Genomic DNA, 54,715 nt, shown 5'->3' with positions numbered 1-54,715 from the left:
GCGGGCGAACAGCTCGGACGGCTGTACGCCGACTTCCCGGAGGAGGCGCGCGACGCGCTCGTCGAGCACCACCTCTCCTCCTGGCGCACCGGCGTCCAGGAGACCGCCAACTTCGAGACCGAGATCTACGACGAGCTGCGCGGCGGGGGAGCGCTGCCCGACGTTCCGCTGGTCGTGCTGACGGCGGACGGCGTCAACCCCTACTGGGCCCAGATCCTGTCCGAGGACCTCCTGCGCGGGGCGCACGAGGGGCTCCGCGCCCTCCACGCGGCGATGGCGGCGGCCGTGCCGCGCGGAGAGCAGCGGATCATGGCGGGCGCCTCCCACCAGTACGCGCACATCGAGTGCCCCGAGGCGGTGGTCGACGCCGTGCGGGACGTGATCGCGGCGCGGGACGCGGTCAGACGCGGCTGACCTCGCGGGCGGCGGCGATGGCGGCCAGGGCCCCCAGCATCAGCGCGAGGCTGACCCCGACCGGGGAGCGGAAGCCCCAGCCCGCGTCGATCGTCAGGCCGCCCAGCCACGGGCCCAGGGTGTTGCCCACGTTGAACGCCGCCGTCACGAACCCGCCGGCCAGCGTGGGGGCCCCGGCGGCCAGGGCGAACGTGCGGGAGGTCAGCGCGGGCGCCAGGCCGAACGCCAGCATCCCCTGGACGAAGACCAGCGCGACCAGGGCGACCGGGTTCCCGGCGGTCAGCGCCAGCAGCGCCCAGCCGGCGGTCAGCGCCACCGCCCCGCAGACCAGCACGGTCCGGGGACGGGCGTCGGTGACGCGCCCGCCGATCGTGATCCCCAGGGTCGCGCCGCCGCCGAACAGCACCAGCAGCACCGGCACCCAGCCCTCGGCCAGCCCGGCGGTCTCGGTGACCAGCGGCGCCAGGTAGGTGAAGGTGCAGAACGTCGCGCCCTGCACCAGCGCGTTCACCGTGTAGGACAGCAGCAGCGGCGGGCGCGTCAGGTCCCGCAGCTCGGCGCGCAGGCCCGCGTCGGCGGGCGCGGCGTCGCGGGCGGGCAGCAGCGCCGCGATCGCCGCGACCGACAGCAGGGTCAGGGCCGCGACCGCCCAGAACGCGGCCCGCCAGCCCCACAGCTGGCCGAGGACCGCCCCGGCGGGCACCCCGGCGACGCAGGCCAGGCTGGTGCCGCCGACCAGCACGGCCATCACGCGGGCGCGGGCGCCGGGGGCGACCATCGCGACCGCCGTCCCGGACGCCACCGCCCAGAAGCCCGCCATGGCCAGCGCGCTCACCACGCGGGTGGCCAGCAGGACGGTGAAGTCGCCGGTCAGCGCCCCGACGACATGGCAGAGGGCGAAGACCACCAGGAACCACAGCAGGGCGCTGCGGCGCGGCAGCCGGCGGGTCGCGGCCGCCAGCACGGGCGCGCCGACGACCATGCCGACGGCGAACGACGAGGTCAGCAGCCCCGCGTGCGGGATGGACACGTGGAGGTCGGCGGCGATGGCCGGGAGCAGACCCGACAGCATGAACTCGGAGGTGCCCAGGGCGAACACCGCCAGCCCCAGGACATGGATGACGAACGGCATGACGAACACTCCCGTCGAGGGATGCCGGAAAAAGGGCAGGGGAGGGCGCGGCGGCGCGTCAGGGCTGAAGGGGCGCGGTCAACGACCGCTGACGGGAATCGTCCGGAACGCCTTCAGGAGAGGGGGCACGGCCGCGCGGAGAGCGGCCGGCGGGCACGGCGGAGGGACCGCCGGCGGGCCGGCGGTCAGGCTCTGGACGCCTCGGGACCGGACATGATCGGTCACGGTAGCAGGAACGCGGCGGACGGGTGAAACCACGGTGACCGGGTTGGTGATGGGCGGAGCGGCCCATAGGCTGCACGGGTGACCGAGAAGCTGTGGGAGATCGAACCGTCCGGCCCGCTGCGTGGCGACGTGACCGTGCGGGGGGCCAAGAACGCGGTCAGCAAGCACATGGTGGCCGCCATGCTCGGCGACGCGCCGAGCACCATCCGCAACGCGCCCGACGTCGGCGAGGTCGGCATCACCGCCGCCATGATCGAACATGTCGGGATGACGGTGGAACGCTCCGGCGGGGAGATCACGATCGTGCCGGGGCCGGTCACCGACCCCAGCGTCGACAAGGCGTTCACCGGCCTGAACCGCATCCCGATCCTGATGCTGGGCCCGCTGCTGCACCGGGCGGGCGAGGCGTTCGTGCCGCTGGTCGGCGGCGACCCGATCGGGCGGCGGCCGGTGGACTTCCACGTGGAGGCGCTGCGCAGCTTCGGCGCCGAGGTGATCATCGCCGAGGACGGCATCCACGCCCGCGCCGAACGCCTGGTCGGCACCCGTATCGAGCTGCCCTACCCGAGCGTCGGGGCGACCGAGACGGTGCTGCTGGCGGCGGTGCTGGCGCAGGGCAAGACCGTGATCCGCAACGCCGCCACCGAGCCGGAGATCATCGAGCTGGCGCTGTTCCTGCAGCGGATGGGCGCGCGGATCTCCTTCAGCCCCGACCGCCGCATCGTGGTGGAGGGCGTGGAACGGCTCGGCGGCGCCCCGACCCGTCTCGGCGGCGACCGCATCGAGGCGTTCTCCTACCTGGTCGCGGGCCTGGTCACCGGCGGTGAGGTCCGGGTGCACGGCTGCCCGCAGGACCGCCTGGTCACCCCGATCACCACGCTGGCGCGGATGGGCGCCCGGTTCGAGATCACCGACGACTGGATCATGGCGTCGGCGCCGCACGGGCTGCGCCCGGCGGCGGTGCAGACCGACACCCACCCCGGGTTCGCCACCGACTGGCAGACCCCGCTGATGGTGCTGTTCACGCAGGCCGACGGCATGTCGGTGCTGCACGAGACGGTGTACGAGAACCGGCTGGCCTACGTTCCGGCGCTGAAGGGCATGGGCGCCGAGATCGAGGTGTACGACACCTGCCTGGGCGGCCCGGCCTGCCGCTACCACGACACCGGCGCGCGGCACTCGGCGGTCGTGCGGGGCGTGACCAAGCTGCGCGGCGGCGACGTGACCATGCCCGACATCCGCGCCGGGTTCTCGGCGGTGCTGGCGGCGGCCGTCGCCGAGGGCCCGTCCACGCTGCGCGGCGTCCACCACATCGAACGCGGCTACCACCGCCCCGTCGAGCAGTTCCGGGCCCTGGGCCTGAACCTGCGCAGCGTCGAGCTCTGACGGCGGGTTCCGCGAGAAATCTCCCGGCCGGGGTGAAACCGGCGTCGTCGCCGACACCTAACAGGTGAACGGTGCCGCTGTGCTGACGGGAGACAGCGCTTGAACGACGACGACGGTTTCACCCGGATGTTCCGGGACCACTACGAGGCGGTGCTGCGGTACGCGTGGCGGCGGGTCGGACCCGCCGACGCCGCGGACGTGGCGGCCGAGACGTTCCGGATCGCCTGGGAACGCCGGGACCGCCTGCCCGACGACGACCCGCGGCCGTGGCTGTACGCCACGGCCCGCAACGTCGCGCTGAACCTGGTCCGCAAGGACCGGCGGCGCGACGGCCTGCTGGACGCCCTGGCCGACGACCTGGGGCGGCGCGACGGCGAGGGCGACCACGCCGCCGCCGTCGCCGCCCGGCAGACGGCGCTGGCGGCCCTGGCCGGGCTCGGCGAACGCGAACGCGAGCTGGTGATGCTCGTGTGCTGGGAGGGCCTGGACCTGAGGAGCGCCGCCGAGGCGGCCGGATGTTCCCGGACCGCGGCGGCGATGCGGCTGCACCGGGCGCGCAAACGCCTGCGACACCTGCTCGGCGACACGCCGCCCGGCACCGTCACGCCCGCCCCCGCGTCCCCTCAGGAGAGCCTCGCATGAGCAACGACATCGAGCAGTTGCGCGACACCCTGGCCGTCCACGACCCGGCCCGCGACGTGCGCGTGACCGACGCGCAGGTGGAACAGGCCCTGCACTCCCTGGCCACCGGGTCCGCCCCGGCCCGGCCCGCCGCCCGGCCCGGGTGGCGGCGCCGGACGCTGGTCGCGATCCCCGTCACGGTCGCGGTGACGGCCGCGGCCGTCGTGGGGGTGCAGGCCGTGCGGACCGACGACTCCGGAACCCCCCGGGTGGGCACCGCGCGGGCCCTCGCCTTCGCCCAGCGCGGCGAGTTCCTGGAGGTCCGGATCGTGGATCCCAACGCCGACCCGGAGATGTACCGCAAGCAGTTCGCCACGCACGGGCTGAACGTCGACCTGCGGGTCCTGCCGGTGTCGCCCAGCCTGGTCGGCAGGATGCTCTCCTACGACGAGCAGACGAAGACCAGGCCGCGCGTCACGCCGCTGGACGGCGAGGGCGGCTGCGGCGACCTCTGGTGCCAGCCGGGCGTCCGCGTACCCACCGGCCTGCGCGAGCGGGTGACGCTGACGTTCGGGCGCGCCGCCCGGCCGGGGGAGCGGTACCAGGTCAGCGGGGACGCGGCGGCGCGCGGCGAGCCCCTCAGCGGGGTGCGGGTGAAGGGGATGGAGGTCGGCGAGCTGCGCCGGGTGGCGAAGGAACGCGGCGTCCGGATCGTCGGGTACGCCGAGATGTCCCCGCGGCCCGAGCAGTCGGCCGACTGGGACTTCGGCGAGCACGTCCTCAAGGAGGACCAGGTGCCCGACTCCTGGTACGTGCACGAGACGGTCAGCGGAAAGGAGCCCAGGAGCGTGACGCTGCACGTGGCGTCCCGGCGCTGACCGGGAGCTCCGGCGGCCGGTAGTCGTAGAGCCAGGCGGTGCCCCTCTCGTAGAAGAGCCGGAGCGCCATCGGCATGACGGCGTCCCGGATCCGGCGCGCGACCGGGCCCGCGGTCTTGGCGTCCCGGTTGGCGGCCGCCATCTTCACCAGCCTGGCCGTCCGTTCCCGCCGGTCCGCCTCGTAGGAGGCCAGACCGGCGGGAACGGACGCCGCCGCGGCCAGGGCGTGCGCCAGGACCGTCGCGTCCTCGACCGCCATCGACGCGCCCTGACCGGCCCCGACGGGGTGGGAGGCGTCGCCGACCAGCACGATCCGGTCGTTCCGCCAGACCTCCACCGGCGGCATCGTGTGGTGGAGGGTCGGCCGGTGCGTCTCCGTCGCGGCGCGCAGCACCGCCGAGGGCATCGGCTCGTCCCGGTACAGGCCCGCCAGCAGGTCCGGGCCGACCGCGTCGAGGTCGGGGGCCCGGGCGGCGGCGGGCTGGGCGCCCCACCACACCGACCCGTCCGGGACGCCGATCGCGAGGAACGCCCCCGCCCGCCCGAACACCATGTGGAACGTCCCCGGCTCCACTCCCGCGACGCCCCGGGCGACCCCCGAGGCGGTGTAGAGCCCGGCGTAGGCCGGGTCGGGAGCGGCCGGGTCCAGGATCCGCCGGGTCGCCGACCAGATGCCGTCCGCGCCGACCAGCAGGTCCGCCTCGGCGGTGCGCCCGCCGTCGAGCACCGCGCGCACCCCCGTCCCCGTGGTGACCGCGTCCACCAGGCGTTCCCCGGTGACGATCCGCGCCCCGGCCCGCTCGGCGGCGGCACGCAGCGTCTCCACCAGGCGGCCCCGCATCAGCGTGACGCTGTGCAGCGGGTCGTCCGGCCGTCGCCCGCGCGGCAGGTCGCCCAGCAGCCGCCCCGACCCCGACCACATGAGCTGGCGCGGCACCGCGAACCCCGCCGCCCGCACCTCCTCCAGCACGCCGAGGGCCGCCAGCCCGCGCAGCCCGTTGGACGCCAGGCTCACGAACGCCCCCACCTGCCCGGCCGGGTCGGCGTACGCCTCGTACACCGTCACCTCCGCGCCGATCCGCCGCAACGCGACCGCGCTCGCCGCCCCGGCGACCCCGCCGCCCACCACGATGACCCGCATGAAAGCCTCCTGAATCCTAATTCACTGAATCTATATTCGGCGAACTGGGCTTCAGTATGATGACGTCCGCACGCGACGGTCAAGGGGGACGGATGGCGGGAGTACGCAAGGCCCGGGCGGCCGAGACGCAGGCGGCGCTGAAGGACGCGGCGCGCCGGCTGTTCCTGGAACGCGGCTACCTCAACACGAAGATCACCGACATCACGGCCGCCGCCGGGCGCGCGACCGGCTCGTTCTACGACCATTTCGCCGGCAAGGAGGAGCTCCTCCAGGCGCTGATGGCCGACATGGAGCGGCAGGCCGACGACGAGATCCGCGCGCACGAGCACCCCCGCGACCACGACCTGTCGGACCGCGCCCAGCTGCGCGACCACCTCGCCGTCGCCTGGAGCGTCTTCCGCGACCACCTGCCGGTCGTGGTGGCGCGGACGCAGGCGATGATGGCCGACGACCCGCGCTCGGGGAACCTGTGGCGCGGCCTGGTCGCCGAGACCGACGTCCTCCGCGACCACCTGGAGTGGCTGCGCGAGCGCGGCCACCGGCTGCCCGGCGACCCCGCGCTGCTGGCCCCGGCGGTCGGCGCGCTGCTGTCGATGTTCGGCTACGCGGTCCTCACCGCCGGGGACGACGGCCCCGGCGCCACCGACGACGAGATCGTGGACACCCTGACCGACCTGCTGCTGCACGGCCTGGCCGGAGGAGCCGCCGGAGAACCGGGAGTCGCGGACGGGAACTGACCTACACCGCCTCTAGCGTCGGGGGAGTCGGCAACGAGGAGGCGTCATGAAGGTTCTGGTCACCGGTGCGACGGGGTTCGTCGGCCGCAACGTGGTGGCACGGCTCCGGCGGGCGGGAGTGGAGGTCAGGGCGCTGACCCGCGACCCCGCCCGGGCCCGGTTCCCGCGGGACGTGGAGGTCGTGCGCGGTGACCTCGCCGACCCGGCCGGTCTGGGCGCGGCGTTCGAGGGCGTCGAGCGGATGTACCTGTTCCCGGTCGAGGAGACCGCCCGCGAGGTCGTGGCCATGGCGCGGAACGCCGGGGTGCGGCGGATCGTGGACCTGTCGGCGGCCTCGGTCACCGCCGGGCTGCACGCCAACCCGGTCGAGGAGGTCGTGGCGGCGTCCGGCCTGGAGTGGACCCATGTGCGGCCCGGCGGGTTCATGACCAACATGCTCCAGATCTGGGCCCCGGCCATCCGCGCCGAACGCGTGGTCCGCCACCCGTTCGGAGACGAGCCCATGATGCTCGTCCACGAGGACGACATCGCCGCCGTCGCCGTCGCGGCCCTGCTGGAGGACGGCCACCACGGGCAGGCGTACACGCTCACCGGGCCCGCGCCGGTCACCGTCCGCGAGCAGGTCGCGGCCATCGCCGACGCGCTGGGGGAGGAGGTCCGCTACGAGGAGGTCGACCGGGAGCGCGCCCGCGAGCTGATGCGGGCGCAGGGCGGGTTCGCCGCCGAGTCGGCCGACCTGATGCTCGGATTCGTCGAGTACGGCGGGGAATCGCCCGACACCGGCAGCGGCTACGCCGAGCAGGACTGGTCGGCGCTGGAGAAGCCGTGGCCCGACGTGGAGCGCGTCACCGGGCGCCCGCCCCGCGCGTTCGCCGAATGGGCGCGCGACCACGTCGACGACTTCCGCTGACGGCGCGGCGGCGACCCCCCGTGTCATGCTGACCGGGACGCAGGTGACACGGCACGGGAGGTCCCGTCATGCTCAGCCCGCTCAGCCCGCTGGCGTTCCTGAAACGGTCGGCCGAGGTCTTCCCGGGCAAACCGGCCGTCGTCCACGGGGACCGGCGCTGGACCTACGCCGACCTCGCCGAGCGGGTCACCCGCCTGGCGGGCGCCCTGCGCGCCTCCGGCGTCGGGCCCGGCGACCGCGTCGCCTACCTCGCCCCCAACATCCCCGAACTGCTGGTCGCCCACTTCGCCGTGCCGCTGGCGGGCGCGGTGCTGGTGGCGATCAACACGCGGCTCTCGCCCGAGGAGGTCCGCCACATCTGCGACCACTCGCGGGCGAGGCTGCTGGTCGTGGACGCCGGGCTGCACGCGACGGTCGCGCCGCTGGCGGGCCGCCTGGCCACCGTCACCGAGATCGTGACCGTCGCCGCCCCGGACGCCGCCCCCGGCCCGGACGTCGGCGGCACCGACTACGAGACGTTCGCCGCGCGCGGCGGCGACACCGCGTTCCCCTGGGAGCCCGCCGACGAGAACGCCCCCATCTCCGTCAACTACACCTCCGGCACCACCGGCCGCCCCAAGGGCGTGGTCTACACGCACCGGGGCGCCTACCTCAACGCGCTCGGCGAGATCGTCCACTCGCGGCACACCCCCGACAGCGTGTACCTGTGGACGCTGCCGATGTTCCACTGCAACGGCTGGTGCACGCCCTGGGCGCTGGTCGCGGCCGGCGGCACCCAGGTGTGCCTGCGCGCGGTGGACGGCGAGCGGATCTGGGAGCTCGTCGACTCCGAGGGCGTCACCCACCTCAACGGCGCGCCCCCCGTGCTGCGCGCCATCGCCGACGCGTCGCGGGCCCACCGCCTGGACCGGCCCCTGGTCATCACCACCGCCGCCGCGCCGCCGAGCCCCACCACGATGGCGCGGCTGGAGGAGCTGGGCGCGCGGATCGTGCACGTCTACGGGCTGACCGAGACCTACGGCCCCTACGCGGTGTGCGAGCCGCAGCCCGGCTGGGAGGGCCTGCCGGCCGCCGACCGGGCGCGGATGCTGGCGCGGCAGGGCGTCGGGATGCTCCAGACCGACGGGCTGCGCGTGGTGGACGAGGAGATGAACGACGTGCCCGCCGACGGCGCGACCCTCGGCGAGATCGTCATGCGCGGCAACAACGTCATGGCCGGCTACCTCGACGACGAGGCCGCGACCGCGCACGCGTTCCGGGGCGGCTGGTTCCACTCCGGCGACCTCGGCGTCCGGCACCCCGACGGGTACGTGGAGCTGCGCGACCGCGCCAAGGACATCATCATCTCCGGCGGCGAGAACATCTCGACCGTGGAGGTGGAGAGCGCGATCGACGCCCACCCGGCGGTCCGGGAGGTCGCGGTCGTCGCCGTCCCCGACGACCGGTGGGGGGAACGGCCCAAGGCGTTCGTGGTGCCGCGCGACGGGCACGCCCCCACCGAGGCCGAGATCATCGCGCACGTCCGGGACCGGCTGGCGCACTTCAAGGCCCCCGACCGCGTGGAGTTCGTGCCGGAGCTGCCCCGCACCTCCACCGGGAAGATCCAGAAGTTCCAGCTGCGCGAGAAGGAGTGGGCGGGCCGCGAGCGCCGGATCCAGGGCTAGGCCGTGTTTCAAAGCCCTGGCCCACGGCGCTCGCCTGGCGGCTCGCACCTCACCAGGGCTTGGCGAGCGCGACATCGCTTCGCGATCTGACCCGCGGGCCCTCGCCTCCGGCGTCGGGCCCGCAGGTCAGGTAACGCGCTCGCGTGCGCGGCTGAGGCCCACTTTGAAACAGGCCCTAGCCGTGCCGCGCCCGGCCAGGTTCGGCCGGGGGGTTCGGGGAACGCGGGATCGGGCAGGGGAGGCACGAGGGAAGGGAGCGGGCATGACGGCACCCGGGAACGTCGTGATCGTCGGCGCGGGGCCGGCCGGGCTGCTGCTGGCCGGGGACCTGGCCGCCGCCGGCGTGCCGGTCACGGTCCTGGAGCGGCGCGCGACCGGTTCCAGCCTGACGCGGGCGTTCGCCGTGCACGCCCGCACCCTGGAGATCCTGGACGCCCGCGAGATGGCCGGGGAACTGCTGGCCACCGGGCAGAAGGTGCGGCGGGTCCGGCTGTTCGGCGCCGCCCGGGTGGACCTGTCGCGGCTGCCGGGACGCTTCCCCTACCTGCTGGTGACCCCGCAGTACGAGACCGAACGGGTGCTGGAGGGCCGCGCGCTGGCGGCCGGGGCCGAGATCGTCCGGGGCGCCGAGGTGGTGGGACTGCGGCAGGACGAGACCGGCGTCGAGGTCGAGATCCGCCTCGCCGACGGCACCGCCGACCACCGCCGCGCCGACTACCTGGTCGGATGCGACGGGGTGCGCAGCAGGATCCGGGAGGCGCTGGGACTGCCGTTCCCGGGCCGGTCGGCGATCCGCTCGGTGATGCTGGCCGACGTCCGCCTGGACGACGAGCCCCGCGAGGTCCTCACGGTGGGGTCGTCGGGGGACGCCTTCGCGTTCCTGGCGCCGTTCGGCGACGGCTGGTACCGGGCGATCGCCTGGAACCGCGACCACCAGGTCCCCGACACCGAACCGGTCGACCTCGCCGAGCTCCGCGCCACCGTCCGCCGCGCCCTGGGCACCGACCACGGCATGCGCGACCCGCGCTGGACCTCCCGCTTCCACAGCGACGAACGCCAGGTCCCGCGCTACAGCGCGGGCCGGGTGTTCCTGGCCGGGGACGCCGCCCACGTGCACTCGCCCGCCGGGGGCATGGGCATGAACACCGGGCTCCAGGACGCCGCCAACCTCGGCTGGAAGCTGGCCGCGGTCCTGCACGGCCACACCGGGCCCGGCCTGCTGGACACCTACCACGCCGAACGCCACCCGGTCGGCCGGGCCGTCCTGCGCACCAGCGGCGGCCTGGTCAGGGCGGCGACGCTGGGCCCGCGTCCGCTCCGCGCCGCCCGTACGGCCGCGGCGGCCCTGGCGACGCGCGTCCCGCCCGTCGCGCGCCGCGCGGCCGAGACGGTCTCCGGCATCGGCGTCGCCTACCCGCCCCCGCGCGGCGCGCACCCCCTCACGGGCCGCCGGGCCCCCGACATCCCCCTCATGGGCGAGCCGTCCCGCCTGCACGAGGCCCTGCGCGGCGGCCGGTTCGTGCTGGTCGTGGCGGCGAACGACCCGGCGGTGACCTACCTGGCCACCAAGCGCTGGGCCGACCGGGTCCACTGCGCGTCGGCGGACGGCGCGACGCGGACCTCGGCGCTGGTCCGCCCCGACGGCCACATCGCCTGGGCCACCGACGAGACGGCCCCCGACCGCCGCGCCACCCAGATCAGGGACGCCCTGACGATGTGGTGCGGCCCCCCGGCCGCCCACGTCCACCACTGAGTTCATCCGGGCACACGGGACGGCGCGGTCCGGGACGCGCCGCCCATGAGGCGCCGCGTCCCGGACCGCGCCGCGAAGCGTCGGGCAGGGGCGCCGGATTCCCGCCGGTCAGAAGCGGCGGGACTCCCGGCCGTACCCCAGTTCCTCGGCCACGTCGGCGAGGTTCTCGTACTCGCGGTCGGGCAGGTTCTCCAGCGCCGCCACCGCCCCGTCCGGAGCGCCCGGACGGTCCAGGTGGGCCACCAGGTCCTTCGGGGTCGCGGGCCAGCGGACCCCCGTCAGCAGCCGGGCCAGGGCGCTGCGCTCCTCCACGTCCTCGGCGTTCATCCCGGGCGGCGCGCCCTCCTGCCGGGAGGTCGTCAGGGTCGTGGGGTCCTCGGGGGCCGTCGGGTCCCAGGAGGTGTCGGTGGAGACCGGTTCGGTCTCCCTCCACTCCTCGGCGTGGGTGGAGTGGCCGCCGCGGACCATGCCCTGGGTCTCATGCTCCATCTGCTCGTCCACGCGCGGGCTGTGCTTGTTGTTCTTGTCGGTCATGTCTTTCCCTCCCTGTGGAGGGAAGTCGTTCCCATGCGGCACGCGCTAAACGGGGTGGCCGGACTTTACGATCACTTGTGACGACGAGGACGGGAGGCGGTATGGCGGGGCACATGACACCGGAGGAGTTCCGCCGGTACGGCAGGCAGGTCGTCGACTGGATCGCCGACTACCACGAGCGGATCGCGTCGATGCCGGTGTTGTCGCAGGTCAAGCCGGGTGATGTGCAGGACGCGCTGCCCGCTCGCCCGCCGGAGGAGGGGGAGGGGTTCGAGGGCGTGCTGGCCGATCTGGAGCGGATCGTCCTGCCGGGCGTCACGCACTGGCAGCACCCCTCGTTCTTCGCCTACTTCCCCTCCAACACCAGCGGCCCCGCGATCCTCGGCGACCTGCTGTCGTCCGGGCTCGGCGTGCAGGGGATGCTGTGGGCCACCAGTCCCGCGTGCACCGAGATGGAGACGCGCGTGGCCGACTGGATGGTGGACCTGCTGGGGCTTCCCGCCGCGTTCCGGGGCAACGGCGTCATCCAGGACTCGGCGTCCAGCGCGTGCCTGGTGGCGCTGCTGGCGGCGGTGCAGCGGACCGGCGGATCGGCGGCGCGCGACGGGATCGACCGGCGCCACACCCTCTACGTCAGCTCGCAGACGCACTCGTCGCTGGAGAAGGCCGCCCGGATCACCGGCATCGGCTCGGCCAACGTCCGGGTCGTGGACGTCGACCCCGGCACCCTGGCGATGGACCCCGCGCACCTGGACGCGCTGCTGACCGAGGACGCCGCGGCCGGGGCCGTGCCCGTCATGGTCTGCGCCACCGTGGGGACCACCTCCACCACCGCCGTCGACCCGGTCCCCGCGATCGGCGAGGTGTGCCGCGGGCACGGGGTGTGGCTGCACGTGGACGCCGCCTACGCGGGCGTCGCGGCCGTGTGCCCGGAGTTCCGGTGGGTCAACGACGGGCTCGCCGAGCACGCCGACTCCTACTCCACCAACCCGCACAAGTGGCTGCTCACCAACTTCGACTGCACCCTGCTGTGGCTCGCCGACCGCGCGCCGATGATCGAGGCGCTGTCGATCCTGCCCGAGTACCTGCGCAACCAGGCCACCACCTCCGGCGACGTCATCGACTACCGCGACTGGCAGATCCCGCTGGGACGCCGGTTCCGCGCGCTGAAGCTGTGGTCGGTGATCCGCTGGTACGGGGCCGAGGGGCTGCGCGCCCACATCCGCGCCGGGGCGCGGCTCGCCGACGCGCTGGCCTCCTGGATCGCCGCCGACCCCGCGTTCGAGGTCCGCGACCACCACCCGTTCGGCCTGGTGTGCTTCCGGCCCCGCTGGGCCGGCCTCGCCCCCGACGAGGCCGACGCCGCCACGCTCGCCCTGATGGAACGCCTCAACGCCTCCGGCGACCTCTACCTCACCCACACCAGGGTCGGCGGCCGGGTCCTGCTGCGCCTGGCCGTCGGCGGGCCCGCCACCGAGGAACGGCACGTCCGCGCCGCCTGGGACCGCATCCGCGAGGAGGCCGCGCGCCCCACCGCCTGAGGCGCCGCCTAGCGCACCAGCCGCAGCGCGCGCAGCACCCGGCGGGCCAGGGACGCCTCCTGCGCCGCGGTCTCCGGCGAGACCGCCGCGGCCGCGGCCGGTCCGGGGCGCACCGGCGCCGCCGAAAGCTCGTAGTGCACCGGCAGCGCCCGCAGCCCCCGCATCAGGGGAGAGGTCCGCCACGGCAGGTGTTCCGGCGGCACGGCCAGCCGCAGCGCGGCGAACCGCTCGAACAGCCGCTCCACCGCGATCACCGTGATCGTGGTGGCCAGGTCGCGGCCCATGCAGCCGTGCGGCCCGGCGCTCCACGCCAGGTGGGCGCGCGACGACCGGACCGCGTCCGAGGAGTGGCCCGCGGTGAACACCGGGTCGGTGTGCGCGCCCGCGATCGACAGGATCACCGGGTCCCCGGCCGCGACCAGGTAGCGGCCGAGCCGCACGTCCGCCCGGGCCCAGCGCAGCGTCGTGTTCGACATCGGCGGGGAGGAGATCGCCGCCCGGTTGACCGCCTCCTGGATCATGCCGCCCGCCAGCCCGGCGCGGGCGCCGGTGTCGCCCTTCAGCACCTCGGCGACGGTGTTGGCGATGAGCGTGGCGGTGTGGTCGCCGACCAGCGCGACCAGCAGCATCATCTGGCGGGCCATCTCCTCCACCGTCATGTCCGGCTGGGCGGCCAGCATGTAGGAGGGCAGGTCCTCGCCGGGCGTGGCCCGCTTGGCGGCGGAGCTCTCGGTGAGCGCGGCGACCAGCCGCGCGAGCGCCGCGGGGGCCTCCGGCCCGGCGTCCAGCATCCGCCACATGTCGAGCACCAGCTCCTCGCCGTGGTCGGAGCCGAACCCGAACAGCCGGTTGAGCGCCATCAGCGGCAGCGGACGGCTGTACCGCGCGACCAGGTCGGTCTGCCCGGCCGCCGGGCCGCCCTCGGTCATCGCGGTGATCAGGTCGTCGGCGTAGCGGTGCACGGCCGCCTCCAGGGCGCGGGCCTGCGGCCGGGTGCGGTCCTGGAACGGTTGCAGCGCCGCGCTCCAGGCGCCGCGCAGGCGCGTCAGGTCGGCGCCGTCGCGGTACACCACGCTCCCACCCCGGGAGACGCTCATCAGCGGCCACTCCTCGGGCACCCGGCCCTCGGCGTAGGCCCGCCAGGACTCGATCCGCTTGCTCCAGATCCCGCGCTGGTCCCGCATCACCTCCAGGACCTGCGGATAGCCGATGACCAGCCAGGCCGGGACGCCGAGCGCGTCCACCGGGACGACCGGGCCGTACCGCGACCGCAGCCGTTCGTAGGTCTGCGCCGGATCGGCGGACTCGTCGATCAGCAGCGGTTCGAGGGCGAGCTGCTCCAGCGGGGGGTGGTGCGGCGACTGGTCGGCCGACATGGGCTGCGCGTCCATGATCGATGACTTTAGGGGATACGATGCGTTACTGTCCGGTTTCATCGCCGTTTCCGTCGCGGTGATCTCGGGCGCCCCGGATCGTGCCGCGCGGTCGGACGTGCGAGGCTGGGGACAGCACCACCGAGAGCTGGAGGACCGCATGGCCGACTCGCCAGAAGCACACGAGGGCTCCGAGGACGACGTGAAGCGCAAGTTCCGGGAGGCGTTGGAGCGCAAGCGCGACGCCACCTCGGAGAAGCACGGCGAGGGAGCGGGCCGGAACGGCTCGAAGGTGCGCGGAGCGCACTCCCGCGCCGACCACCAGCGCCAGTTCCGCCGCAAGAGCGGCTGACCGTCGGGGAACGACGCGGGCGTCGCCGGAACGTTCCGGCGACGCCCGCGTCGCGTCCGGCCCCCGGTCAGCCCTTGTAGAGCTTCTCGGCGTAGGTGGCCCCGTAGTAGCGCTCCAGCTCCTCCACGCTCATGGGGTCCTGCTGGATCTCCTTGACGAGGCGGGCGTGCGAGGGCAGGGTGTCGCCGGTCCAGGACTCCGGCTTCCACAGCCCCGACCGGAGGAACGCCTTGCCGCAGTGGAAGAAGATCTCGTCGATCTCCACCACCATCGCCATCAGCGGCCGGTGCCCCTTGACGACCATCTGTTCGAAGAACGGGGCCTCGCGCACCAGCCGGGCGCGGCCGTTGATGCGCAGCGTCTCGTTGCGGCCCGGGATCAGGTAGACCAGCCCGACGTGCGGGTTGGCGAGGATGTTGTGGAACCCGTCGGCCCGCCGGTTGCCGGGCCGTTCGGGGATCGCGATCGTGGTGTCGTCCAGCACCAGCGTGAACCCGGCCGGGTCGCCCTTGGGGGACACGTCGCAGTCGCCGGCGGCGTCGCTGGTGGCCACCAGGCAGAACGGGGAGGCGGCGAGCCACTCGCGGTCCCGCGCGTGCAGCCGGGGGCGCTCCTTCTGTGCCGCTCTCGGCGTCACCTCGCCCAGCAGCTCCCGTAGCTCCTCCGCGTCCTTGATCTCCACGAACTCCGCGGCTCGCGCCATCACGTTCCTTCCGCCTGGGGGTGGGGGCCTTCACCCTACGGCGCGGCTTTCCGGGCGTTCCGCCCGGCCTGGCCGGATGTCGATCATGCAGTACGTCGAGGTGCCCGACGGGGAGGGGCTGATCGCGGTCGTCGGCCGGACCGACGCGAGCGTGCCGCTGCTGGCCGGGGACCCCGCCGCCGTGGCGGGCGGAGTCGGCGGCAGCACCGAGAGGGTCGCGGCCCGCGCCCGCGACCCGCGCACGGCGGTCGCGGAGGTCAAGGCGCTCGGGGAGTGGCCGGCGGCCCCTCCTGCGGCTGCTGCGGCCCGGCCGGTACGCGCTGGAGAGCGCCGGTACGCCTTCCACTGGGAGGCATGAGGCCCCGGACCCGGGCTTACAGGGGCCGGCGGCCGGGTCAGAAGTGGGTGCCGCCGTCGATGCGGATCTCGGTGCCGGTGACGAACGCGCCGTCGTCGGAGGCCAGCGCCGCGACCACGCCCGCGACCGTCTCCGGCGGGGCGAAACCGCCCTGGTTGAGCGCCGGGACCAGCTTGGCGAACAGGCTCATGTCGGCGTCCCCGGGCAGGCCCGGACCGCGGCCGTCGGTCATGTCGCTGCTGATCGAGCCGGGCGCGACCGCCACCGCGCGCAGGCCCCGCCCCGCGTACTCGGCGGCCAGCACGTGCGTGAACGACTGGATGCCGCCCTTGGACGCGGCGTAGGCGGCCATGTAGGGGTGGGCGAACGAGGCCGAGGTGGAGCTGAAGTTCACCACCACGCCGCGGCCGGACTCCAGCAGGGCGGGCAGCGCCTCGCGGGTCATCAGGAAGGTGCCGGTCAGGTTGACCGCCAGGACCCGGTTCCAGAACTCCAGGGTGGTCTGGTGGGTGTGCGCCGAGCGCAGGATGCCCGCCGCGTTCACCAGCACGTCCAGGCCGCCGAGCGTCTCCACCGCCGCCGCGGCCCCGGCGCGCACGGCCGTCTCGTCGGAGATGTCCACCACCGAGGTGGTGAGCCGGTCGGCACGCGTCCCGGCCCGTTCGGCGGTGGCCGCCAGGCCCTCGGCGTTGACGTCGAACGCGACGACACGGCCGCCCTCCTCCAGGACGCGCAGCGCGGTGGCGCGGCCGATGCCCGACCCGCCGCCGGTGACCAGGACGCGACGTCCCTCGAAACGGTTCATGGTGGTTCCTCCGATCGCTGTTGCGTCAGGTTATGCCTACTTGGCACAACGTGCCACCTCGGCCTCTCACGCCTAGAATCGTGGGGTGACCGAGGAGCCCCGCAGCACGCTCACCGAACGCCGCAAGGCCGCCACCCAGACGGAGATCGCCCGCGCGGCGGCCGAGCTGTTCACCGAGCACGGGGCCGACGGCGTCACCGCCGAGCAGATCGCCCGACGGGCCGGGGTCGCGCCGCGGACCTTCTACCGGTACTTCCCGACCAAGGAGGAGGCGGTCGCGCCGCTGCTGTCGGTGGGCGCGCTGCGCTGGCGGGACCTGCTGGCAGGCTCCCCGCCGGGGATGCCGCCGCGCGAGGCGCTGGAGCGGGCCGCCGGGCTGGTGCTGGCCGAACCCGACCTGGCGACCCGGGAGCGCTACCGGTGGATGCGCGGCCTGCTGCGGGCCGCCGGGCGCGACCCGGCGCTGCGCGCGGTGTGGCTGAAGATCAACCAGGACTCCGAGGAACGCCTGGTCCCCGTGCTGGCCGGGCTGATGGACCGGGACCCGGGCTCGCTGGAGGTGCGGCTGGCGGCCGCCGCCGCGACCGCCGCGATCCGCGTCGCCCTGGAGGCGTGGGCGGCCGGCGACACCCCCTCGGAAGGCCCCGGATCCCCCGCCGACCTGGGCATCCGCGCCCTGCGAGCCCTCACCGCCGGCCTGTGAGCCCCACCGTCCGGTGATCGAGGGCGTCCCACCGGCCAGTACCGGAGGAGGCCTCCGGCGGATCTACGGGACCGGGCCGCTGGAACACAGGGCGCATCGCGCGCCGACCCGGCCGACGCCTGCGAGGGGCCTCGGACGCGCCGCTCGGCGATCTGAAGGACTCCCTGACCGCGTCCCGCGAGGCGGCCGGCGCAGCAGGGTGGCCTGGTCGGCGCGCCGTCGCGCCGCGTCGGTCTGACTGATGCTCTGCGGGAGTCGGGGGCCCAGGCGTGCTGGTCGGCCGTCTGGGGGATTCTTTGGCCGCGTCCCGTGCGGTGGCCAGCGCGGCGGGGCCGGCCCGGTCAGCGTGCCGTCGCGCCGCGTCGATCCGACCGGTGCTCTGCGGGAGTCGGCGCGGCAGGGGCGGTCTGGATGGCGGCGGGCCGCCGTCCGTGGCTCGGGCGTCGTGCGGGCCGGGTGGCGGCCTCTCCGGTCAGGGCCTGGGGGCGTAGCGGCGAACGCCGTCGTCCTCGTGCGCGTCCAGCACGCCCTGGTCGGCCAGCACGTCCAGGTGCGCCTCGATCTCCAGGACGGCCAGCATCTGGCTGAAGTCGTCCAGGTCCTCCAGGCTGCGGCGGCGGCGCGTCCACGGCATCGCCCGCGCCACCTCGTGGGCGGTGGCGTGGCCGGCGCGGACCTGCGCGGCGGCCGCGGCGAGGCGTTCCTCGTGGTGGCGCAGCAGCTCGTCGACGCGGGTGTGGGTGCTGGGGGCGACCGGGCCGTGCGCGGGCAGCAGCAGCGTGTCGGGCATGCCGCGGACCAGCCGCAGCGACTCCAGGTAGCTGCGCAGCGGCTTGGGCTCCGGCTCGGTCTCCAGCCCGATCGACGGCGTGATGTGCGGCAGGATGTGGTCGCCCGCGAACAGCAGCCCGGCGGCGGCGTCGCGCAGCACGATGTGGCCGCGCGTGTGGCCGGGCGTGGCGAACACGTCCAGGCCGCGCCGGGTCAGCGCGATCCGCTCCCCGTCGTCCAGCCAGCCGTCGGGGGCGGTGTGCGGCATCCGCCGGTCCTCGGCGCCCACGCCCGCGTTCGCGATCCGGCCGGCCAGCTCCGGGGCGCCGCAGCGGCGCAGCAGCTCGGCCTGGCGCGGGTGCAGCCCCCGGGCCACGTCGAACGCCTCGATCGACGCCCGCTCGCCGCGCCCGATCCGCACCCGCGTGCCGAACGCGTCGCGCAGCGCGAGCGCCTGCGAGTAGTGGTCCCAGTGCGCGTGCGTGACCAGGAACTGCGCCACGTCGTCGAGCCGGTGGCCCAGCGTGCGCAGCGCGTCCGACAGCGCCCTGTGGCTGTCGGGCATCGCCCACCCCGAGTCCACCACGACCAGGCCGTCCGGGTCCTCGATGACGTAGACGTTGACGGCGTGCAGCGACGGGATCGGCAGTGCCAGGGGGACGCGGTGGACGCCGGGGGCGACCGGGTGCGCCCCCGGCTCGGTCCAGTCCGCGGGCTGCTCCATGATCGGTACCGCCACCGTACGCCCCCTTCGTGCCGCGAGAGATCCGGCCAGAACCTACTTCATCGGGAGATTCCGCCGCGGAGCGGGTGCCCCTTTGCTTAGCCCGCCTAGCTAACCGTGCGGGCGCGCACCGCGTCCAGCGTGAGCGCCAGCAGCCGTTCGGCCTGGTCGGGGTCGTCGTCCCCGACGGGCGGCGACAGCGCGATCCCGGCGACGATCCGCAGCAGGTCGCCGGGGCGGGCGTCGGGCCGCGCGGCCCCGGCCCGCCGGGCGCGGTCCAGCACTCCGGCGGCGGTGTCGACGATCACCTGGTGGCAGTCGAAGTCCAGGTCGGACGGCTCGTGGCGCAGCGCCTCGCCGCCCAGCCCGTGATCGGTGCGGGCGTGCGCCAGGAAGGCGCGCAGCCACGCCTCCAGCGCCTCGGCCGGCGGGGCGGCCCGCAGCTCGCCGGCGAGCGAGGCCAGCCGCTCGACGCGGTCGCGCAGCACCGCGGCCTGGAGCGCCCGCCGGTTCGGGAAGTGCCGGTAGAGCGTGCCGGGGCCGACCCCGGCGCGGCGGGCGATCTCGTTCAGGGAGGCGTCGGGGCCCTGCTCGGCGAACGTCTCGCGGGCGGCGGCCAGGACGCGTTCGGCGTTGCGGCGCGCGTCGGCCCGCAGGGGTCTGTCGGTCGTCATCGCCCATCCCGGCTAGCCAAACGGAGAAGTTCTCCGTATCGTACCGGAACGGAAACGGAGAGCCTCTCCGTTTAAGGGAGTGGATGATGGACGACGCGCGGCACGGCCTCGGCCGGCTGGGGATCTGGACGTTCGCGTTCGACGGGGCCCCGGCCGGCGAGGTCCGGGAGGCGGCGGCGGAGATCGAGGAGCTGGGCTACGGGGCCCTGTGGTTCGGCGAGGCGCTGGGGCGCGACACCTTCGGGCAGGCGTGGCTGCTGCTGGCGGCGACGCGGCGCCTCACCGTCGCCTCCGGGATCGCCAACATCGCCTTCCGCGACCCGATCGCCACCGCCACCGCCGAGCGCACCCTCGGCGAGGCGTTCCCCGGGCGCTACCTGCTGGGGCTCGGCGGGCACCGGGTGTCCGACGAGGTGATGGAACTGGACGGGTACCCGATGCCCGCGCGGGGCAGGGCGGTGACGACGATGCGGGGCTACCTGGACGCGATGGACGCGGTCCCGCGGCACGGCCCGGTGCCCGACCCGGCGCCCCGCCGCGTGCTGGCCGCCCTCGGCCCGAGGATGCTGGAGCTGGCGGCCGAGCGCACCTGGGGCGCGCACCCCTACTTCGTCTCCGTCGAGCACACCGCCTCGGCCCGCCGGGCCATGGGGCCGGACGCCTTCCTGGGGGTGGAGCAGGCCGTCGTCCTCGACCCCGACCTCGGCCGCGCCCGCGAGGTGGCCCGCGCGCACGTCGGGTTCTACGCCGAGGCCGCCCCGCACCAGCGGCGCAGCCTCCAGCGGCTCGGCTTCGGGGAGGAGGACATGGCCGGCGGGCCGAGCGACCGCCTGGTGGACGCGATCGTGGCCTACGGCGACCTCGACCGCATCGCCGCGCGCGTCCGCGAGCACCTGGACGCCGGGGCCGACCACGTCTGCCTCCAGGTGCTCACCGACGGCCCCGGCCTGCCGCGCCGCCAGTGGCGGGAACTGGCCGCGCTGCCGCGCTGAGCGACCTGTCCCCGCGGTGCGTCCGATGCCACCGCGGGGACATAGGCGTGCCGCCTCGGGGCGTGTGACGATCCCCCCATGGACACCACCTTGAAGGCGTTCCTGGAAGGCGGGCCGGAGGGGCTGCCGCGGCGGATCGTGCGGATCACCCCGCCCGGCGCCGAGGTGAAACTGCCGTTCCGGGGTGGCTACGAGCACTTCCGGGCGACCTCCCGGCACCGCGACACCCCCGAGGGGAGGCTCCCGGTCTTCGTGTGGGACCGCCGGACCAGGGTCGCCGAGTGACCGCCCGGTGACCGCCGGGAACGGGCGTCAGCGGGTGTCGAGGAAGCGGTCCAGCACCCGCGTGCCGAACCGCAGCCCCTCGACCGGCACCCGCTCGTCCACGCCGTGGAACATCGCCTGGTAGTCCAGCTCCGGGCCGAGCAGCAGCGGCGCGAACCCGAAGCTGCGGATGCCGAGGCGGGCGAACGCCTTGGCGTCGGTGCCGCCCGACATCACGTACGGCACCGGCCGGGCGCCGGGGTCCTCGGCGCGCAGCGCGTCGGCCAGGGCGTGGAAGGTCGGCCCGTCCGGGTCGGCGGTGATGGCCTCCTCGTGGCTGATGAACTCGCGGGTGATCCTCGGGCCGAGCAGCCGGTCCAGCGTGGCGAAGAACTCCTCGCCGAGGCCCGGCAGGGTCCGGCCGTCCACCTGCGCCTGCGCGGAGCCGGGCACGACGTTGACCTTGTACCCGGCGTCCAGCCGGGTGGGGTTGGCGGAGTTGCGGATGGTGCCCGCGAACAGCTTGCCGACCTGGCCGAGCCGCTGGGCCTCGGCGTCCAGCCGGTCGTGGTCCAGGGGCTCGCCGAGCGCGTCGGCGATGCCGTCCAGCAGCGCCCGCACGCCCGGCGTCAGCCGGACCGGCCACCGGTGGGAGGCCAGCCGCGAGATCGCGTGGCACAGCTCGGCGACGGCGTTGTCGGGGGCGGGCTTGGAGCCGTGCCCGGCGGTGCCGCGCGCGGTCAGCCGCATCCACGCCGACCCGCGCTCGCCGGTCGCGATCGGGTAGATCCGGGTGCCGGGCGCGGCGGTGACGCTGAACCCGCCGGACTCGCTGATCGCCTCGGTGACGCCGGTGAACCAGTCCCGGCACTCGTCCACGACGTACTTGGAGCCGTAGGCGGCGGTGCACTCCTCGTCGGCCAGGAACGCCAGCACCAGGTCCCCGCGCGTGCGGCGGCCCTCGCGCAGCCGCTGCCGGACCGTCGCCAGCGTCATCGCGAGGGTGCCCTTCATGTCCACCGCCCCGCGCCCCCACAGGTAGCCGTCGCGCTCCTCCCCGGAGAACGGGTGCACGCTCCACTCGCCGGGGTCGGCGGGCACCACGTCCAGGTGCCCGTGGACGAGGAACGCGGGCGCGTCCGGGTCGGTGCCGGGGATCCGGACCAGGGTGCTGGCCCGGCCGGGGGCCGACTCGACGACGATGGGCTCGACCCCCGCGTCGTCCAGCAGCGTCGCGACGTACTCGGCGGCGGGGCGCTCGGGCCGGCCCCGGCCCTCGCCCTCGTTGGTGGTGTCGAAGCGGAGCAGGTCGGAGCAGATGCCCGCCACCTCGTCCGCCGCCGTGACATCCTGTGCCGCCGTGACGCTCCGTGCCGCCGGCGGGGGGTCGGTCGCCTGGGTGCCGGTCGCCTGGGGCAGTGTCATGAAGTCGCCTTCCGCAGATCGTGTCGGGCCCTCCATACGGCCGGTGGGGAGCGTCCCGCGCGAACGCGACACGCGGACCGTATGGAAGATCTTTTGCGGTGACGGCTAGCGCAGGCGCTTGATCTCGCCGTAGGCGCGGTAGAAACCGCCGCGCCCCGACGGGCGGACCTCCTCGACGAGGTAACGCGCGCCCGCTTCGCGGATGCCCTTGGGGAACTGGAGGTTCCAACCGGAGTCGTAACCCTCGTCCACCACGCGCACCCGAAGCCGCGGACCGTCCTGGTAGCACTCGACGACCACGCCGCGGTCGCCCGGCCCCGCGGTCTCCAGCGTCGTCGCCGGTCGGACCGCGGCCAGCCCTGCCTCGATCTTGACGTCCCGCGCCCGCGGGACGGTCCCCTGCTCGGCGGCCCGGATGGCGTCCTCGCTGACGTCCATACAGGCCAGGGAGCCGTCGGTGGTGACCAGGTACAGTCGATCGTCAATGTACTGCATCGAGAACGCCGATCCGCAACCGGTCGCCAGCTTCCACAGCCGTTTGCCGCCTCGGTCGAAACAGTACACGGAGGAATGGTTGTCCCCGGCGAAGACGTACCGGCCGTCGGGCGCGACCGCGCAGGAGAACACCGCGTCGTCGCACTGGTACACCGACTCGATCCGGCCGTCCTCCTTGGCCAGCCGGTAGACCTTGTGGTGCGCGGTGCCCGCGTAGACCGCGTCGTGCTCCTGCCAGCCGAACAGCACGTTGCCCTCCACCGGCGTGTGCCAGACCAGCCGCCCGTCCAGGTCCCGGTAGCGCGCCACGCCCTTGGTGTGCCCGTGGTAGACCGCCTCGCCGTCGCAGCGCACCATCCACCCGGCGCGGCCGTCGGTGTCGTGCTTCCACTGGAACTCGTCCTCGTGGTCGATCGCGGTGACCCGGCCGCCCGCGTCCGACACGCCCAGCATGCCGTCGTGGATGTCCAGCCAGTAGATGTCCACGTCGGGGGAGATCTCGTAGGCCGCGTACGGGGCCTTGCCGCTCAGGTCGTAGACCCGGCCGTCGTCGCACCCGGCGTAGATCCAGAAGTCGTCGGCGACGATGCACTTGACGCCCTCGGGCAGCTTGAAGTGCCCGGTCACCGCGCCCTCGTGGGTGACGGTGTAGACGTCGCCCCGCTGGTTGCCGACCCAGGCCCGCTGCTTGTCCACGAAGATCCCGAACGCGGCGGCGCCGCTGGCGAACCGCCACAGCACCGGGGCCTGCCGCGCCGTGGACCGCCCGCTGGTCACCGGCCGCCGGGTGATCGGCCGGGCCTGCCGGGCCCCGCGCACCGCCGGGGCGTACCCCTTGCGCAGCTTCTCGTCGATCTTCTTCCGGGCGGCGGCGCGGGCCTTGTCGGCGGTCGGGTACGAGGAGGTCTTGGCCGTCCCGGCCGCGCCGATCCGCCCGTAGGTGATCGTCACTTCGGTGTCGGAGACCACGACCTCGTAGAACTTGTGGGCGCCCCCGTCGTCCTCGGAAAGCTCCAGGTAGGTGGTCTCCCGCGCCATGATCTCCTCCTTGTGGACGTTCGCTCCGTCTGGCACGGGAGCCTACGGAGGCGCACCGACAGAACGGCGGGCGGGCGCGACCGGCCGGGGAGGCGGCCGGCCGACCGTAAGGTGAGGGAATGGCACGGAGAGGGACACGGCGCGGCGCGGAGCCCCGCGCCGACCGGTACGAGATCGCCGGCGGCGAGGCCGAGCTGCTGCGCGACGCCGACCGGGACGGCGGCTGGGTGCTGTGCGTGGGCGGCGTCCCGCAGTCGTACGTGGACCTGTCCGACCCCACCTACCTGGACTTCGAGTACATGCGGCTGATGGGCGACGTCGTCGACAGCCTCGGGCTGGAGGGGGAGCCGTTCGACGCCGTCCACATCGGCGGCGCGGCCTGCACGCTGCCCCGGTACGTCGCCGCGACCCGGCCCGGCTCCCGGCAGGTGGTGCTGGAGCCGGACGGCCGCCTGGTGCAGCTGGTCCGCGAGCAGCTGCCGGTGAAGGGCGTCGCCGGGCTGAAGATCCGCGTCACCGACGGCCGGACCGGGCTGGCCGGGGTGCCCGACGAGGCCGACGACCTGGTGGTGCTGGACGCGTTCGCCGAGGCCGCCGTGCCGGTGGAGCTGGTGACCGAGGAGTTCACCCGCGACGTCGCGCGGGTGCTGCGGCCCGGCGGGGTCTACCTGATGAACGTCGCCGACGGGTTCCGGCTGCCGTTCGCGCGGCGGGTGGTGACGACGGTGCGCTCGGTGTTCCGGCACGTGCTGCTGCTCGGCGACCCCGGCGTGCTGCGCGGCCGCCGCTTCGGGAACCTGATCGTCGTGGCCTCGCGGCGGCCGCTGCCGGTGGAGGCGCTGACCCGGCGGGCGGCGGGCGGCGCCGCCCGGGCCCGGCTGGTGGAGGGGGAGGACCTGGCGGCGTTCGCCGCCGGGGCCGCGCCGATCCGCGAGGGCGACGGCACCACCGCGCCGGTTCCCCCGCCGCAGGTTTTCGGGAAGTCCTAAAAAGGGGAAGCCGCCGAATTATCCGGGAACGCCTCGGCAGTTGTTGCCAGGCCGAAACAACGGCGACGCGATCTCGGTGCACGCCCTTCCCGGAACGGCCCTCGTGAGGGGCGTCCCGTGTCCCATAATCGAGCGATGGAGTCGTCCACCCGAATTCTCATTCTCGGCACGGATTCGTCGGGGAGGGTGCTCCAGTTCGACCGCAGCGCGGCGGCGGCGCTCGGCGTGGACGCCGACGACCTCCCGGGGGCGCGGCTGGACGACCTGATCGGCGGCGCCCGCGAACCGCTGCTGGAGGCCCTCCGGCACGGCCGCGAGCGCACCGCGATGCTGACCATGGAGACCCCGGCCGGGGGCCGCCACGACGCCGTCGTCACCGTGCACCCGATGCGCGGCGGCGACCTGGCCGCGCTGGCGGTGGTCCGCGTCCCGGTCCCGCTGGCCGACCGCTTCCTGGACCCCGCGGTGATCCGCCGCGCGCTGATGGAGGACTCGCTGCCGCGCATCGGCGCGACCCTCGACCTGGAGCTGCTGGCCCGCGAGCTGATGAACGTCCTGGTCCCCACCTTCTGCAACACCGGCGGGCTGCTGCTGCGGGAGAACATGATCGACGCCGACGCGGACGGCGCCGGCGACGCGGTCATGCTGCGGCGGATGGCGACCGCGTTCGACGACGGCGATCCGGCGTGGGACGCCACGTTCCCGGTGGGGGAGACCCTGGCGTTCCCCGAACCGGCCCCCCACACGCGCGCCCTGCGCACCGGCGAGCCGGTGCTGCTGTCGCTGGACGGCGAGACCGCCGCGCGCATCGCCGAGGCGTGGCGGCGGACCCCGGTCGCCGAGCTGCTCAAGGGCGCGTCGATGCTGGTGCTGCCGGTCCGCGACGCCGACGGCGCGACGCTGGGGCTGTTCGTGTGCACCCGCACGTCCGGGCACCGGCCGTTCGACGCCTACGACGTCGAGATCGGCACCGAGTTCGCCAACCGCGCCGGGCTGTTCGTGGAGAGCGCCCGCCGCTACGGCCGGGAACGCGCCACCGCCCTCACCCTGCAGCGCAGCCTGCTGCCGACCGGCCTGTCGGCGCCGTCGTCGGTGTCGGTCCACCACCGCTACCTGCCCGGCAGCCGCCTGATCGAGGTCGGCGGCGACTGGTACGAGTCGATCGCGCTGCCCGGCGCGCGCGTCGCGCTGGTCGTGGGCGACGTCGCCGGGCACGGGGTGCGCGCCGCCGTGACCATGGGACGCCTGCGCACCGCCATCCACACCCTGGCCGGGCTGGACCTGCCGCCCGCCGAGGCCCTGGAGCGCCTGGACTCGCTGATGCGCACCCTCGGCGAGCGCGAGCCGCACTTCGCCACCTGTGCCTACGCCGTCTACGACGCGGTCAGCGGCCGGTGCGAGATCGCCAGCGCCGGGCACCTGCCGCCGCTGCTGGCCCCGCCGGGCGGCCCCGCCGAGTTCCTGGACGTGCCGCCCGCGCCGCCGCTCGGCATCGGCGACGGCCGCCCGGTCGTCAGCCGCGCGTTCACCGTCGAGGACGGCACGCTGCTGTTCCTGTACACCGACGGCCTGGTGGAGAACCGCGCCCGCGACATCGACGACGGCCTGGCCCGGCTGCGGGAGACCTTCGACAAGGGGGCCGACACCCTGGACGGCCTGTGCCAGGCGACCCTGGACGGCGTGTTCGACGACCAGCACCGCGACGACATCGCGGTGCTGCTGGCCCGCCTGCACCGCATCCCCGGCGACGCGCACGTGTCCTGGGACCTGCCCGCCGACCCGGCCGCCGTGCGCCGCGCCCGCGGCCTGATCCGCACCACGCTCGCCGGATGGGGCCTCGGCGAGCTGGCCGACTCGACCGTGCTGATGGCCTCCGAGCTGGTCACCAACGCGATCCGCCACGCGGGCGGGCGCGTCACCCTGCGGCTGGTCCGCGAGGACGGACTGGTCTGCGAGGTGTTCGACGGCTCCGACGGCCGCCCCCGCATCCGCGCCGCCGGCGAGGGGGAGGCCGTCGCCGAGTCGGGCCGCGGCCTGCACGTGGTGAGCCGCCTGGCCCGCCGCTGGGGCGTGCGCCGCACGGCGGGCGGCAAGGCCGTCTGGTGTGAGCAGGCTCTCTGACTCCCCGTACTGCTTCGAAAGTACGTCAGGCAGTCGGAACACGCACGTAGGAACCCGTCTGGTGGGCCACAGCGCCGGGTGATCTTCCGAGAATCTACCTACCATCCGTCATTGATTCACTCCTCTGGGTTATGGGGCGGTGCGGACAGACGCACGAGAGGAGAAGATCATGAAGACGCTGCTCCGCCCGGTGGCGGTGACCCTGACGGGTCTGGCCGCTGGGGCCGCGCTGGCGATGTCGGCTCCAGCCGCCTCCGCCACGACCGCCGATCCTGAACCCAACTACGGATGCCATGACGGCATGTGCCCCGTGACCGATCACCAGGGAGTGGACTGGAGACAGGCCGACCCGGGACCCATCAAGCACGACGGATGCCATGACGGCATATGTGACGTGACCAGTGAGATACCGGATTGGGAGCACTATCGCAGAGGCCATGTCGCCCCGTGATCACAGGAACCCCCTCGGACTCCGCGCAAGTCCGAGGGGGTTCGCTGTGGGGGCGCGACCCGCCTCTAGTGCGACGTAGAGAACGCGCCGGCCACGCCCGTCTGACGGGACATCTCCCCTGCCCTCCCCTCCGCGTCCGGCGGGGAAGACGTCCCGGTCTGGTGGAGGCGCGACGAGGTCAACGTGACCGGGTACGGACCATGCCGTGCCCCCGGCTCATGTGGGCTGGGGCGCTGCCAGCATCTCCACCAACAGTTGCGCGGCCTCGCCCACGTCCGTCGCGGGCACCAAACCCAGCGAGCACGCGAACCAATCGCCGAACACGCACACCGTCGCGAACGCGTCAGGGTCAGCCTCCGCCAGCCGTTCCAGCAGACCCCCGGCGGTCGACGCGCGGTCGAAGACCGGGCGCGGCTTCCCCCCTGCTGGCGGAGGTGTCGTTCTCGACGTAGTGGGTGGGAGCGCCCCACCCGAGCCGGTCGGCCAGCGATTCGAGATCCTCGCGCTGGCGGTTGACGCCCAGTTCCAGACCGCGCGGGTCCTGGGAGATCCGTTCGTAGGCTCCCGGTCGCTGTGGCTTGCGTCGTGCTGGCATGATCGCGTCCCTCGTCTCGACGTTCCCGCTGGTCAGCGGGTTATTCGAGTACGGGGAATCTTCTTGCCATTTGGTGCGAGCAGCGCCTCCCTTGACGCCGCCCCCGGGGCCCCGCCCGGAGCCGTCCCGCTAGCGCTGCACCGAGATGTGGATGTGGTCGTAGTGGTTCTGGGTGATGCTGCCCCGGTCGCCCATGGGCCGCCAGCCGGGCCGCTCGATGTTCCAGATGTGCTGCTTCCAGATCACGTAGTGGATGCGGAGGCGGCGCGCGTTGCTGATGGCGAACTGGGCGACCTGGTCGCCGTGGCGCCGGGCCGCCTCCGACGGCATGCGGCCCGTCGTGGTCTCCATGAAGTCGCAGGCGCGGCCCTCGCCGTGGTCCTGGGGGGCGCCGGTGGACCGGAAGCAGCCGATGACCGGGAACGGCCCGAACATCGAGTCGATCTCCATGACGACGGTGCGCATGGTCGGGGTGACGGTGTTGCCGGTGATGAGCGACCGCAGGCCGCGCAGGCCGTCGGGACGGGTGGTGACCTGCGGCTGGTCGCGGGGGGCCTGCCGGGCGGGCGCGTCCTCGCCGGTCAGCACCGCGATCCTGGTGTCCTTGGGAAGGACCTTCTTCAGCTGCTGGGAGAGCTTGCGGGGGCTGGTCCTGCGGGCGCTGACGACCAGGCCGTTCCCGGCGGGCATGCCGAGGGCGCGGGCCTGGTCGCGGGAGACCACCGCGTCGATGTCGGCGATGCCCATCGAGGCGTAGGCGCCGACGCGGACCTGGCCGGGGTTGCTGGTGCGGCCCGCCTGCACGATGCCGCCCAGGGGCAGCGACCCGTCCCGGCTCAGCTCGAACGACACCGCCAGCCCGCCGGTCGCGACCGTCTGCCACAGCTGGTCGGACTCGGCGGTCTGCCGGGGCGCGAACGCCCGGAACGACGAGGGGTCCACCCCCAGCAGCCCGACGCGGCGCCCGGCGACCTGCGCCTGGGCGGCGTCCACGACCGACAGCCCGGCCACGCCCTTGACCTTGCGGGCGCGCTCGACCGCCGCGGGCGGGAGCGACTGCGGCCCGGCGATCAGCAGGTGCGGGGTGAGCCGCCTGCCGAGCGGCCGGACCACGGAGCCGGGCGGCGGGCCGTCCTGCGACACCGACACCAGATGGCCGGGATCGGCCTTGGCGGGGCCGCGTTCGCCGTCGGCGCCCCACGTCGTCAGGACGGCGACGTTCCCGGCGAGGGTGAGCACGGCGGCCCCGGCGATGGCCGCCGGAACCGTCCGGCCATTGCGCAGGACACCCCCGCCCTGGTCCCCGGACACCTCCGGAATGGCACCCGCTGCGGCACCCCCGCGCCTGCGCACCCGACCCCCTCCGTCTCGGCCCTGGCCGATCATCGCTTCGGAAACCCGAATCCTAGACAGCCCGGAGCGTGCTGGCCAGAGCCGAACAGAGCGCGACCGAACGCCCGTTGATCTCGCCGGATCCGGGCGCCGCGTTCCGGGAGGCCGGTCCGGGGCCCGGTTTCGCGCCGGAGGGGGGAACGGGAATTCCGGGAACCTGAATCGCGGACCGGAAATTGTCAACGAGTGATGATTCCGCGGAATTCAGGGCGCGGGGTCGGTCCGGGGAACGAGCGCGCCGCCCAGATGGTCGGCGGCCACGTGCGCGTGCAGGCGGACGCCGGTGACCAGGGCCGCGTCGTCGGCGTAGAAGGCGGGATCGTGGTTGACCACCAGGCCGCGCCCGCCCTCCACCGGCCGGGGAACGCCGTCGACCATCTCGGTGTCCTGGACGCCGAGCATCACGTACAGGCCGCCGTACCGGTTGACGAACACCGAGACGTCGTCGTAGCCGAGGGTCGGCTGGGACCGCACCGTCCGGTCCTCCCCGGCGACCCGCCGCAGCGTGGGCAGGGCCGCCTCCACCCAGGCGGGCGCGTTGCGGACGGGCGGGACCGGCTGGAGGAACTCGACCCGCGCGGCGCACCCGTAGGCGCGGGCGATGTGGTCGGCGGTACGGGTGAGGAGCCGCTGGACCGCCGCCATGCCGGACTCGTCCGCGCAGCGGGCGGTGCCCCACAGGGTGACCCGCTCGCCGATGATGTTGAAGCGGCCCACGTCCTCGACGTGCCCGATGGACACGGTGACCGCGTGGTGGGCGTCGACCTGCCGGTAGAGCTGGCCCGTCGCCGCGATGATGTCGGCGGCGGGCGGCAGCGGGTCCCGGCCCTCCCACGGGGTGGAGCCGTGGACCTGGTGCCCGGTCACCACGACCTTGATCATGCAGGAGGCGGCGTACTGGGGGCCCTCCCGGTAGCCGACCCAGCCCGCCGGCAGCGGGACGACGTGGTGGCCGTACACCATCGTGGGCCGGGGGTCGGCCAGGGCGTCCTCGGCCTCCATCCGCGCGGCCCCGCCCGGCTCGTCCGCCGGCGGGCCCTCCTCGGCGGGCTGGAAGACGAACAGCACGGTGCCCGGCAGCCGCCCGCGCGCCCCGGCCAGCACCGTGGCGGCCCCCATCAGCATCGCGGTGTGGCAGTCGTGCCCGCAGGCGTGCGCGACGGGGAACGGCCCGCCGGGATAGTCGTCGTCGACGACGGTGGAGGCGAAGTCCACCCCGGAGGTCTCCCGGACCGGGAGGGCGTCCATGTCGGCCCGCAGCGCGATCACCCGTTCGCCCGGCAGGCCGCCCCGGAGCACCCCCACCACGCCGTACCCGGCGACGCCGGTGCGGACCTCGTCCAGGCCCAGGGACTCCAGATGGTCGATGACGAGCTGCGCGGTGTGCTTCTCCCGGTTGGGCAGCTCCGGGTACCGGTGCAGGTGGTGCCGCCAGCCGACGACCCGCCGCTCGACCTCCCCGGCCCGCCGGTCCAGCTCCGCGTGCAGGTCGCCGGCCTTCCCGGCCGGTGCGTCCGCCATGGTCCCCCCTGCCGATCACCCCTGATATCACCCACGGTAATCAATCGGGTGCGAACGGCGGCGGCCGGGGTGGTGGATCGCCCGGGTCAGAGGGCGGGGAGCGCGTCGTACCCGTGGGCGACGATCCGCGCGGCGGCCTGCTCGTACATGGCCGGATCCTCCGGGGTGAGCGTGGCCAGGCCGTCGACGTAGCGGTTGTACATGCAGAACGCGGCGGCGATCAGGACGGTGTCGTGGATCTCGGTGTCGGTCGCCCCCGCCGCGCGGGCCGCCGCGACATGGTCGGGGGTGACCGCCCGGCCGCCGTCCCGCACGGCCGCCGCGACGGCGAGCAGCGCCCTCAGCCGGTCCGGCACGGGCGCCGACGCCGGATCGGCGCGGACCCGTTCCACCACGGCGGCGCCGCCGTCCAGCTGGGCCGCCGCGCACGCGCCGTGCGCCCCGGCGCAGAACGCGCAGTCGTTGAGATGCGAGACGTAGGCGGCGATCAGCTCGCGTTCGCCGCGTTCCAGCGGGCCGGGACCGCGCAGCAGCACCTCGGCGAGCCGGCTGAGCGGCCCGGCGGTCTCGGGGCGGTAGGCCAGCAGCGAGAGCAGGCCGGGCAGGCCCTCGGGCAGGTCGATGTGGGGCATGGGGCCTCCGTGCTCGGGGATGCCGGAAGTGTTCCACGCCCGGGGCGCTCGCGGAACGCGAAGATCCCCGCGCGCCGTGCGGCGCGCGGGGATCGGCGGCCGGGGGTCAGCTGTAGAAGTAGAAGGAGCCGCGGTTCACCCAGGTGCCCCGCTCGGCCCAGTAGGTCCGGACGTCGGCGCGGTAGCGGGTGTCCTCGTAGGCGGTGGCCAGGCTCCGGCACGTGGCGCCCGGGTGGCCGTAGGAGTTGTTCTTGTCCTGCCAGGTGGGGCTCGGGCCGGACTGGCTGACCGGGACCAGCTTGACCTCCACGATGCGCTGGCCCTCGGTGTTGTAGGCCTGGGCGCAGAACGAGTCGGCGGAGTCGTCGTACTTGATGGTGCCGTCGCCGACGTTCACCGAGAGGTCGGCGGCCAGCGCGGGGGAGGCGAGACCGAAGGTCGCGGCCGCGATGCCGGCGCCGACCAGGCCGGTCCTGATCATGATCCGGAAGATCGTTCCGGTGGAAGGCCCGGCGCGCACTGTTCGCCGGGCCGTCATGCCGGCGTCATCGCCGTTCCGGTCCCGGCCATGTCGGGACGAAGGTCCCTGGCGCGGCGGCGCGCGCCGCGGAACCCTGGACGCCCGGACCGCGGCCGAGGGCGGGGGAGCGCATGAGGATCCTGATGACCGAGGAGAAGGAGGGGGACGCCTACACCGTGGGCGCCCTCCTCGCGGTCGAGGGCCACGCGGTGGCGTTCTGCCATCCGCACGGCGGCGCGCACCACCCCTGCGTGGGCCTGTCGGCGGTGGGCCGCTGCCCCCTGCTGACGGAGCCGGTCGACGTCGTGGTCGACGTGCGGATCGACGGCGGCCCGCCGACCGCGCGCGAGATGGGGGCGACGTGCGCGCTCCGGCACACCACCCCGCTGCTGATCGCCGGTTCGGCGCCGGACGCGTCCACGCTGGCCGAGGGGGCGCTGTTCGCCTGCCCGCCCGACGCCGTCACCGCCGCCTGCGCGGGCCTGGACGACGGCCGCCGGGCCTGAGCCGGGACGGGGCGCGCGCCGGGGCCGCGTGCTCGACGGCGACCGCGCCGCCGGGGCCCTGGCGACGTGCCAGTTCGGCGAGGAGGCGGTCGGGGTCGAAGGCGGTCTCGGGCGGGTGGACCCCGGGTCCGGCGGCGGTCCCGTCGAGGACCTGGGCCAGCCCCAGCGCCAGGGGGACGCCGGTCGCCTCGGCCATGTCCCCCGGGAACGCCGCGTCGGCCAGGTCCGCGAAACGGGCCAGGACGGTGCGCGGCCGGCCGTCGCGGATCCCCGTGGCGACCGCGAAGAACGGCGGCAGCGTCCCGGGGCCCCGGAGCGCGGCCGAGCGCGGCCAGGAGCGGAGGGCGCGGGCCGCGGAGGGGCGGGCGAGGTCGGCGGCGGCGGTGTGGCCGGTCAGCCGTCCGGCGTCGATGTCGCGGCGCAGCACGTCCAGGTAGGCGAGGGTGCCGGGGGTGACGACCATCAGGCAGGCGGCGTCGCCGGTGGGCCGGAGGGCGCGGTGCAGGGTGACCGGCTCGGGGTGGCCCACGGTGTAGGCGGTGCCCGACCGGCCGCCGGGCAGGGCGAGGGTGACCGGCCGCAGCGGGGGCCGCCGCGCCGGGGAGCCGTCCTCGATCACCGCGACCGTGCCGCTGATCTGCTCCATCCAGTGCACGGCGGCGGCGCCGGGGCGGCCGTCGGGGGTCAGCAGCAGGGCCTCGTCCTCGGTTCCGGCGTGCGGGACGTCGACGGGCCAGGCGGTGTACAGGTCGTGGACGGCGTCCAGGTCGCGGGCGGCGCGGGCGGCCAGCAGGTTGCTGACGCCGGGGCTGGCGCCCATGCCGACCACGGCGCGCACCCCGGCCGCGCGGGCGGCGCCGTCGGCCTCCAGCATCCGCAGGGTCGGTTCCCAGTCGTCGCAGACGTCCAGGTAGTGGGTGCCGGTCTCGATCGCCGCCGTCAGCACCCGCGCGCCGAACCGGTAGTAGGGCCCGACGGTGTTGAGCACCACGTCGGCGTCGGCCAGCGCCGCGCGCAGGGCGTCCGCGTCGGTCACGTCCACCCGCAGCGGCCGCAGCGGCACGCGGCCTCCGGCCCACCGGCGCGCCACCGCCTCGGCGGCGGCCGGATCGCGGTCGGCGACCACGACGCGCGAGACCCGCGGCAGCCGGACCGCCTCGCGCACCGCGACCGCGCCCATCGCGCCCGCTCCGCCCAACGCCAGCACCCGCATCCGCTACCTCCAACGAACAGGTCCTGCCCACGTGAAATGCGATCGGATCCGGTCACGACCGCCCGGCGCCGCACCGGCGCCGTCAGCGGATCGCGCCCAGGTAGCGGCGCTGGTCGTCCAGGTAGCCCCGGGCCATCAGGGACCGTGGCGCGGCGACGGCGACGACGGTCAGCTTGAACCCCGACTCCTCCAGGTCCTCGCGCACCATGCTGTGGGCGGCCTCGGGATAGCGGCGGACCTGGAGCTGGCCGGGTGCGCGCAGCGCCCTGCGGTATCCGGTCTCGGTGTCGGCGACGTCGACGTTGCGGTCGTGCCCTCCCAGCAGGAGCAGCACCGGGGCGCGCATGGCGGCCAGGTCCCGTGAGGCGTCGGCGGTGTGGTTCTTGGTGACGAACCGCCACCGGTCGGCGGTCATGCCGCCGGAGCCGCCGACGGCGGCCCGGTACTCCTGGTGGGAGGCTCCCGAGCGCAGCAGCCGCAGGGTGGTGTCGCTGCGTTCGATCTCGGCGCGGACCCTGGCGGGCGGGGCCCCGGCGTCCCTCAGCTCGGCCAGCAGGTGGTAGCGGCCCTGGCGCAGCCAGTTGATCGCGGGGGAGACGGCGATGACGAACCGCAGCTCCGGCAGGCGCACCGCCACCTTGGGCATGACCCAGCCCGCCTGGCTGGCGCCCCACAGCCCGATCCGGCGCGGATCGACCTCCGGACGCCGCCCGGCCCACCGGATCGCCGCGACGGTCTCGGCGGCGCGGTCGTCCATGCTCTGGTCCAGCCAGTCGCCGGGGGCGCCGCCCACGCCGGGTTTGTTCCACGACAGCGAGGCGTACCCGGCCCGGGCGAACGCCTCCCACGTCGGCCGGTAGAACGTCTCGTGCGTGGCGTCGACGGGCCCGTCCCCGTGCACGAACACCACCAGCCCGAAGGGGCCCCCGCCCCGCTCGGGCAGGGCCAGCACGCCCTTGAGCGGCTGGGCGCCGCCGGTGATGGTCACGCGCTCCTCGCGCAGCTCGTAGGTGTTCTGGTGGACCACCCATCCCGTCGCCGCCACGACCGTCACCACCGCCGCCGCCAGGACGCTCACCGTCCAGCGGACCCGGCGCCGCCGCGACCACCGCCGGCGCGCGCGGCGCGCGTCGTGCTCGGGCCCGGCGGATGTGATGGGGGTGCCAGTACGCATCCCGACTCCGTTTCGTTCATTGCTCATACGATCGTTCTGAATTTGACCGTACTACACTCGTACGCATGAACGCGAAGGGGACGCCGCGGGGGCCGGCCGAGGGCGTGGAGATCTCCACGCGCGTGCTGGTGGAGAGCCTGGTCCGCGAGGACGGGACCGTGGACGCCGGTGAGCTGTACACCGTCGCCGGGATGCTGGGCATGAGCGACCAGCAGGTGCGGCTGTGCGTGCGGCGGCTGGTCGCCGACGGCCGGTTCGTCCAGCAGGGGCGGGGGCGGCGGGCGGTGCTGCGCGCCACCGGCGACACCCGCCACGCGCTGGAGCCCGAGGCGGACTTCCTGCGGCTGATGTACGCCCAGGACCGGGGCGAGGCCCCCTGGGACGGGGTCTGGCACCTGGTCGCGTTCGCCGTTCCCGAGACCGAGCGCGCCGCCCGCGACGCCCTGCGCGAGACGATCGTCCACCTCGGCGGCGCGCCGCTGCAGGGCGGCCTGTACGTGGCGGCCAACGCGTGGGAGGACCTGGTCGGCGCCGCGGCCGGCCGGCTCGGCGTGGGCGCGCACGTCACCTACCTGACCAGCACCGATCTGCGCGTCGGCGGCGTCGCCGACCCGGTGGGGCTGGCGGCCCGGCTGTGGCCGCTGGACGACCTGGCCGAGGGCCACCGGCGGCTGGCCGCGACCGCCCGGACCCACCTGGAGCGGCTGCGCGGGGACGCCTCCCCGTCCGAGCCGGAGACGGTGGCCATCGCCCTGGAGCTGGCCGCCGCGTTCACGGCCGCCACCGAACCCGACCCGCTGCTGCCCCCGGAGCTGCTGCCGTCCCCCTGGCCGGGCGCGCGGGCCCGCGAGCTGGTCGCCCGGTGCTGGGCCGAGCTGCTGCGCCGCCCGCCGCGCGCCCCGGCGCCCCGCCTGTTCCGGTGGTACGCCGACGTCGTCGAGGAGATCACCGGTGGCGTGCCGGCCGGCCCGCGGCCGGGCCGCTGACCCCGCGCCCACCGCCCGCGCCGGCCGTGGCGGGCGCGTACTGTACGGCTATGCCTTCGCTGGACCGCATCCCCAACATCACCCCCGAACGCCTGGTCACCGGCTGGGCCGCCGCCCACGGAAGCCGCGTCCGGGGCATGGCCGAGGGGGAGGGCGAGCAGGTCCGCGGGCTCTGGGAACCGCTCGGGCTCGACCCCGGGGCGCTCGCCGCGCTCGACGACCCCGACACGGGGCGGCTCCTGCCGGTCGGGCTGCGCCACGGGCAGGAGGCGCTGCTCGCCGAGCTCGGTGCGCGCGCCGCCGACGGGGACACCCTGCGCACCCTGGCCGGGCTGTCGGCGGTGCTCGTCGCGCAGGACCGGACCGGCCGGATCGTCGGCGCCCTCCAGGCCGTCCCGCCCGGCGGCCTGCTGGCCCGGGCCGTCGACCGGGGGGTCCCGCCCGCGCAGGCGCTCACCGCCGTGCTGGCCGTCGTGCGGATCCGCGCGGTGGCCGTCGCCGAGCACGCCCGCGGCCAGGGCATCGGCGCGGCCCTGCTGCACCGATGCCTCCAGCTCTACTTCCGTCTCGGCTACCACCTGGCCTACGGGGGCTTCCCCGAGGGCTCGGGCCTGGAGCGGTACTACGCCCGGCTCGGCTTCGAGGTCGCCGCGCCGGGCGAGGGCATCCCCCTGAGCCTGCCGTTCGGCATCTCCCCCGAGCCCGGCGAGCGCCTGTTCCACCGCTGGCGCTGAGCCCGGGGGCCGGTCAGGCGGAGGGCCGCCCCTGGCCCGCCTCCGCGCGCCGCCCGTAGCGCGAGCGCGCGAGCCGGTAGGCCGTCCGCAGCAGCTCGCGGACCGTCTCCTCGGTGCGCGGGCCCGGGTTCACCACCGCCAGCCAGCCCAGGCCGCCGTAGACGGGGTGGGCGATCACGGTGTCGGCGGCGCCGGGGTCGGCCGCGGCGGCGGCCGGGTCGCGCGGCTCGTGCCCGGTCCACCGGACGAACTCCTCCCTCCCGGCGGCGATGTTCACGCGGAAGGTGTCCGGCCGGTCCAGGCGGGACGCCGTGTCGTCGGGGTAGTCCTTGGTCACGATCGTCGCGAAGGGCTGGGTCGTCGTCGGGACGACGCCGTCCGGCGAGTAGTAGAAGAACGCGTCGCCCCAGGCGAGCTCCGGCGAGCCGTCGCCGGGGCCCGGCCGCAGGGTGAGGACGCCGTCGAGGTCCGCCACGAAGCCAATGATCTCGTCCATGGTCATGTGTTCCAGCGTCACATTAAAGTGGTCGTGGAGGGTTGGGCGCGGGAACTGAGGGGCTTCGGGGTGGCAGGTCTCAACTCGCGGGGGATGCGCACCGTCGATGTCGCGCGGCGTTCCGGGTACTCCGTCCAGCAGGTGCGCAACCTCGAACGCGACGGCGTGCTGCCGCCGGCGGCGCGCACGGCCTCGGGCTACCGGGTCTACGGGGAGGCCCACGTGCGGTCCGCGCTGGCCTACCGGGCCCTCGCGGCGGGCGTGGGACCGGTCGGGGCCAAGGAGATCGTCCGGATCGCCCACCGGGGCCCCGCCGCCCGGGTGCTCGTCCTGCTCGACGCGGCGCACGCCCGGCTCCACACCGAACGCGCCGAGCTGGCGCGGGCCCGGGAGGCCGTGCGGGCGATCTCCGGCGAGCCGATCGGGGACGTGCGCGCCTCGGACGCGATGAGCGTCTCCCAGCTCGCCGCCGCCCTCGGCGTGCGCCCCTCGACGCTGCGGCACTGGGACGCGGAGGGCCTCGTCGTCCCCGACCGCGACCCCGTCCGGGGGACCCGGCGGTACACGCCGGTCCAGGTGCGGGACGCGCGGATCGTCCACCAGCTGCGCAGGGCCGGTTACCGCATCGCCCCGCTCCAGGCCCTCATGCCGGAGCTGCGGCGCGCCCGGCGGCTGGAGGACGTCGCCTCCGCGCTGGACGCCAGGGACGCGAGCATCACGGCCCGGTCCCGGGCCCTGCTCGACGGCGCCGCCGCGCTCAGCGCCCTGCTCGCCCCGGCGGTCCCCTGAGGGGTGGGGACAACCCGAAGATCGATCCGGTGGCTGGCCTCGCTGTGCCGGAGGGCCCGGCCCGGTGGGATGGCGGTATGACGTTTCCGAGTGTCCGGACGGGCGCGCCCCCCGCCGTCGCGCCGCCCGCCGTCGAGTTGCAGTCCGTCGCGAAGCGGTACGGGTCGGGCGAGACGGCCGTGCGGGCGCTGGACGGGGTGAGCATCGCGTTCCCGCCCGGCACCTGGACCGCCGTGATGGGGCCGTCGGGGTCGGGCAAGTCCACGCTGCTGCACTGCGCCGCCGGGCTCGACCGCGTCACCGAGGGGCGCGTCGTGCTGGCGGGCCGGGACATCACGCACGCGTCCGAGCGGGTGCTGACCGACCTGCGCCGCCGCGCGCTCGGATTCGTGTTCCAGAACTTCAACCTGGTCGGCGCGCTGACCGCCGAGCAGAACGTCGCGCTGCCGCCGCGCCTGGCCGGGGTGAGGGTGGGCAGGCAGCAGGTCAGGGCGGCGCTCGAGGACGTCGGGCTCGGCGACCGGGGGCGGCACCGGCCCCGCGAGCTGTCGGGCGGGCAGCAGCAGCGGGTCGCGATCGCGCGCGCCATGGTCACCCGCCCGGCGGTGCTGTTCGCGGACGAGCCGACCGGCGCGCTCGACTCCCGCTCGGCCCGCACGGTGCTCGGCCTGATGCGCCGCATGGTGGACGGCGCGGGCCAGTGCGTCGTCATGGTCACCCACGACCCCGTCGCCGCCGCGGCCGCCGACGCCGTGGTGTTCCTGCGCGACGGGCGCCTGGTGGACCGGCTCGCCGGCGCGTCGGCCCGCGAGGTCGCCGACCGTCTCGCGACCCTGGAGGGCTGAGCGGTGTGGCGGATGTCGTGGAGCACCTTCCGCGAGCGCTGGACGCTGTTCGCCGGGGCGCTGCTGACCGTCGCGTTCGGGGTCGCGCTCGTCCAGGCGTCGGTGATGGTCACGCTCGGCACCGGCCGGCCGCGGATCCCCGCCGGGACGCCGGCCGCCGAGGCCGCCCGGATCCGCGACGCCTACGAGGGCGTGGCCTCGCTGCTGGGCATGACGGTCATGCTGTCGTGCTTCCTGGCGGTGTTCATCGTGGGCTCGACGTTCGCGTTCACCGTCGCGCAGCGCCGCGCCGACCTGGCGCTGCTGCGCACGCTCGGCGGCAGCCGCCGCCAGGTGATGACGCTGCTGCTCGCCGAGGCGGTGATCCTCGGGCTGCTGGGCTCGCTGGGCGGGATCGCGCTCGGCGTCCCGTTCATGTGGATCCAGATCTGGCTGCTCACCGGGACGGGGTTCGTGCCCGACGCGTTCGCGCCGGTCTGGGACAACCGGGTCCTGATCGCCTCGGTGAGCGTCGGGATCGGGATGGCGCTGTTCGGCTCGCTGGCGGCGGCGCTGCGGGCCGCGCGGGTCCGCCCGCTGGAGGCGCTGCGCGACATCGGCGGGGCCGCGCGGGTCATGACGTTCGGGCGCTGGCTGTGGGGCGGCACGATGCTCCTCGCCACCGGCGCGATGGTCTCGGCGCAGGGCTCGGTGGACTTCCTCGGCGCGCTGATGATCGCGCTGGGCGTGTCCCTGTGCGGCTCGATCGGGCTGAGCGCGCTCAGCCCGCTGGTCGTCCCGCTCGCCGGGCACCTGTTGCGGCCGCTGGCCCGGTTCGGCCCGCTGGCCGAGCTGGCGCAGGCCAACCTGCGCGACGGCAGGCGCCGCGCCGCCGCGACCGCCGCGCCGATGATCGCGCTGGTCGCGCTGCTGGTCGGGCTGACCGCGATGCTCGGCACCCAGGCGAACGCGGCGGGCGCCGACGTCCGGCGCGACATCCTCGGGCAGCTCGTCGTGACGTCCACCGGCGCGGACGCCGAGCGGATCGCGTCGGTGCCGGGCGTGGAGGCGGCGTCCACCGCCGTCACCGCCGACATCGCGCTGACGGTCACCCACCAGGAGGCGCCCGACGAGCGCTACCGCATGACCTACCACTCCGGCATCGTCGCGATCGACCCCGACGCCTACCAGCGCACGCACCGGCGGCGGCCGGCCTCCGGGTCGCTGGACGCGCTGCGCGGACGCGCGGTCGTGGCGGGGCCGGGCGTGGCCGGGACGGGCGTCCGGCGCGGCGGCACCGCCGTCGCCCGCATCGGGGACCGGTCGGTGACGCTCAAGGTCGTCGCGCGGATGCCCGCCACGATGGAGAACAACTCCGACTCCTTCCTCGTCCCGCGCGACCTGCTGCCCCCCGCGGCGGTGGCGTCCGCGCGGGCCGAGACGGTCGTGAAGGTCGCCCCGGGCACGCCGGTGGCGGCGGTCGCCGACCGGCTGCGGGCGGCGCGCGTCGGGAAGGTCGAGACGGTCGACCGGTGGGTGGCCGCGCGGGTCGCCGAGCAGCAGGAGCAGAACGACGGCGTGATGATCGTCCTGATGGGGCTGGCGGCGGTCTACGCCGTGGTCGCCGTGATCAACGCCATGGTCATCGCGGGCACCGAACGCCGCCGCGAGTTCGCCGTCGCGCGGCTGACCGGGCTGTCGCGCCGCCAGGTCGTCCGGTCGGCGCTGCTGGAGTCGTGCGGCGTCACGCTGATCGGGATCTCGCTCGGGCTGCTGGTCGCGACGGCCGCGCTCGGCGGGTTCCTGTTCGGGCCGTCCGGGGCCGAGATCCTCGCCGTCCCATGGCGGCTGATCGCCGTGCTGGTGGCCGGGGCGTTCGCGATCTCCGCGCTGACCAGCGTGCTCACCACCCGGGCGGCGACGCGCGTCCCGCCGGTCGCGCTGGCCGCCGCCCGCGAGTAGGCGGGCCCCGAGGTCGGGCCGGCCCGAGCACCTCCAGGGTGCGGGCGGTCTCGGCGAAGTACCGTCCGGACGCCTGCCCGGACAGGCCGAGGCCGGCCGGGAGCGCCCGGAGCGCGGCGGCCAGCCGCCGGGCCTGCCGGGGCGTCACCGCGGCCCGAGGCGCGGGCGGCCGGCGAACAGCGAGGCCGGGCGCTGCTCGTGCGCCCGGACGGACGCGGCGGTCCGGGCCCGCAGGTCGGGGTCGCGCAGGGCCATGTCTGGGGGCCGACCTCCAGCGACAGGCGCCGCAGCGCCTCGGGGGCGTCGCAGACGCGCCGGTAGCGGCGGGCGAAGGCGTCGACGGCCGCCGGGACCTGACGGCGGGCCCTTCCAGGCCGGGGGTACGGGAGGCGCCCCCCGGCGCGCACGTGGACGCCTCGGTCGTCGTCGGCCTTCCTCGGGGCTCCGGGAGCGAGGATCAGCCGGGCGGGGTCCGGCGGGTCGTCGCCTTCTCGTTCGGCGCGTGGTGGCGGAAGCGCTGCCGGTACGTGGAGGCGGGCAGCCCGTAGTGGGCCTTGAACCGGCGGGCGAAGTGGTTCTGGTCCGCCCAGCCGACCGACCGGCCGATCTGCGTGATCGACCGGTCGGTGTGCAGCAGCAGCGCCGCCGCCCTCTCCACCCGGTGCTGGGCCAGGTAGGCCATCGGGGGCAGCCCGGTCGCCGACTTGAACAGCCGCACCAGGTAGCGGGGCGCCAGGTGGAGCCGGTCGGCCAGCTCGGTGAGGGTCCAGCGGTGCGCGGGGCGGGCCTCCAGCAGCCGTATCGCCTCGACCACCGCCGGGTGGGCGGGGCCGGGCCCGGGGTCGCGCTCCCCGGCGACCGCCCGGGCGAGGTGGCCGAGGAACAGCGTGAGCCTGCCGATGACGTCGCCGCGATGCCGGTCGACGGGCTCCCGGCCGAGGCGGTCGAGCGCGTCCAGGTGAACGACGGCCTCTTTGAGCGTTCGTGCGTCCAGCCGGGTCGTCAGCATCCCCCGGCGCCGCATCGAGTTGGGGCCGGTCCACAGCAGGTAGCCCAGGAACGGGTCCTCCCGTGTCCAGGCCAGCTCCCGCTGGAGCAGCTCGGTGCCGAAGCAGCAGTTGTACAGGTCCAGCCCCCGGCAACCCTCGTAGCCGTGCCAGACGCCCGGACGCAGCAGGATCACCTCGCCGACCTGCAGTTCCCTGCGCCCGTCCAGGGACCGGTGCACGCCCTGGCCGCCGGTGACCACGGCGATCTCCACGAAGCTGTGGGTGTGCACCGGATGGTCCCCCTCGTGCAGGTAGTGGCCGGCGTGGGCGAGGGATCCGTCGGTGAAGTACAGCAGGCCCTTGGCGGTCCCGACCGGGGGTTCGTCCATGCCCGGACACCCTAACCGGCCGGGCCGAGGTGAATTCCGTGCTACCGCGGGTCCCTTTCGGGCTATCGGGCACCGGCGGCGCGGGCGCACGATCCTCACTGATCGATTTCGCCGGAGGAGTCAAGGGATGACCAGCACCTTCACCACGCCCCCCGCGCCCGCCGGCGCGGCGCTGAGCCCCTACGGGCTCACCTGCGAGCAGTTGGAGACGCCGCTCGGCCTGGACGAGCGCGAGCCCCGGCTGTCGTGGAAGCTGCGTTCGGACCTGCGCGGCGACGCGCAGAGCGCCTACCGGATCACCGTGGCGCTCGGCGAGGCCGACCTGCGCGGCGGCGACCGCCTGGTCTGGGACAGCGGCCGCCGCCCGTCCGCCGACACGCTGCTGGTGCCCTACGACGGGCCGCCGCTCCAGTCCGCGACCCGCTACCACTGGCGCGTCACCGTCTGGGATGCGCGGGGCGAGCAGACCGGGTACGCCGACTCCTGGTTCGAGACCGGGCTGCTGCACGACGAGGAGTGGCGGGCCTCCTGGATCGCCCGCGATCCGGAGGCCGCGCCCGTCCAGGACCCGCCGCGCGACGAGGACCGCTCCGAGCGGACCCGGCACCTGCTGCCCTGCTCCCACCTGCGCCGCCCCTTCACCCTGGACGGCGTTCCGCCCGTGCGGGCTCGCGCCTATGTCAGCGCGCGCGGCCTGTACGAGCTGCGGATCAACGGGCACCGGGTCGGTGACGCCGAGCTGGCGCCCGGCTGGACCGAGTACCACCGGCGCGTGCCGTACCAGACCTACGATGTGGGCGACCTGCTGCGCGAGGGCGACAACGTCGTGGCGGCGGTGCTGGCCGACGGCTGGTGGTGCGGGTACGTCGGGTTCGACTCGCGGCGGGCCGCCCTGCACTACGGCGACGCGCCCCAGTTCCTCGTCCAACTTCTGCTGGATTATGCCGACGGGTCGCGCCGCTGGGTGGTGTCGGACGGCTCCTGGCGCGAGCATCCCGGCCCGATCAGCTATGCCGACCTGCTGATGGGCGAGTACGTCGACGCCCGTGCGGAGCTGCCCGGCTGGGACGCGCCCGGCTACAACGACTCCTCCTGGGCGCCCGTCCTCGTGACCGGCACCGACACCGGCGTACTGGAAGCGGCCGCCGACCGGCCCGTCCGGGTGCTGGCGGAGCTGCCCGCGACGTCGGTGGAGCGCCGCGGGGAGGACCGCTTCGTCGTCGACCTCGGCCAGAACATGGTCGGCCGCGTCCGCCTGACCGTCCGGGGCGCGCGGCGCGGCCAGCGGATCCGGCTGCGGCACGCCGAGATGCTCACCGACGGCGAGCTGTACGTGGCCAATCTGCGCACCGCCGAGGCCACCGACACCTACGTCGCCGCCGGGCGGCCGGTGGAGGTGTTCGAGCCGCGCTTCACCTTCCACGGTTTCCGCTACGTCGAGGTCACCGGCTACCCCGGCGAGCTGGACCCCGCCGACCTCACCGGGCGGGTGCTGCACAACGACACCCCCTGGACCGGTGAGTTCGCCTGCTCCGACGCCACCGTCAACCGCCTGCACGCCAACATCGGCTGGGGACAGCGCGGCAACTTCGTGGCCGTTCCCACCGACTGCCCCCAGCGTGACGAGCGGCTGGGCTGGCTGGCCGACGCGCAGGTGTTCCTGCCCACCGCCTGCCGCAACGCCGACGTGGCGGCGTTCTTCGCCCGCTGGATGCGCGACGTGGTCGACGCCCAGCACCCGGGCGGCGCGTTCGGCGACGTCGTGCCCGAGGTGTGCCTGACCCGCGAGGGCGCGCCCGCCTGGGGCGACGGCGGAGTGATCATCCCCTGGCACCTGTACCGGACCTACGGGGACCGGCGGGTGCTGGAGCGCTCCCTCCCCGCCATGAAGCGGTGGGTGGACCACGTCCACCGCCACAACCCCGGCCTGGTCTGGCGCGCCCACGTCGGCAACCACTACGGCGACTGGCTCCAGGTGAACGCCGAGACCCCGCGCGACCTGCTGGCCACCGCCTACTTCGCGCGCAGCGCCGAACTGGTGGCCGCGGCCGCCCGCGTGCTGGGCGCCGACCGGGACGCCGAACGCTACGGGGCGCTGCACGCGGCGGTCCGCGAGGCGTTCGTCGAGGCGTTCGTGGACGTCGGGAAGGGCCGCGTCGCGGGCGACACACAGACCGGCTACCTGCTCGCGCTGGCGTTCGGGCTGCTGCCGACGGAGGCGGTGCCCGCCGCCGTCGGTCACCTGGCCGCCGACATCGAGGCCCGCGGCCACCACCTGACCACCGGCTTTGTCGGCGTGTCCCTGCTGTGCCCGGTCCTGGCCGACCACGGCCGCTCAGACCTGGCCTACGCGCTGCTGCACCAGGACACCTATCCCTCCTGGGGCTACTCGATCCGGCACGGCGCCACCACGATCTGGGAACGCTGGGACGGCTGGACCGAGGAGCACGGCTTCCAGTCGCCCGCCATGAACTCCTTCAACCACTACAGCCTCGGCTCGGTCGGCGAATGGCTGTACGGCGGCGTCGCGGGCATCGCACAGCACCCCGATTCGGTGGCCTACGGCGACCTGCTGCTGCGCCCCACCATCGGCGGCCTGCTGACCTGGGCGCACGCCCGGCAGGAGACATCGCGCGGCGAGGTCACCTGCGGCTGGCGACTGGAGGACGGCGAACTGCACCTGGAGGCCACCGTGCCGCCGGGCATCCACGCCACCCTCGTCGTCCCGACCGCCGACCCCGGCGCCGTCCGCGCGGACGGCGTCCCGGTCGCCGACCGCGACGGCGTCGAGGTCGTCGGCCGCACCGACCGCTCCCTGACCGTCCGGCTCGTGTCCGGACGCCACCGCCTCACCGCCGCCCCTCCCGGCGACGCGTCCCCGCCGGGACTCCGTCCAGGGCCCGGCTGAGCGCGGGACCGGTGAGCTGGAGGGGCCGGGCCGCTCCGGCCGGTCGGCCTCAGATCTCCCTCAGGCACAGGACCGCGGGTGAGGCGCCGCCGGCGACGTCCGAGGACGACCAGCCGTGGATCCACTGACGGCACTCGGCGGAGGGGCCGCCGACCACTCGGTAGTAGCCGCTGTATCCGCTCCCGGAACTGAGGGCCGCGCGCACCTCTATGAGCGCGCACGGCATCTTGAGCCATCGCGCGTCGGCCACGTCGCCGTTCACGAGGTACTCGCGGGCGACGCAGTCACCGGGGCGGGCGCCGCGCGCGTCCTCGGCGAACAGCGAGGTCCCGGTCGCCGCCGTCAGGGCGACGATCGCGAAGAGGAGGGCCACGACGGCCACCCCGCCGATCCGCTCCAGCGGGGAGGGCCGCCGTGGAACGGTCCCCGGCGCGCCGACCAGCGCGATCACATGACCGGTGCGCACGGAATCGCCCGCGCGGGAGCGGACGAGGGACAGGGTGCCGCCGGCCGGCGAGGTGATCACGACGTCGTCCCGGCCGGTGGAGACCTCCAGCAGCGGATCGTCCACGGCGACGGTGTCTCCCACCCGCCCGCGCCAGCGGGTGACGGTCACCCTCCGCGCGCCGGACGCCTCACCCGGAAGCCACGGCAGGACCACCTGAGCCTGTCCCGCGACGCGGCCTCCCATGTGCGCCCGGACGCGCCGCGGCCGCCCGGCGACGTCGGGCGCCGACAGGACGGACCGCCGTTCGGCCCCGGCGCGGACGGCGAACCGCCCGAGCAGGCGGGAGGGGGCCGGCCGGTCGGCGGGCTCCTTGGCCAGGCAGTCGGCGAGCTGCTCGGCGAGGTGGGCGGGCAGGCCGATCAGGTCGGGGTCGCCGTGGACGACGCGGTCGAGGACCTCGCGGCCCGGGCCGTCGCCGAACGGGCCGCGGCCGGTGGCCGCGAACACCAGCACCGAGGCCAGGGAGAACACGTCGCCGGGCGGACCGGCCGGCCCGCCGCCGGCCTGCTCGGGGGACAGGAACGGCGGGCTCCCCACCGCGTCCCGCGCGCGGGGCGCGCCGAAGCCGACGATCAGGGGGCCGTCCTCGGCCAGGATCACGTCGTCGGGGGTGAGGCCGCCGTGCGCGATCCCCGCGCCGTGGATCGCGGCCAGCCCCTCGGTCAGACCCGCGCCCAGGACGGTGACCTCGGCGGGCGGCAGCGGGCCGCGCTCCCGCACGGCGTCGCGCAGCGAGGGGCCGGGAACGTAGGCGGTGGCCAGCCACGGCGGGTCGGCGGCCGGATCGGCGTCCAGGACCCGCGCGGTGCGGGGCCCGACGACCCGGCGGGCCGCCCGCGCCTCCGCGGCGAACCGGCGCCGGAACCCCGCCTCCCCGGCCGGTTCCCCGCGCACCACCCTCACCGCCACCGGCCGCCCGTCCCGCGAGCGGCCGAGGAACACCCGCCCCGTCCCGCCCAGCCTCCGTTCCAACCGGTACGGCCCGACCCGGCGCGGATCACCCGGCCGCAACGACGCCATCGAACGCACCCCACCCAGAGAACACGCGCGTTTGCCTGACTCGCCGAAATCATTCCAGCCGGCGGGCCGCCTGTGAACGGCGCCGGATCCCCGCGTTCGGGCCGCGGACCGCCACCCGGTTCGGCACGATCACCCGTTATGGCGGGAAACCTGTACCGGGTGCACGTGCTGGAACCGGGGGAGCCGGACCAGGAGGATCTGCTGCCGCCGGCCGGGCCGGGCTTCTTCGTCCAGGTGCTGCGGGAGGCGGCGGACGGCTTCGCCGGCAGGCCCGCCGGGCCGCTCGGAGAGGCGATCACCCTGGAGCGGTCGCTCGACGCCTCCTGGATCGAGGCCGACGCCGGACGCTTCGTGCGACGCGTCGAGCGGACGGCCGTGCGCAACCGCCCGGTCGGCGACGACCTCGTCGCCCCGCGCCGCCCTGGAGCTGTGCGTGCGTCTGGCCTCCGACGGGTTGCACGAGGACGCGCGCCGCGTACCACCTGGCGGTCCCGCACGGCGACGCCGCGACGATGGCCGAGGCCCGTCGCCGCGCGGGCATGGAGAGCCCCGCCGAGCGCGGCCACCGGCTCGCCGCCACGGGCGCCCTCTCCCGGGCGGCCGCCGAGCTGCGCGCCGCCTACGACGACGGCTCGGCGAGCGTCGCCTCGTTCGGCCTGGCGGTGTACCGGGGCGACCTCGCCCGCGCCGAGCAGGTCATGGCGGGCCTCGGCGGTGACCTGGTGCGGTCCTGGGCCGCCGAGGTGGCCGTCGACCTGGCGTTCCAGCACGCCCGCACCGGCGACGCGGGCACCGCCGGAAGGCCGCTGGACCTGCTGGAGGCCGCCGACCTGTCGGCCCGGGCCCTGCGGTACGCGCTGGAGAACGGCTCGGCCCGTCCGCCGGAGCTCGCCACGGAGATCGGCGCCCGCCTCCTCGGATCACTCGTCGACCCGGCCCCGGGCGGCCAGGTGGAGACGATCGTCGAGGCCGCCCGGCACCGCCTGCCGGAACGCGCCGCGCTCGCCTGCCGCCTCCAGATCGCATGCGAGCGGGACTTCGGCCGGCCCGGGGAGGCGGCCCGCTGGTCCGCGCGGCCGGCGGAGATCGGGGGAGCCCCGCCCGGCTGACGACGCGGCCGGTCTCAGCGCAGGTGGCGGAAGACGCCGGAGGCCCTGCCGACCCTTCCGGTGGCCAGCAGCGGGCCGCCGGGGACGGCCGCCAGCGAGGTCAGCTCGCCGCCGACGGGGGTCCTGGTCCAGCGGCCGGAGGCGTCGCGGTGGGCGAGGGCGGAGTCGTCCCCGTTGACGTCGGTGGAGCCGAGGAACCAGTGGCCTCCCCGGCCGTCGGGAACGGGCGCGGCGCGGTCGCCCATGCGGCCCGCCGTCGCGGAGGTGTCCTCGCCGCGCCAGCCCGCGCCGGTCCGGGAGAGCACGAACGACGACACCCCGGCCTCCCCGGTGATCCAGACGCCGGACGGGCCGGCGGTGACGGCGGTGAGCCGGGGGCCGGTCAGGCCGGGCGGGGGACCGCCGGACGGGCGGGAGCCCTTCGGCAGCGCCGGGGCGAGGTCGGTCGGGGTCCAGCCCCTGCCGTCGAAGTGGTGCACCCTCGGGGCCTCGGCGTCGAGGGCCCAGATGTCGGAGGCGGAGCGGGCGGCGGCCCGCGAGGCCTGGAAGGGGAGGGCCCGCTCCGACCAGGTGGCGCCGTCGTAGTGCCAGGCCCGGCGGTCGCCGAAGACCCACAGGTCGTCGCCGGCGGCGACGAGGCCGCCCATCCCGGCCGTGCCGGGCAGCCTCCTGACGACGGTCCAGGCGCGCCCGTCCCAGCGCAGGACGGAGGGGCCGCCGTCGGTCCCGGCGAGCGCCCAGACACGGGAGGGCGAGGACGCGGCGACCGCCGTGATGTGGCCGCGCTCGACCGGCAGGTCGCTCCTTCGCCAGCGCGTGCCGTCCCAGCGGAAGGCCGTGGGGCGGTGCGGGCCGTCGACCATGGGGACCCAGGCGCCGAGGCCCAGGACCTTCCAGCCGAAGGCCCAGGCCTCCCGCTCGCCGGTGGCGATGACCTTCCCGTGGGCGACCGACCCCTGGTCGAGCGTCAGCCTCCAGTGGACGTTGCCGTCGGCCCAGGGGGCGGCGCCCCAGAGCCCGAGGCCGGTGGCGGTGAGGGCGGCGGCCGCGACCGCGGTCAGCTTCAGGAACATGATCACACCGTAGGAAGGGCGCTGGAGCCGCACATGAGTAGCCGTACTCAGATCGCCCGGTGATCTGTTACTCACGGGCCGCCGACGGCCGGGCGGTCACCCGCCCAGCGGGACGCGCCGCGCGCGCACCGTCCGGTGGCTGATCCGCCAGCCCCGGTCCACGCGCACGACGACGTCCTCGTAGGTCACGCTCGCGGTCGTGCCGTCGGCGTTGACGCCGATCCCCTTGGAACGGGCGCGCACCCGGCCGTCGGCCTGCTCGTCCAGGACGATGTTGGTGACGTGGTGCCCGACGGGGTTCAGCTCGCCCAGGGCGCGTCCCGCCTCGGCGCAGGCCGCGACCCCGCGCAGGGCCTCCTGCCCGAAGTCGGTGACGTCGTAGACGACGTCGGTGGTGAACACCTCGTCCAGGCGGTCCAGTTCCCCGGCGTCGCACAGGTGCCCGTGCATCGCGATCAGCTCGGTGATGACGGCGCGGTCTTCGCAGGTGAGGGGCATGCCGCTCCTTCGTCCCGTCGGCGGGGGGAGAAAGTGGGGAACTCCCCGGTTCATGCTGCGCTACGGTAAGCGGGGAACTCCCCGTTTGGCAACCGGAAAGCGGACGATGAGGCGAACGGACCGGCCCGCGGACCCGCGGCCGCGCAGGGCGGACGCGGCCAGGAACGCCCGGCTGCTCCTGGCGGCGGCCCGGGAGCTCTTCGACGAGCGGGGCACCGGCATCGTGCTGGACGAGGTGGCGCGCCGGGCGGGCGTCGGCAACGCCACGCTCTACCGCCATTTCCCCACCCGCCAGGACCTGATCGTGGCGGTCTACGCCGACGAGGTCGCCGCGCTCGGCGAGCGGGGGGCCGCCCTGCTCGGATCCGAGGAGGCCGGTGAGGCGCTGTTCGCCTGGCTGGACGGCTTCGTCGTCCACGTCGCCACCAAGCGCGCCCTGGCCCTGGCGGGGACCGAGGGCGACGACCGGCGCCGCTCCGAGCTGTTCGACCGGTGGCACGAGTCCATGCGCTCGACCGCGCGGAAGCTGCTCGACCGCGCCCGGGAGGCCGGCGCGGTCGGTTCCGGTCTGACCGTGGAGGACATGCTCGCCCTGGCGGGCGCGACCGCCGTCGCCGCCGGCGGTCCGGACGACGCCCGCCGCCTCCTGCGCGTCCTGTGGGACGGCTTCACGGGCGCGTAGCCGACGGGCCCGCCGGCATGGCCCGGGGGCGTCCCGGCCCCCGGGTCACCAGCCGAGGGAGGCCAGGACCATGGCGGCGGTGCGGCGCATGCTCTCGCGGTCGTGGCCGGCGCGGGCCTGCACGGCGAACCCGTCGGCGAGGGTGGTGACCAGGCGGACCAGGTCGGTGGGCGCGCGGCCGGACGGCAGGTCGCCGACCTCCTCCAGGCGCCGGGCCAGGGCCAGGTCGCCGGCCCGGCGGCGGGCGGCGACCTCGCGGCGCACCGGCTCGGCGTCCGGGCCGCAGGCGTGCAGGCCGCCCACGCTCAGGCAGCCGCCCACCGCGCCCTCCCCGGCGACCAGCTCGATCGCGCCGTACACCATCCGCTCCACGATCTCGCGGGCGGTGGGCGCCTCCAGCGCCTCGGCCGCGAAGGCCCCGGGACCGGTGAGGTAGCGGTCGAGCGCCCGGGCGAACAGCTCCTCCTTGTTGCCGAAGGCGGCGTAGAGGCTGGGCTTGTTGATGCCCATCGCCGCGGTCAGGTCGGCCAGCGAGGTCCCCTCGTACCCCTGCCGCCAGAACACCTCCAGCGCGCGATCGAGCGCGGCTTCCGCGTCGAACCCGCGGGGACGACCACCGGGCATGCTGCGACCTCCAATTTCATACCTATCGGTACATTACCCCTTGCCCCGGCGGCGGCGTGCGGCTAAGTTCAATACCAATCGGTACAGAACTGGGGTGGGACACATGATCCGAGTAGGCGTGGCCGGGGCCGGCGGCTGGGCGGGGGCGTCGCATCTGCCCGCGTTGCGGCGGTTGCCGGAGTTCGAGGTGACGGCGGTGGCCACCACCCGCCGCGAGAGCGCCGAACGGGCGGCCGCCGCGCACGGCGTCCGGCACGCCTTCGCCGGCGTCGAGGCGATGGCCGCCCATCCCGAGGTGGACCTGGTCGTGGTGTCGGTCAAGGCGCCCGAGCACGCCAAGGCCATCCGGGCCGCGCTCGACGCGGGCAAGCACGTGCTGTCGGAGTGGCCGCTCGGCGCCGACACCCCCGAGGCCGAGGAGCTGGCCGCCGCCGCGGCGCGGGCGGGCGTGCTCAACGCCGTGGTCCTGCAGGGGCACCACCTGCCCGGCGCCCGCTTCGTGGCGGACCTGCTCGCCGAGGGCCGGATCGGCCGGGTCGAGTCGCTCGCGCTGGTCGCCTCCGGGGCCCCGCTCGGCGGCGGCCGCATCCCCGAGGGCATGGAGTGGAGCACCGACCCGGCCGGCGGCACCTCCCTCCTGACGATCATGGCCGGGCACTCGCTGGCGACCCTGGACCGCCTGGTGGCCCCGTTCACCGAGGTCTCGGCGCGGCTGCCCCGCCACCACGACCGGGTCGCCGTCGGCGACACCGGGCGGACCGTTCCCAACGGCGTCCCCGGGCAGGTGCTGCTGCACGGCCTGCTGGAGGGCGGCGCCTCGGCGTCGGTCACGGTCCACGGCGGCGGCGCACCGGCCCCCGACCCCTTCCACCTGCGGATCGTGGGGGAGCGCGGCACCCTCACCATCACCCCCGTCCAGCCCGGCATGTACCTCAACTGGGCCGACTGGGCCATCGACCTGTCGGGCGGACCGCTGCCGGTGCCGGACGCCTACCGGACCGTCCCCGCCGACCTGCCCGCCGGACCGGTCGCCAGCGTCGCGGCCGTCTACGCCGAGGTCGCGCGGGCCGTCGCCGAGGACCGCCCCGCGCGTCCCGACTTCGCCACCGCCGCCCGCCACCACCGCCTGCTCACCGCCATCGAGGAGTCCGCCGCCGACGGCGGCGTCACCAAGGAGATCCCATGAACGTCCTGATCATCGGCGCCACCGGGTTCGTCGGCTCGGCCGTCGCCGCCGCCCTGGCCGAGGCCGGGCACGACGTCGCCGTGCTGCGGCGCCCGGGCGGCCGCGAGCTGCCCTACCGCTCCGTGCCCGGCGACCTGACCGACCCGGCCTCGCTGAAACGGGCCGCCGCCGGGTTCGACCGGGTCGTGCACATCGGAGCGCCGCTGGGCGAGGAACTCGACCTGGCCGGGGTGGACGCGCTGGTGGACGCCGGCAGCCCGCTCGTCTACACCACCGGCGCCGCCGTGCTCGGCGGCGGCACCGCGGACGAGGACACCGAGCCCCGCCCGCACCCCTTCGTCTCCTGGCGGGCCGAGGTCGAACGCCGGGTCCGCGCGGCCGGCGGCCGGGTGGTCCGGCCCGGCATGGTGTACGGCGGGGGCGGTGGCGCCGTCCCGGCCCTGCTGGCGGCCAAGGCCGCCGAGCGCGGCACCGGCGTCTACATCGGCGAGCCCGGCGTGCGCTGGCCGGTCGTGCACGTGGCGGACCTGGCCGCCCTGTACGTCGCGGTGGTCGAGCGCGCCGGGCCGGGCACGGTCTGGCACGGGACGGGCGAGACCGCCCGCCTCGACGAGATCGCCCGGGCGCTCGGCGGCGGCACGGCGGTCCCGTGGCCGCTGGAGGAGGCGACCGCCGAGCTGGGCCCCCTCGCCGGGCTGTTCGTCCTCGACCAGGACATCTCCTCGGACCGGACGCGGCGGCTCCTGGACTGGACGCCGAAGCACACCGCGATCGTCGACCACCTGAAGGCCGAACCGCCGGTCCCGGCCCGCTGACCGCGCCCCCTCCGGCGCGGCCCCGCGGCCGCGCCGGAGGTGTCAGCGGCTCGCGGGGCCGAACAGCCCGGCCAGCCTTCCCTCCATCTCCCGCGCGTCCCCGGCGTCCTCGGCGACGACGCAGTACTCGACGGCTCCGGACGCGCGCGTGTGGTCGCACATGATGACCACGCCGCGCCGGTCGGCGGTGTCGAAGGCCAGGCCCCCGGCGCGGAGCGCCGACAGGGCGGCGTCCAGCGCGGGGACGCTCCACCTGTTGCGGGTCACCAGCAGGCGCTCGTCCAGGTAGCCGGGGCCCACCAGGCGCTCGCCGAGCCAGTGCAGGTGCGTGGTGCCGCCGAGGCGGCCGTTGAACTCGCCGACCAGCACCCGGCCGTCGGGGGCGGCCAGGCCGTCGATGTTGATCAAACCCCGGTAGCCCATCGCCCGGATCGGCTCGCACAGCGCCCGCGCCTGGTCCAGGAACGCCCGCCGCGCGTCCGGGGACGTCTCCATGCCGGGGATGACGATCCCCGAGAAGACCGGCTCCATCCGCATCTCGCAGGCGTGCCGCTCGACGACGTCCCCGGCGGTGATCTCGAACTCCGAGCCCAGCGGGACCGATCCGGCCAGGTAGTGCTCGACGACCACCTTGTCGCGGTCGCCGTTGGTGTAGAAGGGCCATGCCGCGTCGAAGTGCCGGGTCACCTCGCCCGGTCCCCCGAGCACGGCGAGGCGGGGCGCGCCGACCTGGGGGACGCCCGGCCGGGGGGCGAGGATCTCGTTGCCGTGCGCGGCCGCGTTGTAGTCCTGCTTGACGATGACCGGCTCACCGGCCGACAGCATGGTCGCGGCGAACGCCTCGGCCTCGGCCCGCGACCTGGTCGCCACGCCCTCCGGCAGGGGCAGGCCGAGTCCCGCGCCGAGGGCGCGGAAGGCGCTCTTGCTGTTGAGCAGGTCGTGCCCGCCCGCGTCGAGGAACCCGAAGCCGGGCGTGCCGTCCCGCAGGTCGAGCTCCCGGGTCAGGGCCGCCACGGTGGGGTTGAACGAGTACGGCAGGACCCGGTCGATGCCGTTGTCCTGCACCAGGCGGCGCGCCTTCTCCAGGAAGTCGGCGTGCAGGAGCCGCTCCCGGGTCAGGACGTCGTCCCCGAACGGCCCGGGCGGCGGCACCAGGACGGTCACCGAGCCGGGGTCCAGGCCCTTCAGCTCCAGCAGGTAGCGCAGGTACACGGGGTCGACGTGCTGGGCCACCACGACGACGTCGCCGGGTTCGGCCAGCCACGCCATGCGCAGGGCGCTGTTGCCGCCTGTTCGGCGGGCCCCGGGCGGCAGCGCGGCCAGGTCGCCGATCAGGTGCTCGTTGAACGGGTTGCCGATCAGCAGCGTGCTCACGCGTCCACCTCCGCCACGGCGGCGCGCAGCCGGGCCAGCAGCTCCCGCAGGTCGGCGTCGTCGACGGTGAGGGGCGGGGTGACCAGGACGGCCTGGTAGCGGTGGTCGACCCCGGCGGGGTAGACGATCAGCCCGTTCCGTTCGGCGGCGGCGCAGATCCGCGCGGCCAGCGGGGCGCGCGCGAAACCCTCGGCGTCCTGGTGGACGGGCAGGGCGAGCAGGAGCCCGCGCCCCCGGGGAGCGCCGAGGAACGGCACGGACGCGGCCGTCTCGGCCAGTCCCTCGCGCAGGACCGCTCCGGCGCGTTCGGCGCGGCCGGGCAGGTCGTGCTCGCGCGTGTAGGCCAGGACGGCCAGGGCCGTCGCCGCCGACAGGGGGTTGCCGCCCATGGTGTGCCCGAACGCCAGGTCCGTCGCGGGCCGGTTGGGCAGCACCCGGTCGCCGACCAGGCATGCGCCGATCGGGGTGTAGCCCGCGCTGAGCCCCTTGCCGGTGACGACCAGGTCCGGGGTGACGCCGGACCTGGAGTGCCCGAACCACCATCCGGTGCGGCCGAATCCCGTCATGACCTCGTCGACGGCCAGCAGCGCGCCGCTGGCGTCACACAGGTCGCGCAGTCCGCGCAGGACCTCGTCGGGCACCTCGCACGCCCCGCTTGCGGCCCCGCCGACCGGTTCCAGCAGGACCGCGGCGACGCGTTCGGGCCCGGTGCGGGCGAACGCCGCGCGCCAGTCCGCCAGGCCGGGCAGCAGGCGGCCGGGGTCACCGGACGCGACCGGCACCGTGGTCGCCGAGCCGTCGTGCAGGGCGTCCAGATGGCGGCGGCGCGGCGGATGGCCGGAGACGCCGAGCGCGCCCGCCGTCATCCCGTGGTAGCTGGGGAACTGGGTCAGCACGACCGCGCGGGCCGGGTCGGCGGCGTGGTGGTGCAGGGCGAGCCGCAGGGCGGTCTCGGTCGCCTCCGAACCGGAGTTGGTGTAGACGACCTCGCGGTGTCCGGGGCCCGCGATCGACAGGATCTC

At 75.3% G+C, this 54,715-nt stretch carries 52 protein-coding genes (2 of these 52 only partly in view); 28 read left to right on the top strand and 24 right to left on the bottom strand.

Annotation, left to right across the window (positions count from 1 at the left end; all coding sequences use genetic code 11):
• On the top strand, window positions 1-414 hold the 3' end of the coding sequence (locus HNR61_RS40040) for an alpha/beta fold hydrolase (protein WP_182848358.1). It extends 474 nt beyond the left edge of the window; 414 of the gene's 888 nt are visible here — the last part of the coding sequence; the start codon falls outside the window, past its left edge; its stop codon occupies window positions 412-414.
• On the opposite strand, the gene HNR61_RS40035 is transcribed toward HNR61_RS40040, so the two are convergent.
• On the bottom strand, window positions 401-1,546 hold the full coding sequence (locus tag HNR61_RS40035) for a Cmx/CmrA family chloramphenicol efflux MFS transporter (RefSeq protein ID WP_182848357.1): 1,146 nt from the start codon (window positions 1,544-1,546) through the stop codon (window positions 401-403). The two genes, HNR61_RS40040 and HNR61_RS40035, sit on opposite strands and share 14 nt — an antisense overlap.
• A gap of 303 nt (window positions 1,547-1,849) precedes the next feature.
• On the opposite strand from HNR61_RS40035, the gene murA reads away from it, so the two are divergent.
• The 3 genes from murA to HNR61_RS40020 all read left to right on the top strand — a co-directional run bounded on the left by murA (window position 1,850) and on the right by HNR61_RS40020 (window position 4,656).
• Window positions 1,850-3,157, top strand: coding sequence for a UDP-N-acetylglucosamine 1-carboxyvinyltransferase (murA, locus tag HNR61_RS40030; protein ID WP_182848356.1), 1,308 nt, complete (start codon window positions 1,850-1,852; stop codon window positions 3,155-3,157).
• 99 nt (window positions 3,158-3,256) lie between these two features.
• On the top strand, window positions 3,257-3,799 hold the full coding sequence (locus HNR61_RS40025; RefSeq protein ID WP_246444798.1) for an RNA polymerase sigma factor: 543 nt from the start codon (window positions 3,257-3,259) through the stop codon (window positions 3,797-3,799).
• Entirely contained in the window at window positions 3,796-4,656 is an 861-nt protein-coding gene (locus tag HNR61_RS40020; RefSeq protein WP_182848355.1) for a hypothetical protein, read from the top strand. Before HNR61_RS40025 ends, HNR61_RS40020 begins: the two co-directional genes overlap by 4 nt.
• Here HNR61_RS40020 and HNR61_RS40015 read toward each other — a convergent pair.
• Complete coding sequence (locus HNR61_RS40015) at window positions 4,604-5,797, bottom strand: FAD-dependent oxidoreductase (RefSeq protein WP_182848354.1); 1,194 nt, start codon at window positions 5,795-5,797, stop codon at window positions 4,604-4,606. The genes HNR61_RS40020 and HNR61_RS40015 overlap by 53 nt on opposite strands.
• A gap of 92 nt (window positions 5,798-5,889) precedes the next feature.
• Between HNR61_RS40015 and HNR61_RS40010 the strand changes: the two genes are divergently transcribed.
• From HNR61_RS40010 to HNR61_RS39995, 4 genes are all read left to right on the top strand, one after another.
• Window positions 5,890-6,534: a TetR/AcrR family transcriptional regulator gene (locus HNR61_RS40010; RefSeq protein ID WP_182848353.1), complete on the top strand. Its 645-nt coding sequence runs from the start codon at window positions 5,890-5,892 to the stop codon at window positions 6,532-6,534.
• Between the two features lie 46 nt (window positions 6,535-6,580).
• Window positions 6,581-7,444 (top strand): SDR family oxidoreductase, encoded by an 864-nt coding sequence (locus tag HNR61_RS40005; RefSeq protein WP_182848352.1) that lies wholly within the window; start codon window positions 6,581-6,583, stop codon window positions 7,442-7,444.
• A 68-nt stretch (window positions 7,445-7,512) separates the two neighbouring features.
• Window positions 7,513-9,108 carry a long-chain-fatty-acid--CoA ligase gene (locus HNR61_RS40000; protein ID WP_182848351.1) on the top strand — a complete coding sequence of 532 codons (1,596 nt, stop codon included), beginning with the start codon at window positions 7,513-7,515 and terminating at the stop codon, window positions 9,106-9,108.
• Between the two features lie 262 nt (window positions 9,109-9,370).
• Complete coding sequence (locus HNR61_RS39995) at window positions 9,371-10,861, top strand: FAD-dependent monooxygenase (protein ID WP_182848350.1); 1,491 nt, start codon at window positions 9,371-9,373, stop codon at window positions 10,859-10,861.
• A 108-nt stretch (window positions 10,862-10,969) separates the two neighbouring features.
• On the opposite strand, the gene HNR61_RS39990 is transcribed toward HNR61_RS39995, so the two are convergent.
• Entirely contained in the window at window positions 10,970-11,395 is a 426-nt protein-coding gene (locus HNR61_RS39990; RefSeq protein ID WP_182848349.1) for a DUF2795 domain-containing protein, read from the bottom strand.
• Between the two features lie 113 nt (window positions 11,396-11,508).
• On the opposite strand from HNR61_RS39990, the gene HNR61_RS39985 reads away from it, so the two are divergent.
• Window positions 11,509-12,936: a pyridoxal-dependent decarboxylase gene (locus HNR61_RS39985; RefSeq protein ID WP_182848348.1), complete on the top strand. Its 1,428-nt coding sequence runs from the start codon at window positions 11,509-11,511 to the stop codon at window positions 12,934-12,936.
• Window positions 12,937-12,944: 8 nt separating this feature from the next.
• On the opposite strand, the gene HNR61_RS39980 is transcribed toward HNR61_RS39985, so the two are convergent.
• Window positions 12,945-14,327, bottom strand: coding sequence for a cytochrome P450 (locus HNR61_RS39980; RefSeq protein ID WP_182848347.1), 1,383 nt, complete (start codon window positions 14,325-14,327; stop codon window positions 12,945-12,947).
• Window positions 14,328-14,469: 142 nt separating this feature from the next.
• Between HNR61_RS39980 and HNR61_RS39975 the strand changes: the two genes are divergently transcribed.
• Complete coding sequence (locus HNR61_RS39975) at window positions 14,470-14,661, top strand: DUF5302 domain-containing protein (RefSeq protein ID WP_182848346.1); 192 nt, start codon at window positions 14,470-14,472, stop codon at window positions 14,659-14,661.
• Window positions 14,662-14,728: 67 nt separating this feature from the next.
• On the opposite strand, the gene HNR61_RS39970 is transcribed toward HNR61_RS39975, so the two are convergent.
• Window positions 14,729-15,364, bottom strand: coding sequence for a pyridoxamine 5'-phosphate oxidase family protein (locus tag HNR61_RS39970; RefSeq protein WP_182848345.1), 636 nt, complete (start codon window positions 15,362-15,364; stop codon window positions 14,729-14,731).
• A gap of 76 nt (window positions 15,365-15,440) precedes the next feature.
• On the opposite strand from HNR61_RS39970, the gene HNR61_RS39965 reads away from it, so the two are divergent.
• A complete protein-coding gene (locus HNR61_RS39965) occupies window positions 15,441-15,722 on the top strand; it encodes a hypothetical protein (protein WP_182848344.1) in 282 nt (93 codons plus the stop codon).
• Between the two features lie 37 nt (window positions 15,723-15,759).
• Here HNR61_RS39965 and HNR61_RS39960 read toward each other — a convergent pair whose 3' ends face one another.
• Complete coding sequence (locus HNR61_RS39960; protein ID WP_182848343.1) at window positions 15,760-16,527, bottom strand: SDR family NAD(P)-dependent oxidoreductase; 768 nt, start codon at window positions 16,525-16,527, stop codon at window positions 15,760-15,762.
• 85 nt (window positions 16,528-16,612) lie between these two features.
• Between HNR61_RS39960 and HNR61_RS39955 the strand changes: the two genes are divergently transcribed.
• Entirely contained in the window at window positions 16,613-17,230 is a 618-nt protein-coding gene (locus tag HNR61_RS39955; protein WP_182848342.1) for a TetR/AcrR family transcriptional regulator, read from the top strand.
• Between the two features lie 472 nt (window positions 17,231-17,702).
• Here the strand turns inward: HNR61_RS39955 and HNR61_RS39950 are convergent, their stop codons facing one another.
• On the bottom strand, window positions 17,703-18,740 hold the full coding sequence (locus tag HNR61_RS39950) for an MBL fold metallo-hydrolase (protein ID WP_312898324.1): 1,038 nt from the start codon (window positions 18,738-18,740) through the stop codon (window positions 17,703-17,705).
• Window positions 18,741-18,832: 92 nt separating this feature from the next.
• On the bottom strand, window positions 18,833-19,399 hold the full coding sequence (locus HNR61_RS39945; protein WP_182848341.1) for a TetR/AcrR family transcriptional regulator: 567 nt from the start codon (window positions 19,397-19,399) through the stop codon (window positions 18,833-18,835).
• 86 nt (window positions 19,400-19,485) lie between these two features.
• On the opposite strand from HNR61_RS39945, the gene HNR61_RS39940 reads away from it, so the two are divergent.
• Entirely contained in the window at window positions 19,486-20,391 is a 906-nt protein-coding gene (locus tag HNR61_RS39940) for a TIGR03620 family F420-dependent LLM class oxidoreductase (RefSeq protein WP_220510354.1), read from the top strand.
• A gap of 78 nt (window positions 20,392-20,469) precedes the next feature.
• A complete protein-coding gene (locus HNR61_RS39935; protein WP_067821897.1) occupies window positions 20,470-20,676 on the top strand; it encodes a DUF5988 family protein in 207 nt (68 codons plus the stop codon).
• Between the two features lie 27 nt (window positions 20,677-20,703).
• Here the strand turns inward: HNR61_RS39935 and HNR61_RS39930 are convergent, their stop codons facing one another.
• Together HNR61_RS39930 and HNR61_RS39925 are read right to left on the bottom strand one after the other, a co-directional pair.
• Window positions 20,704-22,080: a M20/M25/M40 family metallo-hydrolase gene (locus HNR61_RS39930; protein ID WP_182848339.1), complete on the bottom strand. Its 1,377-nt coding sequence runs from the start codon at window positions 22,078-22,080 to the stop codon at window positions 20,704-20,706.
• Window positions 22,081-22,185: 105 nt separating this feature from the next.
• The gene (locus HNR61_RS39925; protein ID WP_182848338.1) at window positions 22,186-23,613 is read right to left on the bottom strand and encodes a WGR domain-containing protein; all 1,428 of its coding nucleotides are present in this window, start codon (window positions 23,611-23,613) and stop codon (window positions 22,186-22,188) included.
• A 119-nt stretch (window positions 23,614-23,732) separates the two neighbouring features.
• Here HNR61_RS39925 and HNR61_RS39920 point away from each other — a divergent pair, with 119 nt between their 5' ends.
• From HNR61_RS39920 to HNR61_RS39910, 3 genes are all read left to right on the top strand, one after another.
• On the top strand, window positions 23,733-24,602 hold the full coding sequence (locus tag HNR61_RS39920) for a spermidine synthase (RefSeq protein ID WP_182848337.1): 870 nt from the start codon (window positions 23,733-23,735) through the stop codon (window positions 24,600-24,602).
• Window positions 24,603-24,737: 135 nt separating this feature from the next.
• A complete protein-coding gene (locus tag HNR61_RS39915) occupies window positions 24,738-26,723 on the top strand; it encodes an ATP-binding SpoIIE family protein phosphatase (RefSeq protein ID WP_182848336.1) in 1,986 nt (661 codons plus the stop codon).
• A 169-nt stretch (window positions 26,724-26,892) separates the two neighbouring features.
• The gene (locus HNR61_RS39910) at window positions 26,893-27,174 is read left to right on the top strand and encodes a hypothetical protein (RefSeq protein WP_182848335.1); all 282 of its coding nucleotides are present in this window, start codon (window positions 26,893-26,895) and stop codon (window positions 27,172-27,174) included.
• 724 nt (window positions 27,175-27,898) lie between these two features.
• Here HNR61_RS39910 and HNR61_RS39905 read toward each other — a convergent pair.
• From HNR61_RS39905 to HNR61_RS39890, 4 genes are all read right to left on the bottom strand, one after another.
• A complete protein-coding gene (locus HNR61_RS39905) occupies window positions 27,899-29,080 on the bottom strand; it encodes a VldE C-terminal domain-containing protein (protein WP_312898323.1) in 1,182 nt (393 codons plus the stop codon).
• A gap of 285 nt (window positions 29,081-29,365) precedes the next feature.
• Entirely contained in the window at window positions 29,366-30,682 is a 1,317-nt protein-coding gene (locus HNR61_RS39900; RefSeq protein WP_182848334.1) for an amidohydrolase, read from the bottom strand.
• An 86-nt stretch (window positions 30,683-30,768) separates the two neighbouring features.
• A complete protein-coding gene (locus tag HNR61_RS39895) occupies window positions 30,769-31,314 on the bottom strand; it encodes a peroxidase-related enzyme (RefSeq protein WP_182848333.1) in 546 nt (181 codons plus the stop codon).
• A gap of 106 nt (window positions 31,315-31,420) precedes the next feature.
• A complete protein-coding gene (locus HNR61_RS39890; RefSeq protein WP_182848332.1) occupies window positions 31,421-31,795 on the bottom strand; it encodes a hypothetical protein in 375 nt (124 codons plus the stop codon).
• Window positions 31,796-31,977: 182 nt separating this feature from the next.
• On the opposite strand from HNR61_RS39890, the gene HNR61_RS39885 reads away from it, so the two are divergent.
• Window positions 31,978-32,340 carry a hypothetical protein gene (locus tag HNR61_RS39885; RefSeq protein ID WP_220510353.1) on the top strand — a complete coding sequence of 121 codons (363 nt, stop codon included), beginning with the start codon at window positions 31,978-31,980 and terminating at the stop codon, window positions 32,338-32,340.
• Here the strand turns inward: HNR61_RS39885 and HNR61_RS39880 are convergent.
• The gene (locus HNR61_RS39880) at window positions 32,297-33,553 is read right to left on the bottom strand and encodes a saccharopine dehydrogenase family protein (RefSeq protein ID WP_182848330.1); all 1,257 of its coding nucleotides are present in this window, start codon (window positions 33,551-33,553) and stop codon (window positions 32,297-32,299) included. The genes HNR61_RS39885 and HNR61_RS39880 overlap by 44 nt on opposite strands.
• 82 nt (window positions 33,554-33,635) lie before the next feature.
• A complete protein-coding gene (locus HNR61_RS39875; RefSeq protein WP_182848329.1) occupies window positions 33,636-34,727 on the bottom strand; it encodes an alpha/beta hydrolase family protein in 1,092 nt (363 codons plus the stop codon).
• A gap of 65 nt (window positions 34,728-34,792) precedes the next feature.
• Between HNR61_RS39875 and HNR61_RS39870 the strand changes: the two genes are divergently transcribed.
• Both HNR61_RS39870 and HNR61_RS39865 read left to right on the top strand, forming a co-directional pair.
• Window positions 34,793-35,713 (top strand): PaaX family transcriptional regulator C-terminal domain-containing protein, encoded by a 921-nt coding sequence (locus HNR61_RS39870; RefSeq protein WP_182848328.1) that lies wholly within the window; start codon window positions 34,793-34,795, stop codon window positions 35,711-35,713.
• 50 nt (window positions 35,714-35,763) lie between these two features.
• Window positions 35,764-36,447 (top strand): GNAT family N-acetyltransferase, encoded by a 684-nt coding sequence (locus HNR61_RS39865; RefSeq protein WP_182848327.1) that lies wholly within the window; start codon window positions 35,764-35,766, stop codon window positions 36,445-36,447.
• Between the two features lie 13 nt (window positions 36,448-36,460).
• On the opposite strand, the gene HNR61_RS39860 is transcribed toward HNR61_RS39865, so the two are convergent.
• Window positions 36,461-36,949, bottom strand: a complete 489-nt coding sequence (locus HNR61_RS39860) for a DUF6194 family protein (RefSeq protein ID WP_182848326.1) — start codon at window positions 36,947-36,949, stop codon at window positions 36,461-36,463.
• A gap of 87 nt (window positions 36,950-37,036) precedes the next feature.
• Here HNR61_RS39860 and HNR61_RS39855 point away from each other — a divergent pair, with 87 nt between their 5' ends.
• From HNR61_RS39855 to HNR61_RS39845, 3 genes are all read left to right on the top strand, one after another.
• On the top strand, window positions 37,037-37,732 hold the full coding sequence (locus HNR61_RS39855) for a MerR family transcriptional regulator (RefSeq protein ID WP_182848325.1): 696 nt from the start codon (window positions 37,037-37,039) through the stop codon (window positions 37,730-37,732).
• A 77-nt stretch (window positions 37,733-37,809) separates the two neighbouring features.
• A complete protein-coding gene (locus HNR61_RS39850) occupies window positions 37,810-38,577 on the top strand; it encodes an ABC transporter ATP-binding protein (RefSeq protein ID WP_182848324.1) in 768 nt (255 codons plus the stop codon).
• Between the two features lie 12 nt (window positions 38,578-38,589).
• On the top strand, window positions 38,590-40,518 hold the full coding sequence (locus HNR61_RS39845; protein WP_220510352.1) for an FtsX-like permease family protein: 1,929 nt from the start codon (window positions 38,590-38,592) through the stop codon (window positions 40,516-40,518).
• A 457-nt stretch (window positions 40,519-40,975) separates the two neighbouring features.
• On the opposite strand, the gene HNR61_RS39840 is transcribed toward HNR61_RS39845, so the two are convergent.
• Entirely contained in the window at window positions 40,976-41,896 is a 921-nt protein-coding gene (locus HNR61_RS39840) for an AraC family transcriptional regulator (protein ID WP_182848322.1), read from the bottom strand.
• A gap of 127 nt (window positions 41,897-42,023) precedes the next feature.
• Between HNR61_RS39840 and HNR61_RS39835 the strand changes: the two genes are divergently transcribed.
• The gene (locus tag HNR61_RS39835) at window positions 42,024-44,804 is read left to right on the top strand and encodes an alpha-L-rhamnosidase (protein ID WP_182848321.1); all 2,781 of its coding nucleotides are present in this window, start codon (window positions 42,024-42,026) and stop codon (window positions 44,802-44,804) included.
• Between the two features lie 49 nt (window positions 44,805-44,853).
• Here HNR61_RS39835 and HNR61_RS39830 read toward each other — a convergent pair whose 3' ends face one another.
• The gene (locus HNR61_RS39830; protein ID WP_182848320.1) at window positions 44,854-46,332 is read right to left on the bottom strand and encodes a serine/threonine-protein kinase; all 1,479 of its coding nucleotides are present in this window, start codon (window positions 46,330-46,332) and stop codon (window positions 44,854-44,856) included.
• 512 nt (window positions 46,333-46,844) lie between these two features.
• Between HNR61_RS39830 and HNR61_RS39825 the strand changes: the two genes are divergently transcribed.
• Window positions 46,845-47,441 (top strand): hypothetical protein, encoded by a 597-nt coding sequence (locus HNR61_RS39825; protein WP_182848319.1) that lies wholly within the window; start codon window positions 46,845-46,847, stop codon window positions 47,439-47,441.
• Window positions 47,442-47,455: 14 nt separating this feature from the next.
• Here the strand turns inward: HNR61_RS39825 and HNR61_RS39820 are convergent, their stop codons facing one another.
• Both HNR61_RS39820 and HNR61_RS39815 read right to left on the bottom strand, forming a co-directional pair.
• Window positions 47,456-48,514, bottom strand: coding sequence for a hypothetical protein (locus HNR61_RS39820; RefSeq protein ID WP_182848318.1), 1,059 nt, complete (start codon window positions 48,512-48,514; stop codon window positions 47,456-47,458).
• Between the two features lie 96 nt (window positions 48,515-48,610).
• Window positions 48,611-49,012: a nuclear transport factor 2 family protein gene (locus HNR61_RS39815; RefSeq protein ID WP_182848317.1), complete on the bottom strand. Its 402-nt coding sequence runs from the start codon at window positions 49,010-49,012 to the stop codon at window positions 48,611-48,613.
• Window positions 49,013-49,118: 106 nt separating this feature from the next.
• Between HNR61_RS39815 and HNR61_RS39810 the strand changes: the two genes are divergently transcribed.
• Window positions 49,119-49,694, top strand: coding sequence for a TetR/AcrR family transcriptional regulator (locus HNR61_RS39810; RefSeq protein WP_182848316.1), 576 nt, complete (start codon window positions 49,119-49,121; stop codon window positions 49,692-49,694).
• A gap of 45 nt (window positions 49,695-49,739) precedes the next feature.
• On the opposite strand, the gene HNR61_RS39805 is transcribed toward HNR61_RS39810, so the two are convergent.
• Window positions 49,740-50,318, bottom strand: a complete 579-nt coding sequence (locus HNR61_RS39805) for a TetR/AcrR family transcriptional regulator (RefSeq protein WP_182848315.1) — start codon at window positions 50,316-50,318, stop codon at window positions 49,740-49,742.
• A 103-nt stretch (window positions 50,319-50,421) separates the two neighbouring features.
• On the opposite strand from HNR61_RS39805, the gene HNR61_RS39800 reads away from it, so the two are divergent.
• Both HNR61_RS39800 and HNR61_RS39795 read left to right on the top strand, forming a co-directional pair.
• Window positions 50,422-51,504 (top strand): Gfo/Idh/MocA family protein, encoded by a 1,083-nt coding sequence (locus HNR61_RS39800; protein WP_182848314.1) that lies wholly within the window; start codon window positions 50,422-50,424, stop codon window positions 51,502-51,504.
• Window positions 51,501-52,319 carry an NAD-dependent epimerase/dehydratase family protein gene (locus HNR61_RS39795; RefSeq protein WP_182848313.1) on the top strand — a complete coding sequence of 273 codons (819 nt, stop codon included), beginning with the start codon at window positions 51,501-51,503 and terminating at the stop codon, window positions 52,317-52,319. The genes HNR61_RS39800 and HNR61_RS39795 overlap by 4 nt, the downstream gene beginning before the upstream one ends.
• Before the next feature lie 42 nt (window positions 52,320-52,361).
• On the opposite strand, the gene HNR61_RS39790 is transcribed toward HNR61_RS39795, so the two are convergent.
• Both HNR61_RS39790 and HNR61_RS39785 read right to left on the bottom strand, forming a co-directional pair.
• Window positions 52,362-53,693, bottom strand: a complete 1,332-nt coding sequence (locus tag HNR61_RS39790) for a preATP grasp domain-containing protein (RefSeq protein WP_182848312.1) — start codon at window positions 53,691-53,693, stop codon at window positions 52,362-52,364.
• Window positions 53,690-54,715: the 3' portion of an aminotransferase family protein gene (locus HNR61_RS39785; protein ID WP_220510351.1), read on the bottom strand. It continues 258 nt past the right edge of the window; 1,026 of the gene's 1,284 nt are visible here — the last part of the coding sequence; the start codon falls outside the window, past its right edge; the stop codon is at window positions 53,690-53,692. The genes HNR61_RS39790 and HNR61_RS39785 overlap by 4 nt, the downstream gene beginning before the upstream one ends.

The sequence above is a fragment of the Actinomadura kijaniata genome (assembly GCF_014138665.1).
GTDB lineage: Bacteria > Actinomycetota > Actinomycetes > Streptosporangiales > Streptosporangiaceae > Spirillospora > Spirillospora kijaniata.
The sequence above is the reverse complement of the archived record's forward strand: the minus strand, read 5'-3'. Positions and strand labels throughout refer to the sequence as shown.

Coding starts and splice junctions, on each gene's coding strand:
- HNR61_RS40035 (WP_182848357.1), bottom strand. CDS start 1,546: ATGCCGTTCGTCATCCATGTCCTGGGGCTGGCGGTGTTCGCCCTGGGC.
- HNR61_RS40020 (WP_182848355.1), top strand. CDS start 3,796: ATGAGCAACGACATCGAGCAGTTGCGCGACACCCTGGCCGTCCACGAC.
- HNR61_RS40015 (WP_182848354.1), bottom strand. CDS start 5,797: ATGCGGGTCATCGTGGTGGGCGGCGGGGTCGCCGGGGCGGCGAGCGCG.
- HNR61_RS40010 (WP_182848353.1), top strand. CDS start 5,890: ATGGCGGGAGTACGCAAGGCCCGGGCGGCCGAGACGCAGGCGGCGCTG.
- HNR61_RS40005 (WP_182848352.1), top strand. CDS start 6,581: ATGAAGGTTCTGGTCACCGGTGCGACGGGGTTCGTCGGCCGCAACGTG.
- HNR61_RS40000 (WP_182848351.1), top strand. CDS start 7,513: ATGCTCAGCCCGCTCAGCCCGCTGGCGTTCCTGAAACGGTCGGCCGAG.
- HNR61_RS39995 (WP_182848350.1), top strand. CDS start 9,371: ATGACGGCACCCGGGAACGTCGTGATCGTCGGCGCGGGGCCGGCCGGG.
- HNR61_RS39990 (WP_182848349.1), bottom strand. CDS start 11,395: ATGACCGACAAGAACAACAAGCACAGCCCGCGCGTGGACGAGCAGATG.
- HNR61_RS39985 (WP_182848348.1), top strand. CDS start 11,509: ATGACACCGGAGGAGTTCCGCCGGTACGGCAGGCAGGTCGTCGACTGG.
- HNR61_RS39980 (WP_182848347.1), bottom strand. CDS start 14,327: ATGGACGCGCAGCCCATGTCGGCCGACCAGTCGCCGCACCACCCCCCG.
- HNR61_RS39975 (WP_182848346.1), top strand. CDS start 14,470: ATGGCCGACTCGCCAGAAGCACACGAGGGCTCCGAGGACGACGTGAAG.
- HNR61_RS39970 (WP_182848345.1), bottom strand. CDS start 15,364: ATGGCGCGAGCCGCGGAGTTCGTGGAGATCAAGGACGCGGAGGAGCTA.
- HNR61_RS39965 (WP_182848344.1), top strand. CDS start 15,441: ATGTCGATCATGCAGTACGTCGAGGTGCCCGACGGGGAGGGGCTGATC.
- HNR61_RS39960 (WP_182848343.1), bottom strand. CDS start 16,527: ATGAACCGTTTCGAGGGACGTCGCGTCCTGGTCACCGGCGGCGGGTCG.
- HNR61_RS39945 (WP_182848341.1), bottom strand. CDS start 19,399: ATGACGACCGACAGACCCCTGCGGGCCGACGCGCGCCGCAACGCCGAA.
- HNR61_RS39940 (WP_220510354.1), top strand. CDS start 19,486: ATGGACGACGCGCGGCACGGCCTCGGCCGGCTGGGGATCTGGACGTTC.
- HNR61_RS39935 (WP_067821897.1), top strand. CDS start 20,470: ATGGACACCACCTTGAAGGCGTTCCTGGAAGGCGGGCCGGAGGGGCTG.
- HNR61_RS39930 (WP_182848339.1), bottom strand. CDS start 22,080: ATGACACTGCCCCAGGCGACCGGCACCCAGGCGACCGACCCCCCGCCG.
- HNR61_RS39925 (WP_182848338.1), bottom strand. CDS start 23,613: ATGGCGCGGGAGACCACCTACCTGGAGCTTTCCGAGGACGACGGGGGC.
- HNR61_RS39920 (WP_182848337.1), top strand. CDS start 23,733: ATGGCACGGAGAGGGACACGGCGCGGCGCGGAGCCCCGCGCCGACCGG.
- HNR61_RS39915 (WP_182848336.1), top strand. CDS start 24,738: ATGGAGTCGTCCACCCGAATTCTCATTCTCGGCACGGATTCGTCGGGG.
- HNR61_RS39910 (WP_182848335.1), top strand. CDS start 26,893: ATGAAGACGCTGCTCCGCCCGGTGGCGGTGACCCTGACGGGTCTGGCC.
- HNR61_RS39900 (WP_182848334.1), bottom strand. CDS start 30,682: ATGGCGGACGCACCGGCCGGGAAGGCCGGCGACCTGCACGCGGAGCTG.
- HNR61_RS39895 (WP_182848333.1), bottom strand. CDS start 31,314: ATGCCCCACATCGACCTGCCCGAGGGCCTGCCCGGCCTGCTCTCGCTG.
- HNR61_RS39890 (WP_182848332.1), bottom strand. CDS start 31,795: ATGATCAGGACCGGCCTGGTCGGCGCCGGCATCGCGGCCGCGACCTTC.
- HNR61_RS39885 (WP_220510353.1), top strand. CDS start 31,978: ATGACCGAGGAGAAGGAGGGGGACGCCTACACCGTGGGCGCCCTCCTC.
- HNR61_RS39880 (WP_182848330.1), bottom strand. CDS start 33,553: ATGCGGGTGCTGGCGTTGGGCGGAGCGGGCGCGATGGGCGCGGTCGCG.
- HNR61_RS39875 (WP_182848329.1), bottom strand. CDS start 34,727: ATGCGTACTGGCACCCCCATCACATCCGCCGGGCCCGAGCACGACGCG.
- HNR61_RS39870 (WP_182848328.1), top strand. CDS start 34,793: ATGAACGCGAAGGGGACGCCGCGGGGGCCGGCCGAGGGCGTGGAGATC.
- HNR61_RS39865 (WP_182848327.1), top strand. CDS start 35,764: ATGCCTTCGCTGGACCGCATCCCCAACATCACCCCCGAACGCCTGGTC.
- HNR61_RS39860 (WP_182848326.1), bottom strand. CDS start 36,949: ATGACCATGGACGAGATCATTGGCTTCGTGGCGGACCTCGACGGCGTC.
- HNR61_RS39855 (WP_182848325.1), top strand. CDS start 37,037: ATGCGCACCGTCGATGTCGCGCGGCGTTCCGGGTACTCCGTCCAGCAG.
- HNR61_RS39850 (WP_182848324.1), top strand. CDS start 37,810: ATGACGTTTCCGAGTGTCCGGACGGGCGCGCCCCCCGCCGTCGCGCCG.
- HNR61_RS39845 (WP_220510352.1), top strand. CDS start 38,590: ATGTCGTGGAGCACCTTCCGCGAGCGCTGGACGCTGTTCGCCGGGGCG.
- HNR61_RS39840 (WP_182848322.1), bottom strand. CDS start 41,896: ATGGACGAACCCCCGGTCGGGACCGCCAAGGGCCTGCTGTACTTCACC.
- HNR61_RS39835 (WP_182848321.1), top strand. CDS start 42,024: ATGACCAGCACCTTCACCACGCCCCCCGCGCCCGCCGGCGCGGCGCTG.
- HNR61_RS39830 (WP_182848320.1), bottom strand. CDS start 46,332: ATGGCGTCGTTGCGGCCGGGTGATCCGCGCCGGGTCGGGCCGTACCGG.
- HNR61_RS39825 (WP_182848319.1), top strand. CDS start 46,845: ATGGCCGAGGCCCGTCGCCGCGCGGGCATGGAGAGCCCCGCCGAGCGC.
- HNR61_RS39820 (WP_182848318.1), bottom strand. CDS start 48,514: ATGTTCCTGAAGCTGACCGCGGTCGCGGCCGCCGCCCTCACCGCCACC.
- HNR61_RS39815 (WP_182848317.1), bottom strand. CDS start 49,012: ATGCCCCTCACCTGCGAAGACCGCGCCGTCATCACCGAGCTGATCGCG.
- HNR61_RS39810 (WP_182848316.1), top strand. CDS start 49,119: ATGAGGCGAACGGACCGGCCCGCGGACCCGCGGCCGCGCAGGGCGGAC.
- HNR61_RS39805 (WP_182848315.1), bottom strand. CDS start 50,318: ATGCCCGGTGGTCGTCCCCGCGGGTTCGACGCGGAAGCCGCGCTCGAT.
- HNR61_RS39800 (WP_182848314.1), top strand. CDS start 50,422: ATGATCCGAGTAGGCGTGGCCGGGGCCGGCGGCTGGGCGGGGGCGTCG.
- HNR61_RS39795 (WP_182848313.1), top strand. CDS start 51,501: ATGAACGTCCTGATCATCGGCGCCACCGGGTTCGTCGGCTCGGCCGTC.